Below are 55,794 nucleotides of genomic sequence, written 5' to 3'. Positions count from 1 at the left end.
TCGACCACGTGACGCAGCACGAGGGGCAGGGTGGCGGCCGCGACCGCCGCCACCGCGGCGGCTCCGAAGGCCAGCACGACGTCGGTGCGGTGGCGCAGGCTGTAGCCGAGGAGTCGCCGGGCCCAGCCTTCGGCCGCTGGTCCGCCGACGGGGCCGGCCGCCGCGTCGTGCGCGGTGGCCGGCTCCGTCGTGGCGGTGGGACAGCCCGTCATCGGGCCTCCACCAGGCCGATGCCGGGGTGGCCGGCGCCCGGGGTGGGGGCGTCGAAGAGGCGGTTGGCGGGGCGCGGGAGGCCGTAGTGCTCGCGCAGGGTGGTGCCGGTGTACTCGGTGCGGAACAGACCGCGTTCCTGGAGGATCGGGACGACCTGGTCCACGAAGCGCTCCAGCCCCGAGGGCAGTACGGCGGGCATGATGTTGAAGCCGTCGGCGGCTCCGCTGTCGTACCAGTGCTCGATCGTGTCGGCGACCTGCTCGGCGGTGCCGGCGAAGGTGCGGTGGCCGCGGCCCCCGCCGAGCCGGCCGATGAGCTGCCGTACGGTGAGCCGCTCGCGGCGGGCCAGTTCCACGACGAGGGTGTAGCGGCTCTTGGCGCCTTCGATCTCGTCCTCGGTGGGGATGTCCTCGGGCAGTTCGGCGTCGAGGTCCAGGGCTTCGGGGTCGATGCCGAGCCGCAGGGCGAGCTGCCGCTTGGCGTACGCGGGGACGATGAGCCGGTCCAGTTCGGCGTCGAGTTCACGGGCCTCGGCCTCGGTGTCGCCGATGACGGGGACGATGCCGGGCAGGATCTTGATGCCGTCCGGGTCCCGGCCGAGGGCGAGGGCGCGCCGTTTGACGTCCTTGTAGAAGGCGATGCCCTCGTCGAGGGTCTGCTGTGCGGTGAACACCGCCTCTGCGTAGCGTGCCGCGAAGTCCTTGCCGTCCTCGCTGGAGCCCGCCTGGACGAGCAGGGGGTGGCCCTGGGGGGAGCGTTCCACGTTGAGCGGGCCGTCGACGCGGAAGAACTCGCCGCGGTGGTCGATGGGGCGGACCCGGTCGGCGCGGGTGTGGACGCCGGCTTCCTTGTCCGCCACGACGGCGTCGTCGGCCCAGCTGTCCCAGAGCTTCGTCGCGACGTCGAGGAACTCGGCGGCGCGCCGGTAGCGGTCGTGGTGCAGCGGGGTGTCGTCGAGGCCGAAGTTGCGTGCGGCTTCGGCGCCGGCCGTGGTGACGATGTTCCATCCGGCCCGGCCGTTCGAGACGTGGTCGAGGGAGGCGAACCTGCGGGCCAGGTTGAAGGGTTCGTTGTAGCTGGTGGAGGCCGTGGCGATGAGTCCGATGCGGCTGGTGGCCGCGGCGAGCGCGGTCAGCAGGACGGTCGGCTCCAGTTTGCTGGAGGGCCGCCGGCCGGGGTCGTTGTAGAGGACGGGGCTGTCGGCGAGGAACACAGAGTCCAGCAGGCCCCGTTCGGCGATGCGGGCGAGGTTCTGGTAGTGCGCGAGGCCGGTGCCGCCGTCGGCGGGGCTCTCGGGGAGCCGCCAGGACGCCTCGTGGTGGCCGACCGACATGAGGAAGGCGTTGAGGTGGAGGTGCTTGCGCTCAGGCGTTCGCGACATCGGGGTCGTCCTTCTGGTGGTCAGGGTGGTGGTCGGTGGGTACGGGGTGCTCGGACACGCCGAGGGCGGCGAGCAGGGTGTCCCGGTACTCCTGGAAGCGCGGGTGGCGCCGGCTCCTGGGGGTGGGCAGGTCGACGGCGAGGTCGACGCGGATGCGGCCCTCGTCGAGCACGAGCACGCGGTCGGCCAGCTCCACGGCCTCGTCCACGTCGTGGGTGACGAGGAGGACCGCGGGGCGGTGCCGTTCGTAGAGTTCGCGCAGCAGTCCGTGCATGCGGATGCGGGTGAGGGCGTCCAGTGCGCCGAACGGCTCGTCCGCCAGGAGCAGTTCGGGGTCGCTCACCAGGGCGCGGGCCAGGGCGGCGCGCTGCTGTTCGCCGCCGGACAGCTCGTGGGACCAGGCCCGCTCCCGGCCCTCCAGGCCGACTTCGGCGAGGGCCCGTACGCCGCGTTCGCGGACGCCGGGTCCGCGCAGTCCGAGGGTGACGTTGTCCAGGACCCGCAGCCAGGGCAGCAGGCGGGAGTCCTGGAACGAGAGGGAGACCCGCTCGGGGACGGTCAGTTCGCCCGATCCGTCGACGTCGTGGTCGAGGCCGGCCACGGCGCGCAGCAGGGTCGACTTGCCGGAGCCGCTGCGGCCCAGCAGTGCGGTGAACTCACCCGCGCCGATGGTCAGGTCGAGTTCCTTGAGGACGGTCCGGTCGCCGAAGCGGCGGACCAGTCCGCTGGTGCGCACCGCGGCCGGGGCGTGGTCCCGTACCCGGGTGTCGGGGTCGGCGGTCAGCCCGCCAGCGTACGTCGCCATGACAGGGCCCTCCTTTCGATCGCGCGCACCAGCGCGTCGGAGGAGAAGCCGAAGATCCCGTAGGCCACCAGGCCGACGATGATCACGTCGGACTGGGCGTACTGCTGGGCCTGGAACATCATGTAGCCGATGCCGCTGGTGGCGTTGATCTGCTCGACGACGATCAGGCCCAGCCAGGCCGAGGTGACGCCCAGCCGCAGCCCGACGAAGAATCCGGGCAGGGAGCCGGGAAGGACCACCTTGCGCAGGAAGCGCCACCGGCTCAGGCCCAGTACTTCGGCGAGCTCGACGTGGCGGCTGTCGATGCCGGTGAGCGAGGCGTACGTGTTGATGTACATGTTCACCGCGACGCCCAGGGCGATGACCGTGACCTTCATCTGCTCGCCGATGCCCAGCCAGAGGATGAGCAGGGGCAGCATGGCCAGCGACGGAATGGCGCGCTTGATCTGGAGCGGCCCGTCGACGAGGTACTCGCCCGTGCGGCTGAGGCCGGCGAGCACGGCGGCCGCGACCCCGGCCAGGACGCCGAACAGCAGGCCGAGACCGGCGCGTTGGAGCGAGATGAGTACGTTGCCCTGCAGGCGGCCGTCCGCCACCAGATCGCCCGCGGTGGCGATCACGGTGCCGGGGCCGGAGAGGATGCGCGGGTCGAGGAAGCCCCCGGCGGAGGCCGCCCACCAGACGGCGATGAGCAGGGCGGGCCCCAGGAGCCGGCCGAAGGGGACGCCGCGCCCGGGTCCCAGCCGCCGGGCCCTGCGGGCCGCGGGACGCGCGCGCGGGGCCGCCGGGTCCGAGGGCTCCGCCGGGATGCCCGTCCGGTCCGTCACCGCTGGGGGCGGCGCGGCCCCGGGCCGGTCCGTGACGGCCTCGGCCGCCGGGGCCTGCACGCGCAGACCCGTCAGTGCCTCGCTCATGCGCCCTCCCGGAATCCGGCCGGCACGGCGGCGGCCGCGAGGCCCTCGAACCGGCGGTCGAACAGCGCCGCGGCGTCGACCTTCGGCACGAAGCCGCCGTCGGCCATCAGGTCCGCGGTCTCCTGCTCCCACGCGATGGCCTTGTCCCAGCTCGTCGGGAACCGGGGCTTCGCGAGGGAGTCGACGATGCGCCGGCCGTCGGCCGCGCTGACGCCCTGGTCCTTGACGTAGTACGCGTCGATCCACTGGTCGGAGTTGTCCCACGCCCAGGCCACGCCCTGCGCCCAGAGGGTGACGTAGCTGCGTACGGCTGCGGCTTTCGCCGGGTCGTTCAGGACCTCCAGGGGCGCCCACAGGACGGTGAGCAGGTCGACCACGTCGGTCGGTACGCCACGGGCCCCGTCCTTGCCGTACTGGGTCAGGTACTTGGTCAGCGTCGGCTCGCCCAGCGGCGCTACGTCGACCTGCTTCGACTGGAGCGCGGTGAGGAACTGCGTGCTCGGCAGGGCCACCAGCTGGACGTCGGAGTTGGCGAGTCCGGCCTTCTTCAGGGCCCGCAGGACGACCACGCCCTGGGCCTGTCCCTGGGAGAAGGCGATCTTCTTGCCCTTGAAGTCCTCGGCGGTCCTGATGGACGAGCCGGGCGCCGTCGCGAAGGTGTAGGTGGGGTGGTGGCGTTCCTGCACGGCGACGATCCGGGCCTTCACACCGATGGCTTCGGCCTGGATCGGCGGAATTCCGGCATTGCTCGCGACGTCGATCGAGCGTGCCCGGAATCCCTGGATGATGTCGGGGCCGGCGTTGAGGTTGATCCAGGAGGAGACCTTGAAGGGGAGGTTCTTGTCGAGTCCGGACGTGGCCAGTTGGATCTGCGAGGTCCGCACCGCCACGGCAAGTGATGTTCCGGCGGGCGGCGGCTCGGTGGGCAGCTCGCCCACGGGCCCGGAATGGGCCGCGTTCGTGGTCTGAGGGGCACATCCGGCGGCGGCCAGAAGGGCGCCGCCGGCGAGGGTGAGGAATCCCCTGCGCCCCCATCGGGGCGAGGAAGAGCGGGAGGGCATGGATGTTCCTGTTCTCATGACGGGGGTTCGCCTGTCGCCGGAGTTCACAGGGAGTGGTAGGTGCCGTTGTGGAAGAGCAGGGGCCGACCGTCCGCTGCCTGCCAGGCCTCCGCGACGCGCGCCACGACGATGTGCGCGTCTCCTGCGGGCACGAGCTGTTCGACGGTGAGCCGCAGCCAGCCGGTGACCCCGTCGAGGACCGGCTCGCCCTGCGGCAGCCGGTGCCATCGGGTCGGCGCGGCGAACCGGTCGACGCCACTGGTCGCGAAACGCCTGGCCAGGTCCTCCTGGGCGGAGCCGAGGAAGTTGACCACCACGGACCCGGCCCGTTCCAGGTGCGGCCACGAGGAGGAGCTCTTCGCGATGCCGAAGGAGACGAGGGGCGGCTCGAGCGACACCGAGGTCAGCGAGGTGGCGGTGAAGCCGACCGGGCCCGCCCCGGAGTCGGCCGTGACGACCACGACCCCGCCCGGGTAGGCGCGGAAGATCTGCTTGAAGCGGGCCGGCTCGACCAGGCTCGCTGTCGGATGCGAGGACAAGGAAATGCTCAATGTTCCCCCAGGGTGAATGGTGACCTTCGCTGCCTTTGCGCGGCGTCCGCCGGAATCGGCGGTAGGGAAAAGGGCAGCAGGAAGCGGATCACGGCGAAATGGGCGCGGCAGAGCACGGACCGGCGCAGACCGGTCGAGCTCAGAAATGCCGAGGAAAGGCGTACGCGAAAGGAAGGGCGCAGCGCGTCGTGACGGCAGTGGAAGCGCCGCCTGCTCTCATGTCAACAACAGGAGCGGTGCGCGTACCGTCGGTTCCTCTGCGGGCTTCTCATGAATCCATCCTCCCTTTCGGGAGACGACCCGGTCAACAATGCAACTTTCTGAATTAAATCGATTTCCCGAGGTCGCGGTGTCCGGGGTCAGGACACGGCCGGCAGTGCGGGCCACGGACCCAGCGGGTCGTCGTGCAGGGCGCCCAGCGCGACGGCCGCACCGGCGGTGGCGAGCACCGAGCCGGTGAAGCTGCTCGGCACGACGGACCTGGCCGCGTCGTCGCACACCACGGACCGCGCCTCCACCTCGGCCCGCAACTCGTCCATGGCCGCGGGCAGTCGGCCCGTTCCCGGTTCGACCACGACCAGCACCTCGGGATCGAACATGTCCAGCAGCACCGCCGCCGCCCTGCCCGTGAGCCTGGCCCGCTGCCGGAACAACTCCGCCGCCACGGGATCACCCGCGACGGCGAGGTCGAGCAGTTCGGTGAACCCGGCCACGGGCAGGCCCCGTTCGGCGGCGCGGCGCACCATGGCCGACTCCGAGACCCCGGACTGGAGGCAGCCGGCCGTACCGCAGGTGCAGCACGCGCCGGAGGAGGCGGTGCCCACGGGCAGGTGCGCCACGTTGCCCGCGCCGAAGCGCGGCCCCTGGTGCACGGCTCCCGCGGTGACGAACGCCGCGTCGACGACGTTGCCGACGAACAGGACGACGGCACTGCTGCGGGTGGCCGCCTCGCCGAAGAGCTGCTCGGCGCGCGCGAGGGCCCGCGAATGACTGTCGAGGTGCACGGGCACCCCGGTCGCCCTGGCGAGCTCGTCCCGTACGGGGACGCCCCTCCAGCCCAGTTGGGGGTGGTGCACCACGGTTCCGGCCTCGGGATCGACCCAGTGCCCGGTGGCGACGCCGAGGGCGAGTGCCGTCCGCCCCGACCCGTGCGCGGCCAGCAGCCGGGGCAGCCCGGCGGCCACCCGGGCGAGCACCCGGCCGGGTTCGGTGCCCTCGTGGGGGCGGCGCTCCTCCGCGAGGATCCGCCCGGTCAGGTCCATCAGGGCGAGCGTCGTATGGGGAACCGCGATGTGCGCCCCGGCGACGAGGAAGCGACTCGTGTCGATCTCCAGCGGGATGTACGGGCGGCCCAGCCCCCGGGGGCCCGCGGTCTCGGGGCCTTCCCGCACCAGCCCTCTGTCCAGCAGAGCCGCGCAGTGGCCGCTGACCGCCGCGGGCGAGAGTCCGGTGAGCCGGGCGACGGTGCTGCGGGCGACGGGGCCGTGGTCGAGGACGGCGCCCAGCACCGCCCCGGTACCGGATGCCCTCCGCAGCGGGTTCGCACCGGCCGGCGGGATGTCGGAACGGCGCAACGGGGTGAGGCGGTTGGCTGAGGTCTTCAATTGGTCCACTGGGGCCTTCCAGGTCCTGTGCGGTGGCACGCGACACCTGGGCGCCGGATCCCGCTCGCGGCGGGCGGGCGAGTCCGGGCACGGGCGTGCGCAGGAAGCTCCGCGGAGGGAGCGCTGTTCACCAGAACGCGGGGACACTGCGGGAGTTCAGGCTCCGGGCCCGCTGCCGGGCAGGACGAAGACGAGGGATCCGCGCGGTCGCCGTACGGTCAGGACCACTGACACGCGGCGGAGCAGACACGCTTCAGGTCGACATGACCTCGTGTCGTCAGAAGCGCGGATCGGTACATGGCGCGCAACATATCCGGGGCGGTGCGAGCCGGTCAAACGGTCGCCCGCACCGTGGACACCCGTCCGACCCGCCGTTCAGGCGGCCGCTTCGCCGGGACCGAGGACGGCCTCGACGTCGACCACGACATCGACGGTGGCGCTGACGACCACCCCGCCGTGGTCGACCACGTCGTTCCAACTCACGCCGAAGTCGTGCCGGTTGATCCGCGTCGTGGCGGAGAAGCCGGCGCGCCGCCTGGGCCCGAGGTCCCGGCCTTCTTCCCACCAAGGGGTGTCCCACTGTCCCAGGTAGGTGACGTCGAAGGTCACGGGGCGCGTCACGCCGCGGACCGTGAGATCGCCGGTGACCTCGAACTCGGTGCCGCTCAGCTGGTGTACCCGCGATCCGACGAACGTCCAGGTCGGGTGGTGTTCGACGTCGAAGAAGTCGGCGCTGCGCAGATGCGCGTCGCGCTGGGGCTGCCCCGTGTACACCTGCGTCGCGTCGGCCGTCGCCTCGATCCGCGCCTCCTCCGGCTTCTCGGGATCGAACTCCAGCAGGCCCTGCACGTTCTTGAGCTGCCCGCGCACGTGGGTGACCATCATGTGCCGGGCGCGGAACTCCGCCGCGGTATGGCCCGGCTCGAAGAACCACTTGGTCACGGCCATGCGCGCTCCAGGCCGATGTGCTCGTGGTCCGTCGTCGCTGTCACCCGATGTCACCGGTGACAGCGGTGAGAGCGGTGAGAGCGGTGACAGGGGTGACAGCGGTGTCCGTTGACGCCGTCGACGAGGAGGGACACGCCGATGCCCAGCAGCCATACGTCCTTGGCCAGCGCGATTCCCTGCTCGGTGGGCCGCAGACTGCCCTCCTCCCGCATGCCCGGCGTACGCAGGTACAGCCCGAGGGTGCCGGCGGAGAAGGCCGTCACCGCGGCCCCGGCGACAGCGGCGGGGACGACCGGCACGAGCAGCGCCGCCGCGATGGCGAGCTCCCCGGCGGAGAGCAGCCGGACGAACTTCCGGGCGTCCTGCTCGCCCAGGAAGGGGTAGGTGCCGGCCGCGAACTGATGCAGTCCCTCGGCGGTGGCCTCGTCCGCGCCGAGCTTCGAGAGGCCGGAGCTCAGGAAGAACGTACCGGCCGTCAGCCTGAGCGGAAGCTGCCGCGCCAGGGAATCCCATGCCCAACCGAATGCCATGCGGAACCTCCCGGGAATGACCCCACCTACCACCCTGCCACCCCTTCGGACCATGTCAAACGGGCGTCGATCCGCCCGGCCGGGCGGGAACCGCCGACCGGGTCAGCGCCCGGCGCGCACGAGCCACTCGGCGATGAGGGCGCGCAGGAGGTCCGGCTGCTCGTGGGGCAGGGCGTGTCCCGCGTCGTCGACCACGGCGAGCGAGGCGCGCGGGTGCTGGTCGAGCAGGTCGATGGCGGCGGCGTACCCGACCGTGGAGTCCAGCCGCCCCGCCACCACCACCGTCGGCCCCGCATAGGCCGACGCGTGACCGGGCGCGTCATCGGGGGTGAGGGCCCACCGTGCGCCGATGCGCTCCAGCGCCGCCTCGTCGACGAGCGCGGCGGCCGGGGCCACGTACCGCTCGTACCGTTCGAGCATCTCCGGAGTCCGGATCACGAAATAGCTCCGGAAGACGTCGTCACCGAGCTCCCCCGATCCGACGACGGCGCGGTGCTCCGGTACGTCGCGCACTCCTGGCACCAAGGGGCAGACGAGCGCCAGACCGGCGACCTGCGCCGGGCGCCTCGCCGCCATCGCCTGCGCGTAGTACGCACCCGCCGAGTGACCGACGAGGAGGTGTGCGGCCCCGTCCGTGACCTCGTCCGCGAAGTCGAGCAGCGTGTCGAGCACGTCGTCGGCGCTGCGCAGCGTTTCCGGGGCGGCCGTCCGGCCCATTCCGGGGAGGTCGGGATAGATCCGCCGGAGCCCCTCGGCGCCCTCGAAAACCGGCTCGAAGCAGGCCTCGGTCTCGCGGTGGTCGACTCCGGCGCCGTGGAGCACCAGCACGGGCCGACCGGCCCCGTGCTCCACGTAGTGGACCGGCACCCGGCCCACGCTGATCTCCATTCCCGCATGCTAGACGCGCGGGCCCTGGACAGCCGGAAAAAACTTCGGGCGAGGATGTCGAGAACCCGTGACCGGCTCCGTCCCAGGGGTGAAGGCGACCACAATGGGTCGCACCGCACCGAGGAGAATCACCATGGCCAAGTACCTGCTGCTCAAGCACTACCGCGGCGCCCCGGCTGCCGCCAACGACGTCCCCATGGACAAGTGGACGCCGGAGGAGATCACGGCGCACGTGCAGTACATGCGCGACTTCGCGACCCGGCTCGAGGGGACCGGCGAGTTCGTCGACGGTCAGGCGCTCGCCCCCGAGGGGACGTGGGTCCGCTACGACGGCGAGGGCCGGCCGCCGGTCACCGACGGGCCGTTCGCCGAGACCAAGGACCTCATCGCCGGCTGGATGGTGATCGACGTCGACAGCTACGAGCGCGCCGTCGAGCTGGCCGGGGAGCTCTCGGCCGCCCCCGGGGCGGGCGGGGAGCCGATCCACGAGTGGCTGGAGCTGCGCCCGTTCCTGGCCGCGCCCCCCACCATCGCGGAGTCCTGCCACTGATGGACGAGGTCCTGCTCAGGAGCCTCACCCCGAGCGTGCTCGCCGTCCTCGTCCGCCGCGGAGCCGACTTCGCGGCGGCCGAGGACGCCGTACAGGACGCGCTGGTCGAGGCCGTCCGCGTCTGGCCGGAAGACCAGCCGCGGGATCCGAAGGGCTGGCTGATCACCGTCGCGTGGCGCCGGTTCCTCGACGCGAGCCGGGCGGACACCGCCCGGCGCCGCCGCGAGGACCTCGTCGAGGAGGAACCGGCGCCCGGCCCCGCGCCCGCCGCGGACGACACGCTCCAGCTCTACTTCCTGTGCGCCCACCCGTCCCTGTCCCCGTCCTCCGCCGTCGCGCTCACGCTGCGGGCTGTCGGCGGGCTGACCACCCGCCAGATCGCCCGGGCCTACCTGGTGCCCGAGGCGACCATGGCCCAGCGCATCAGCCGGGCCAAGCGCACCGTCTCGGGCGTGCGCTTCGACCAGCCCGGAGACGTGGCCACCGTGCTGCGCGTCCTCTACCTCGTCTTCAACGAGGGCTACTCCGGCGACATCGACCTCGCCGCCGAGGCCATCCGGCTCACCCGGCAGCTCGCCGCCGCGATCGACCACCCCGAGGTGGCCGGACTGCTCGCCCTGATGCTGCTCCACCACGCCCGACGCGCCGCACGGACCGCGCCCGACGGCAGCCTGGTGCCGCTCGCCCGGCAGGACCGGGGCCGGTGGGACACCGCCTCGATCGCCGAGGGGGTCGCGATCCTGCAGGCGGCCCTGGCCCGCGACCGGCTGGGCGAGTTCCAGGCCCAGGCCGCCATCGCGGCACTCCACGCCGACGCGCCGACCGCGGAGGAGACCGACTGGGTGCAGATCGTCGAGTGGTACGACGAGCTCGCGCGCCTGACCGACAGCCCGGTGGTCCGGCTCAACCGCGCGGTGGCCGTGGGCGAGGCCGACGGTCCGCGCGCCGGCCTGGCGGCGCTCGCGGCGCTGGACGAGGCACTGCCGCGCCACGCGGCGGTGGCGGCGTACCTCCACGAGCGCGACGGCGACCTGGCGACGGCGGCACGCCTGTACGCCGAAGCGGCGCGCAAGGCCCCCAACACCGCCGAGCGCGACCACCTCACCCTCCAGGCCGCCCGCCTCAACACCCGCCTGCGCCCCTGACGTCCCGAGCACCGCAGACCTCAGGTGTCCTGAACACGTTAAGTTGAACGCGTTCAAGGATGGGGGTCGCGATGGAGGAGGACCGTAAGGTGGCCGGCCGGCAGTGGCGGTTGGCCGTGGCAGGGGTCGTGGCGGCCGGGATCGCGGCAGCCCTCGGGCTCGTGATGGGCCCCTACCTGGGCGGATACTTCGTCCTCAGCGCGGGCGCCGCCGCCTTCCCGCTCGTGATGCGCGACTGGCCGAAGGGCTTCTCCCGGGCTTGCCTCGCCGCCGCGGCGGGCCTGCTCGCCTGGTCCTTGATCGGTGCCGTCATCGGCATGTCCTTCTTCATTCCGGCGGCCCTGTTGCTGTTCGTCGCGGCCTTCGCGGGCTCGACTCCACCAGCCGGGGACGCGACCGGGACTTCAAGCAGGGCAAGGAACGGCTGTGGGACTTCGGCGCCACACGGGTCGAAGTCGCCGAGTACCCCGTCTCCGTTCGCGGACGGCTCCTACGGCGTGCCGGGGAGCCGGACCGTGACGAGGAGACCGCCGTCGGGGCGGGGGACCAGGTCGAGGGTCCCGTCGTGGGCGCGGACGATGCTGTGCACGATGGCCAAGCCGAGGCCGACACCGGCGTGCTCGTCGGTGCGTACGCGTTCCGTTCCGCGCTGGAAGGGTTCGATGAGGGTCGGTACCAGTTCCGGTGGGAGCGGACGGCCCGTGTTCTCGACCCGCAGCACGCTCGTGTCGCCGTGCGCCTCGGTGCGGACCGTCACGGTGCCGCCGGCGGGGAGGTTGTGGACGATGGCGTTCTGGACGAGGTTCGTCGCCATCCGCAGCAGGAGCTCCGCGGAGCCGCTGGTGCGGGCCGCCCCGCCGGTGACGTCGAGTGTGATCCGGCGCTGTTCGGCGAGGGGCAGCAGCGCTTCGGCTGCTTCTTCGGCGATGAGGGAGAGGTCGACGCCCTCGCGGCGGAAGTTCCCGCGGTCACCGCGGCTGAGCAGCAGGAGGGCCTCGGTGAGGTCGATGGCCCGGGTGTTGACGGCGTGCAGGCGTTCGATGAGTTCGCCCCGGTCCCGCGTGGGGTCCTTGCGGGCGACGTCGAGGAGGGTCCGCGAGATCGCCAGTGGGGTGCGCAGCTCGTGGGAGGCGTTCGCGGCGAACCGCCGCTGTTCGGCGACCCGGGACTCGAGCTGTTCGAGCATCTGGTCGAACGCGTCGGAGAGTTCACGGAACTCGTCCTGGCGGCCCGTGATGCGGATCCGGTGGGACAGCGACCCGCTCCCTGCCATCCGCGCCGCGTCCGTGATCCGGGTCAGTGGTGCGAGCATCCGGCCGGCGAGGAGCCACCCTCCCACGAGGCCGAGCACCAGCAGGAAGACCAGTACCGCGGCTGCCCTCGGGGCGAACACGCGCAGGAGGTTGGACCGGACGGGAAAGACACCGGGGGTGGGGGTGTCGGTGGAGCCGGGGACGATGAGTGCGCGGTCGGGGACGTAGCGCAGGAGGAACACCCACACCGCGGCGAGCAGCAGGACGCCGGCGAGCATGAGGAATCCGGCGTAGCTGAGGGTGAGCTTGCAGCGGACGCTCAGCCCGCGCGCCCTATCCACGGTCCGCGCCCTCGCGTCCGGCCTCCGGGCTCGTGTCGATGCGATAGCCGACGCCGGGCACGGTGGCGATGGCCCATGGTTCGCCGAGCCGTTTGCGCAAGGCGGAGACGGTGATGCGCACGGCGTTGGTGAGGGGGTCGACGTTCTCGTCCCAGGCCCGTTCCAGCAGCTCTTCGGCGCTCACGACCCCGCCTTCGGCGGCGACGAGGACTTCCAGCACGGCGAACTGTTTGCGGGTGAGCGCGACGTAGCGCCCGTCGCGGAAGACCTCCCGGCGGAAGGGGTCGACCCGTAGTCCCGCGATCTCGCGGACCGGGGGCCGGGCGTACCCGCGTCTGCGGTCGAGCGCCCTCAGCCGCAGGACGAGCTCCCGCAGCTCGAACGGTTTGGTGAGGTAGTCGTCGGCGCCGAGCTCGAAGCCGGAGGCCTTGTCGTCGATCCGGTCGGCGGCGGTGAGCATCAGGATCGGGATGCCGCTGCCGGAGGCGACGATGCGCCGGGCGACCTCGTCGCCGGAGGGGCCGGGGATGTCGCGGTCGAGGACCGCGAGGTCGTAGGAGTTGACGCTGAGCAGTTCCAGGGCCGAGTCGCCGTCGCCGGCGATGTCGGCGGCGATCGCCTCCAGGCGCAGACCGTCACGGACCGCTTCCGCCAGGTAGGGCTCGTCCTCCACGATCAGTACGCGCATGGCTGAAGCCTAAGCAACAGGACAGGTCGCAGGCGTCTGCTCAGGCGTGCGGGAGGTGTGCGCCACCAGCGGCGCGATGCCAGCGCGGCCAGTGCGGCGCCGGTGGCGTTGACGAGGACGTCGTCCACGGAGGACACCCGGTCCAGCCGCAGGACGTACTGTGCGGTCTCGATCAGGACCGAGCAGCCCGCTCCGAGCGCCAGGATCCGGGGCAGGGACGCCAGTGCGGCGAACCGCATCGGGGCGAAGAACCCCAGCGCCGCGAAGACCAGCAGGTTGCCGACGGTCCCGAGGGCCCCCATCGTGACCAGGTCCCGCAGCGGTACCAGGCTCACCCGGCCGGGGACGATGCCGGCCCCGGAGCCCGGCATCATGGTCATCCATACGAACGGCACCGTCCCGTGGACGATGCCCACCTCGGCCAGCGACGTCCGCCACGGCGACGCGATGCCGGCGGCACGCCGCCGGCGGGCCGACGCCCACGCCACCAGCACGGCCAACGGCAGTGCGACCAGTGTCATGAGCACCACACCGTTGAACGTGTCGAAGCAGCCGTGCCACCGCCCTGCCATGCACGTCGGAGCGGACATCATGAGCGGCCGCCGTACGACGAACAGGGCGCTCGCCAGGGCGAGGACCGCCAGGCCGAGGAGCACGGTCCTGCGCGCGCGGCGGGACGGTGCCGACAGGGATGCGGTGTGGTTCATGCCCTCATTGGAGACGGAGGGCCGTTGCAGGGGCGTATGCGATTTTCGATACGTCCACGATATGCACCGGTCCGCGAGGATCAGAATCGGCTGAATTTCGCCCACCCCAGCGGAAACTGACGCGGCGGCACGCACGTTCGACGGTCTGGAAGAAGAATCAAGGAGCTCCACCCAAGGAGTAACGCCGTGCGCGTACTGTTCACCGGCCCCGCTGCCGCAGGCCACCTGTTCCCGATGGTGCCGACCGCCCAGGCGCTCCAGGCCGCCGGGCACGAGGTGCTGTTCGCCGGTTCGGCCCCGCTCGACCAGCTGCGGCAGACCGGCATCCCCACCGTCGAGATCGGCGACGGCTCGACGCTGATGGAGGCCTTCCGGCGCGCCTCGGACGGCGACGAGCCGCAGTTCGTCACGGACGGCGAGAGCCCGGAGGACCTCCAGAGGCAGGCCGCCGCCGGCTTCGCGGAGCACAGCCGGGTCACCATCGACGGCCTGTTCGCGGTCGCCACCGCCTGGCAGCCGGACCTCATCGTCCACGCCGCCTTCCAGGCCGCCGCACCCCTGGTCTCGGCGGCCCTCGGGATACCCGCCGTGGTGCACAACTTCGGCGTGATGTCCGGCTTCGACATGGTCGGCCGGCTCGCCGACGTCCTGGCGGACGAGTACCGGGCCCGTGGGCTCGAAGGACCGGCGACCCGTACCGTCCTCGACGTCGTGCCCGCCTCCCTCGGCGGGGACGGCACCGGCCTGCGGGTCCGCTACGTGCCGTACAACGGCGGCGGCACGGTGCCCGGCGATCTGGTGGCCCGGGGCTCCCGGCCCCGGATCGCCGTCACCCTCGGTACGGTGGTGACCGCCTTCGCGGGCGTCGACCCGGTCAGCCGGGTGATAGCCGAAGCCGCCTCCGTCGACGCCGAGTTCCTGCTCGCCGTGGGCGACACCGACCTCGGCCCGCTCGGCACCCTCCCCGCCAATGTCCGCCCCCTGCCCTGGGTGCCGCTGGCCCAGCTGCTGGACACCGCCGACGCGGTCGTGCACCACGGCGGCTCCGGCACCATGCTCACCGCCGCCGCCCGGGGCGTCCCCCAGCTGATCCTCCCGCAGGGCGCCGATCACTTCATCAACGTCGACGCCGCGACGGGCCTGGGCTTCGCCCTGCGCGCGAGCGGCGACAGCGTGGACGCCGGCCTGCTCAGCCGGCTCCTCACCGACGAGGACCTCCGCAAGGCCGCCGCCACCACCCAGGCCGAGATATCCGCACTCCCCTCCCCCACCGACCTGGTCGCCTCCTTCGAGGCCCTCCGGTAACGCCGGTCCTCAGGGCCGGGTGCGTGGCTCCGTACGGGCCACGCACCCGGGAGGGATCAGGCGCCCCAGCGCAGGGCGATGGTGTCGCCCACGTTGATCACCTTGTTGCGGGCGGCGCCGGCGAAGGCGGAGCCGTCGACGCTGACCTTCCAGGTGTTGGAGCCGCTGTTGGCCTTGCCGTTGACGGCGGTGATCGTGCCGGTGCCCGACGAGGGGGTCACGCTGGTGACGCAGCCGGCCGGGGTGGCCCCGGTGGTGGCCGCGTTCAGGACGTCACCGAGGGTGGTGGTCGTGCCGGTCGGGGTGAAGGCGACGGAGCAGACCTTCAGGCCGCCGGCGCCGTCGTCGACGGTGAGGGCCAGCTTGGTGGCCGTACCGGCGGTGAAGGTGGACTGGGCGACCCACTGCGGGGCGCCGGGGGTGACCGGGACCGGCGGGGCGGCGGTGAAGCCGCCGGCGACGGCGCGCAGGGAGTCGATGGAGGAGTAGGGGGACGGGGTGGTGTCGGCCGGCTTGTACTTGAAGCCGCCCGCCGGGTTGTACTGGTTGGCGAGCAGGAAGTCGATCGGGGTCTTGTTGGAGGCGGTGAGGAAGTCTCCGGTCTGCGGGTTGATGCCGCAGGCGTTGAGCCCGGCGACGCCCCAGCCGTTGGAGCTGGTGTTGACCCCGTACATGGAGTTGAAGGCGCCGGTGGTGGCGAGCCTGCCCTTGAGGAAGTTCTTCCCCTGGACCACGTCGGCGTCGGTGTTGGGGACGCCCGAGACGCAGAGGGCCGCCATCGCCGCACCGGTCATGTCGACGTCGCCCGCGGTGGCCAGCGCCGTGGGGTTGCCCTCGGCCTTGCTGAAGGTCCACCCGCCGTCGTTGTGCTGATTGGCGCGGATGCGGGTGACGATCGAGTCGGTCAGCGCCTGCGGGATCCGGGTGCCGCCGGCCTGGGTCTTGGCGCCGCCCAGCGAGAGGGCCGCGAAGACGGTGCCGTTGAAGTTGCCGGACGGGCCGAAGTAGCCCGCCTCGGCGGTCTGCCAGTAGGAGTAGACGTTCGCTATGAGGTTCCTCGAGTCCGAGACGCGCGCCGGGTCGATGCCCGCCGCGTACGCGTTCAGCGTGCCGCGCTCGTAGTCGGTGACGACCGGGGTGGCGGACGGCCAGCCGGACGTGGAGATCAGGTTGCGGTAGACGGTCCGGGCGTTCTTCGTCGTGTCACCGCCCGGGGCGACGTCGACGACCGCCGTACCGGCCGCGGCGAAGGCGCTGAACGCCCACTCGTTGGACAGCCCCGAGCCGGCGTACGAACCGTCCGCCGCCTGCAGGGACTTGAGGTAGGCGACGCCGTTGGTCTTGGACGTGGCGATCTGCGCGGGCGTCGAGGTCGCGAAGGCGGGCAGCGCGGTGAGGGCGAAGGCGCCGAGCGCGGCGGGCACCGCGAGCGCGAGGCGGCGGGAGGTACGGGGACGGGACATGGCCTGCTCCTGGAATCGGCGGACGCCGGCGGGTCCCTGCTCCGTCCCGGCCCGTTCGGACGCGGGCGGGCATGGCGGAGGCCGCCGTCCGGAACGCGTGGTACGGCTTCTCGGTGCTGCGTTGCCGCGTGGGCATTCGGGCTCGGGAACGGCCCCCGCCGTCCCACACCGCTGCGCGTCAGCCCCGGATTCTCACCAGGTTCCCCCATGTGGCAGCCCTGGACGCTACCCGAGTGATCAGGGGTCCGCCAGCCGTCCCGGCAGCGATCCGAACGACGGTTGCGGTGAGACACACGCCACCTTGACGCCCTGCCTCGGCCCGTGTTGCACTCCGCCTGACAAGAACTCAGCACCAGGGGAAGCCGGTCGAAGTCCGGCGCTGACCCGCAACCGTAGGCCCGGCACCCGCCGGGCGAGTCGGAACACCTGGTGTGCAGTCATCTGTACGAAGAACGCCGTCGCGGACTACGGCGTGGTCGTCTCCGCTCCCCCACGAGCCCAGCCGTGCCGGGGGCGCATCGCCACGCACGCAGCCGCCCGGCAGAGACGAGGGCCGCGGTGGGGACCGAACAGCGGGACGAACGGCGTACGCACACCAGACGGCGGCTGCTGTCCCTGGCAACGGCGGCGTTCCTGACCGTCGGTGCGGGAGTGGCGTTCCTGACGGCGCCCACCTCCGCGAACGCCGACCCCGTCGAGCAGTGCACGGCCACCGCCGGCGCGGTCGTGGCCGTCGACTTCGGCCCCTTCGGCGGCAAGGTCGAGCGGGGCTGCGACACCACCCCCACGACGGGCTACGAGCTGCTGCACACGGCCGGGTTCACCACGGTCGGCACCCGGCACGACGGTGACGCCTTCGTCTGCCGCCTCGGCTTCGGCGCCTTCAACTCCGGTACGGAGTACCCCACCGCGGACAAGGAGGACTGCGTCCTCACCCCGCAGGCCACCGCCTACTGGTCGTACTGGCACGCCTCGCCCGGCGACCAGAAGTGGACCTACAGCTCCCTCGGCGCGAAGTCCCGCGAGCCGAAGCCCGGTGACGTGGACGCCTGGGTGTTCGGCGGGACCGACGTCGGCGGCACCTCCGGCAAGCCCACCTTCTCCCCCGACGACGTGCGGGCCGGCGGTGGGGGCCCCAAGCCGGACCCCACCGGCCCGAAGCCGCCGGACGTACCGCCGGGCGCGGTCGACCTCCCCGCCGCCACCCGCTGGCTGACCGGGAAGCTGATCGACGGTGAGCGCGTCGTCAAGGCGGACTCCACCGATCCGGACTACCCGGCCACCACCGAGGTGGTCTACGCCCTGGCCGCGGTCGACCCCAAGAGTCCGGCCGCACAGAAGGCCGCCGCCTTCCTCGCCACGCCCGCGCACACGCAGGCGTACGCGTACCCGGCCGGCAAGGACCAGGCCCCGGACGCCACCGCCGCGGCCCGGCTCGCGCTCGTCGCCGAGGCCACCGGCAAGGACCCCCGCGCCTTCGGCGGGCGCGACCTGCTCGGCGACCTCGTGAAGTACGTCTGCACGAGCGGCGTCGAAGCCCCCGAGCCGGTCCCCGGCTGCATGACCAAGGGCGACTTCCGCACCCCCTACCAGGCCGAGGGCCAGGCCCTGGCCGTGATCGCCCTGCTGAACGGCGGGGTGACACCGCCCGCCGACGCCGTGGCCCGGATGACCGCGTTCCAGTGCGAGGACGGCGGTTTCAGCAGCATGCTGCTCCGCGCCGGCGACTGGTGCGACAGCGAAGCGGGTGCCACCGGGCTGATGACCCTGGCCCTCAAGCGGGCCGGCGGTCACGACCCCGTCGTGGAGAAGGGCCGCGCGTACCTGAAGAAGGCCCAGTTCCCGACCGGGTCGCTGCCCGCAGCCTCGTACACCACGGTCGGCAGCTCCTTCTCCACCGGCCTGGCCGCCCAGGCCCTGCGTGCGCTCGGTGACCCGCTCTTCGCGGACGCCGCGGTCTCCTGGCTGTCGCGGGAGCAACTCCCGGTGGGCGCCTTCACGTTCGAGGATCCGGACACCGACCCCGTCCTGACGGCCACCACCGCGGCCACCATCGCCGGCGCGAAGACCGACCTGGTGGCGCTCACCACGAAGAAGGCCGACCCGCCGAAGCCGTCCCCGGACCCCACGAAGCCCGTACCGGGTGACGGGCCCGACCTGAAGAAGGGCACGGCCTACCTCACCGACCACAGTCGGCTGGTCCAGGGCCGGTACTACGAGAACAGCCCCGGCAGCGGCTTCGCCGACTACGGCCTGACCATCGACGGCGCCTACGCGCTCGCCGCCACCGGCGAGGACAACACCACCCTGCGCAACGTCGTCGACTTCCTCGACAAGGGCGGCAAGGACGGCAAGGGCCGCGGCGTGCACGACTGGACCCTGATCGGCACCAAGTACGCCGGCGGCGGCTCCATCGGCAAGACGGCCCTCCTCGCCCAGGCCGTGGGCCGCGACCCCCGCGACTTCGGCGGCCAGGACCTGATCGCCGCACTCGCCAAGGCCGTGTGCCCGGCCAAGTCGGCCAAGCCCGACCGCTCCTGCGCCGACAAGGGTGCCTACACCAACGCCACGTCCGTCTTCTCCCAGTCCCTCGGCGTGATCGCCCAGGTCCGCGCGGGCGAGAGCGCCGCCGTGGGAGAGCCCATCGCCTACCTGAAGAGCCTCCAGGAGCCCTCGGGTGCCTGGCCCAGCCTGATCGGCGAGCCCAGCCAGGCCGAGGTCGACTCCACCGCCATGGCGGCGATGACCCTCGACCTGTTCCCGGACGCCGCCTCGCAGGCGGCCGTCGACAAGGCGCTGACCTGGCTGGCGTCGCAGCAGAAGGAGGACGGCGGCTTCCCCGGCGCTTCGGGCAACTCCGTCAACTCGGCGGCGCTGGCCGTGCAGGGCATGTCTTTGGACAGCGCCAGGTACGCGGACCGCATCGCCAGGGCCCGCACCTTCCTGGCCTCCCAGCAGAACGGCGACGGCGGATTCAACGTGGCGAAGGGCGGCCAGCCCGGATCCGACGTGCGCGCCTCCACCCAGGCCGTCGGCGGAGCCACCGGCATCTCCTTCGCCACCCTCACCCGCAGCCTGGACGGCACCACCCCGCAGCCCGTGCCCAGCACCTCGGTCCGGCCCTCCGGCTCCCCCTCCGCGCCCGTCATCGTGACCCCGGGAGAGGGCGCGGGCGGTACGGGCTCCGGTTCGGGCGGTGGCGGCCTCGCCTCCACCGGCGCCCAGGTCGGCGGACTCGCCGCCGCGGCCGTGGCCCTCGTCCTCGGCGGCTGGGGCGTCACCCGCGCGGCGCGCAAGCGCCGTACCGTCACCGGAGGCGGGGCATGACCGGCCGCGTCCTGCGCGCCCTGACCCGTACGGCCGCCGCGCTCGGGCTGACGGTGGCGGCGTTCGCCGCCACCGCGGCCCCGGCCGGGGCGGCCCCGCAGCCGATGGGCCAGTGCACCACCTCCTCCGGAGTCGTCCTCGCCGTGGACTTCAGCCGCTGGGGCGGGCCCGTCTACCGCTCCTGCGGTACGACGCCCACCACCGGCTACGAGCTGCTCAACCAGGGCGGTTGGGCCACCACCGGCACGGGCCACGACGGCCCCGCCTTCATCTGCCGCATCGGCTACAGCGGGTACCAGGGCGGGAAGCAGTTCCCGACCCCGCAGCAGGACGACTGCGTCCTGACCCCGCCCGCCTCCGCCTACTGGTCGTACTGGCACGCGGGCCCGGGCCAGAACACGTGGGAGTACAGCCAGCTCGGCGCGATGCTCTACAAGCCGAAGCCCGGCAGCGTCGACCTGTGGATCTTCGGGGGCACCAACATCGAGGGCACCGAGGGCAAGCCCACGGTCACCCCCGACCAGCTGCGCGCCAAGAACGCCCAGCCGACCGGCGGCGACAAGCCGGCCCCCAAGGACACCCGCACCGCGGCGCCCCTGCCTCCGAACGTCAACACGGGCCCGAAGCCGGAGAACCCCCCGCCGGCCGGCCCCGCGCCTTCCACGACGCCGCCGCCCGGCCCCTCGGCCTCGGAGAGCCCTTCCGCGAGCGCCTCGCCGACGCCCTCCGCGTCTCCCTCGTCCAGCGCTCCCGCGGTGGCGGCGCCCGCCCCCGGCCCCGAGGTGGTCGAGGCGGCGCCCGCCGCCGACGCCGCCCACGACGTCGGCTCGTACCTGCCCGCCGTCGCCACCGGAGCGCTGGTGCTGCTGATCGGCGCCGCCGCCGTGTACGCGGCCAAGCGCCGCCGTCGTACGGAGTAGCCGCGTGTCACGCACCACCGCCACGGCGGCAGCGGCCGAGCCGGCGGCGTCCGGCCCCGCGCCGGACGCGGGCGGCCGCCGTCTGCCCCGCACCCTGCACCCGGTCGCCTGGTGGATCTGGGCGCTCGCCCTGGCCACCGCGGTGAGCCGCACCAACAACCCGCTGCTGCTGTTCCTCGTCCTCGCGGTCCTCGGCTACGTGATCACCATGCGTCGCACCGAGGCCCCCTGGGCGCGCGGATTCAAGTACTACCTCTACCTCGCGCTGACCGTCGTCGCGATCCGCGTGCTCTTCCGCGCGGTCTTCGCCACCGGCATCACCCCGCGCGACCACTTCCTCTTCTCCCTCCCGCACATCCCCACCCCGGACTGGTACGCGGGCATCCAACTCGGCGGCCCCGTCTCCTTGGAGGCGCTGCTCTCCGCGGCGACCGACGGCCTCCGGCTCGCCTGCATGCTGTGCTGCATCGGCGCGGCCAACACCCTCGCCAACCCCAAGCGGGCCCTGCGCGTCCTGCCCGGCGCCCTGTACGAACTGGGCGTGGCCGTCACCGTGTCCATCAGCGTGGCGCCCCAACTGGTGCAGAGCGTCCAGCGGGTGCACCGGGCCCGCCGGCTCCGCGCGGGCCGCACCAAGGGGTTGCGCGCCCTGCGCGGCATCATCGTCCCCGTCCTGGAGGACGCCTTGGAGCGCTCGTTGCGCCTGGCCGCCGCCATGGACTCCCGCGGCTACGGCCGCGCCGGCACCGCCACCCGCCGCTCGCGCCGGCTGACCGGAGCTCTCATGCTGCTCGGCATGTGCGGCCTGTGCGCCGGGGCGTACGGTCTCCTCGACGCCACCGCGCCCAAGCTGCTCGGGCTGCCCGCCATGGGCGCGGGCGCGCTGCTGTGCTTCGCGGGACTGCGCCTCGGCGGGCGCCGCATCACCCGCACCACCTACCGGCCCGACCCCTGGCGGGCCGCGGAGTGGGCCGTCGCCGGCTGCGGCGTCCTGTCGGCGGTACTCCTCTTCAGCAACGCCGGGTTCAACGCCGCCGAGCTCAACCCCTCCATCTACCCGCTCAGCTGGCCCACCCTGCCGCTGGTACCCGCCGCCGCGATCCTCCTCGCCGGGACCGCGGGCTTCCTGGCGCCGCCCCCGTCCGCCCCCGCCCGACCGACGGCGGCCGCCCGCCCGGCCGTCCCCGCACAGCGCACCGAGGAAGCCAAGTGATCCACTTCGACCAGGTCACCGTCCAGTACGAGGACACGGCCGAACCGGTGCTGCGGGACGTGAACCTGACCGTCGAGGAGGGTGAACTGTGCCTCGTCGTCGGTCACACGGGCGTCGGCAAGTCCACCCTGCTCGGCGCCGTCAACGGCCTCGTCCCGCACTTCACCGGCGGCACCCTCTTCGGCCGGGTCCTCGTGGACGGTCGCGACACCGCCGACCATCCGCCCCGCGAACTCGCCGACGTGGTCGGCGTCGTGGGGCAGGATCCGCTCGACGGCTTCGTCACCGACACCGTCGAGGAGGAACTCGCCTACGCCATGGAGCAGTTGGCAGTCCCTCCGGCCACCATGCGCAAGCGCGTCGAGGAGACCCTCGACCTCCTCGGCCTCGCCGACCTCCGCCACCGCGCCCTGCACGAGCTCTCCGGGGGCCAGCAGCAGCGCGTGGCGATCGGCTCCGTGCTGACCGCCCACCCCCGGGTCCTCGTCCTCGACGAGCCGACCTCCGCCCTGGACCCGACCGCGGCCGAGGAGGTGCTGGCCGCCGTCACCCGCCTGGTGCACGACCTCGGGGTCACCGTGCTGCTCGCCGAACACCGCCTGGAGCGCGTGGTCCAGTACGCCGACCGCGTCATCCACCTCCCCGGCGACGGGCGCGTGGTGTCCGGTCCGCCCGCCGAGATCTTCCGTACGTCGTCCATCGCGCCGCCCATCGTGGAACTGGGCCGCGCCGCCGGCTGGACCCCCCTGCCCCTCTCCATCCGTGACGCCCGCCGGGCCGCGGCTCCGCTGCGCTCCCGACTGGCCGGCTCCGTTCCCCCGCCGGTGCGGCCCGCCGCCGCCGCGGACCGCCCGCAGCTCCTCACGGCGCGCGGCGTCACCGTCACCTACCACGGCGTCCCGGCCGTCCGCGAGGTCGACCTCGACCTGCACGGCGGGGAGATCACCGCCCTCATGGGCCGCAACGGCTCCGGGAAGTCGTCCCTCCTGTGGGCCTTGCAGGGCTCCGGGCCGCGCAAGGCCGGCACCGTGGCCGTCGCGACCCCCGACGGCCCGACACGGCAGGATCCGCGGAAGCTGTCCGCCGCGGACGCCCGGCAGCTGGTGGGGCTGGTCCCGCAGACCCCCACCGACCTGCTCTACCTGGAGTCGGTGAAGCAGGAACTCGACCAGGCGGACGCCGAGTCCGGGGTCGGCGCGGACGGGGTCCGGGCCCGCGCCGTCCTGGACCGACTGGCGCCCGGCATCCCCGACTCCACCCACCCCCGGGACCTGTCCGAGGGGCAGAAGCTCGCCCTCGTCCTCGCGATCCAGCTGGCGGCGGCCCCCCGGGTGCTGCTGCTGGACGAGCCCACCCGCGGACTGGACTACCGCGCCAAGGGCGAACTGATCCGCATCGTCGACGACTTGGCGGCCGAGGGCCGGGCCGTGGTGATCTCCACCCACGACGTGGAGTTCGTCGCCCGCGCCGCCGACCGCGTCGTGGTCATGGCCGAGGGGGACATCGTCGCCGACGGCCCCACCACCGAGGTCATCGTCGCCTCCCCCGTCTTCGCCCCGCAGACGGCGAAGATCCTGGCCCCGCTGCCCTTCCTCACCGTGGACCAGCTGGCCGCCGTACTCCCCGCCGACGAAACGGACCCGCACTCGTGAGCACGTACTCCGCGGCCATCCGCATCCGGCCCCGGGCCGCGATCGTCATCGCCATGGCCGCGTTCCTCGGCATCGTCGCCTTCTTCTGGCCGTTCCTCGTCGCCCCGGGCAAGTTCGGCTCGAACTACGCGCCGCCCCTGATCTTCGGCGTCCTGCTCGTCATCGTGCTCTGCGTGGTGATCTCCGAGATCGCCGAGGGCGGCATCAACTCCAAGGCCCTGGCCATGCTGGGCGTCCTGTCCGCGGTCAACGCCGCGATCCGCCCCCTCGGCGCGGGGACCGCCGGCATCGAGACGGTCTTCTTCATCCTCGTCCTGGCCGGCCGCGTCTACGGCCCCGGCTTCGGCTTCACCCTCGGCTGCACCTCCCTCTTCGCCTCCGCCCTCATCACGGGCGGCGTCGGCCCCTGGATGCCGTACCAGATGTTCGGCTGCGCCTTCGTCGGCATGCTCGCCGGATTCCTCCCGAAGGCCACGGGGCGCCGGGAGGTCGCCCTGCTCGCCGGCTACGGCTCGGTGTCCGGCTACCTCTTCGGCTTCCTCCTCAACCTCTCCTTCTGGCCCTTCTCCCTCGACCCGAACAGCTCCATCGCCTACCTCCCCGGGCTCCCCTTCACCGAGCAGTTCCAGCGCTACCTCGCCTTCGACCTGGCCACGTCCCTCGGCTGGGACACCGGCCGCGCCGTCACCAACTTCGTCTGCATCTGCCTGGCCGGCCCGGCCGTCCTGACCGTCTTCCGGCGCGCCGCCCGCAAGGCCCGCTTCCAGGCCGCGGTCCGCTTCGAGCCCGGTGCGCTCCCGGCCGGGCACGCACCGCCGGGACAGCGGGCTCACTGAGACGGGTCCGCGCGACGCCAGGGGATCTCGGCCCAGACCTGCTTGCCGCCGCTGAGCGGCACCGAGCCCCAGGCCATCGCCGTCGCCTCGACGATGAACAGCCCGCGACCGCCGGTCGCCTCCCAGCTCACCGACACCGGTTTGACGGGGCTGCGCGGCGACGCGTCGTTCACGGCGATCCGCAGCCGGTCCGTCGACAGGGTCAGGTCCATCCCCACCTCGCCCTGGGTGTGCACGATGGCGTTGGTGACCAGCTCGGACACGATCAGCAGGGCCGTGTCGAGTTCCTCCACCACTCCCCAGGACCGCAGGGTGCGCGCGGTGAAGCGGCGCGCGTGCAGGACCGCCTTGGGCAGCCGCCACACCGTCCAGTGGCTCCGCTTCGGCCGGCCCCGCGTCCCGTCGTAGCGGAGCAGGAGCAACGCCACGTCGTCGTCGCGGCGGCCCACGCGCATGACCAACTCGTCGGCCAGTCCTCCGACATCGACCGGGTCGGCCTCGGCGGCCACGTCGCACACCCGCCGCATACCCTCCTCCAGATGCAGCCGCGCGGATTCGACCATGCCGTCCGTCAGCAGGATGAGCAGGGTCCCCGGGAGCAACCCGGTCTCGGTCATGGGGAATTCGGCTTCCTCCAGCACCCCCAGGGGAGGCCCGCCCTCGACCACCATTTCCTCCGTGACGCCGTCGGGATGGCGCAGGATCGGCGGCAGATGGCCGGCCCGTACGACGCGGGCGATGCCCTCCTCCATGTCCAGGTCCACGTACCCGCAGGTGGCGAACAGGTCGGTTTCCATGCCGCCGAGCAGCCGGTTGGCCCGCGCGACCACCACGTCGGGCGGGTGGCCCTCCACCGCGTAGGCCCTGACCGCCGTCCGCATCTGGCCCATGATGGTGGCGGCCCCCGCACTGTGCCCCTGGACGTCCCCGATGACGAACGCCACATGACCGTCACCGAGCGGAATGACGTCGTACCAGTCGCCGCCGACCTCGAGCCCGGCCGTCGCCGGCAGGTAGCGGGCGACCGCGACCCCGCCCGGCAGCTCCGGGAGCTTACGGGGCAGCAGACTGCGCTGGAGCATGGTGGCGAGTTCGTGCCCCGCGTCCAGTGCGTGGGCGCGCACCAGCGCCTGCCCCACCAGCCCCGCGGCCGCGGTCAGCAGGGACCGCTCCTCGGGGCCGAACCGGTGCTCCGTGTCCCACCCCACCAGGCACACCCCGACCATCCGGCCTTCGGCGGGCAGCGGCAGGACCGCAAGACCACCGGGCCCGACGCCCAGCAGGCCGGGTTCGAGGTCGGCGCCCGGCGGCCACAGGCTCATGTGTCCCCCGCGCAGCGCGCTCTGCAGGGTGGGCAGGTCGCTGAGGGCCACGTCGGGCCACTCGGACCGCCATTCCGCGCGCCAGACCTCGGGCCAGGCGTCGGGTTCGGGAGGGTCGAGGGCGGTGACCCTGAGCCGTTCGAGCTCCAGTTCGCCGACCGCGACCCGGCAGGCTCCGAGCGGCTCGCGCAGGGCGGCGACCACCAGCCGGCTCACCTCGCGGATGGTCGCCGCTCCCGCGAGCGTGGCCGACAGCCGCTGCACGACGGAGACCTCGTCGGCGCTGGGGCGCAGATAGGTGGCATCGGCCACCACGCCCAGGACGCGCCGGGGCGTGCCGGCGGAGTCCACCTCCACCCGGCAGCGCAGCCCGAGCCAGCGCAGCTCGCCGTTCGGGCGGCGGATCCGGAACGCCAGCTGCTGGCCGGCCGTGGCGGCCAGCCGGTCGGGCTCCACGATCGCCATCAGGGCGGGCATGTCGTCGGGAACGGCGCAGGCGAGCAGGGTCTCCACCTGTCCGTCGAACTGCTCGGGCGGCAGACCGAGCAGTTCGAGCACGTGCGCGTGGGCCTCCATGCGGCCGGTGCCCAGCTCCAGGATGAAGGCGCCGCCCTGGTCGGGCACCAGGGACTGGCCCAGATGCGCCTGCGGGGCCTTGTGCCCGGCGAAGCGCGCGGCGACCGATTGGAGTCCGGCGGCCACCTGATCGGCGTAGAGCTCCAGGAGGCTGCGGTCGTCGGCGCTGAAGCCGTCCCCGACCTCGCCGGCGACGATCAGGCACCCGAGCTCCTGGTCGCCGTGTCCGAGCGGCAGCGCGCCCAGCGAGATCCTGGCGGGCGACTGGGGGGCGCCGTCCCCGACCCGGGTGGGGAAGTGGTGGGGGTCGTCCTCGATGAACGTGGCGAGTTCCTTGGGCGTCAGCCACAGCGGGCTGCCGGAGCGGAAGGCGTTGGCGGCGGGCGAATGGCCGGCCACGGCGAGGATCGCGGGCAGTCCGTAGAGGACCCCGCGGTTTCCGGTCAGCTCGGCCAGGTGGAGCTCCCTGTGCTGGTCCGCGACCACGTAGACAGCGGCGAGCTCGGCCCCGCAGAACGCAAAGCGATGTCTGGTCACCGTCCGTGTCGCCTCCTGCCGAGGACATCCCGCGGTACGCCCTCTCCCTCCATGCTGTCGCGCCCGGGACGGTTCGGGCGAGTCGGAACGCTGCCAGGGGGCTCGGGCGCCGCTACGCTGCGCGAGGTGAGCGTGACGGAAAGGATGCAGCGGGTTCGATGGGGACACAATTGGTTGCGCGTACGAAGACCCGCCGCACGAGGTGGCCGGCCTTCGTGGAATCGACCCACAGCGGCTTGACCGATCAACCTGCGGCAACGTAACTTCAACCGCACCCGCCCATGAGCTGCTGGAAGGAGGCGAAGCCGGATGTCGACCCTCTCCGAACTGCCTCGCCCCGCACACCAGATCGCCTGGGCTCCGGGTCGTGTAGCTCACGGCTGCTGAACAGCCCCCTCACCGGCGTGCCCGTCGCGGCCCCGGCACCTTCTCATCTCTGTCATCACTCACGGCACTTCGTTGTGTGCCGATGTGTCGCGCTGCGGTATGCCGAGCTGCGGTATGCCGAGCCGCGACCACGAAGAGAGAAAGCTCCTGCACATGGCGATTATCACGGTCAACGGGAAAGAAGCACCGATCTCACCGGCCGCACCCCACACCACGGTGCTGGATTTCCTGCGCGAGCGCGGCCTCACCGGCACCAAGGAGGGCTGCGCCGAGGGTGAGTGCGGCGCCTGCTCGGTCCTGGTGGCCCGTCCCGGGGTGAACAAGCCCACGGACTGGGTGGCGGTCAACGCCTGCCTGGTCCCGGTCGCGGCGCTCGACGGCCAGGAGGTCATCACCTCCGAAGGCCTCGCCACCGCCGGCGCACCCGGCGAGCCGGCCGAACTGCACCCCGTACAGGAGGAGATGGCCGTCCGCGGCGGATCCCAATGCGGGTACTGCACACCGGGGTTCATCTGCAGCATGGCCTCCGAGTACTACCGGCCCGACCGCTGCGCGCAGCCGAGAGCGGAGGCCGAGGCCGCCGACGCCACCGACGCCGACTCCCACTCCGAGCACGGTCCGAACGGTTTCGATCTGCACGCGCTGAGCGGAAACCTGTGCCGCTGCACCGGCTACCGCCCGATCCGCGATGCCGCGTTCGCCGTCGGCGCGCCTGCCGAGAACGACCCCCTCGCGCAGCGCCGCGAGCAGTCCCCGCCCGCACCCGTCGCCACCGCATACACGCGGGACGACAGCGCGTTCCTGCGGCCGGCCACACTGGCCGATGCACTGCGGCTGCTGCGCGAGCGGCCCGACGCGGTGGTCGTCGCCGGAAGCACCGACTGGGGTGTGGAAGTGAACATCCGCTCCCGCCGGGCCGGTTGTGTGGTCGCGGTCGACCGGCTGCCCGAACTGCGGGAACTGCGCGTCGAGTCCGACCACATCGAGATCGGGGCGGCGCAGACGCTCACCGAGATCGAACGCCGCCTCGACGGCAGCGTCCCCCTGCTGGCAGAGCTGTTCCCCCAGTTCGCGTCCCGGCTCATCCGCAACAGCGCCACCCTCGGCGGCAACCTCGGTACCGGTTCCCCCATCGGTGACAGCCCGCCGGTCCTGCTCGCGCTGGAGGCGTCGGTGGTGCTCGCCGGCGCCGACGGTGAGCGCGAGGTCCCCTTGGCCGACTACTTCACCGGTTACCGACAGAGCGTGCGCCGGCCCGGCGAGCTGATCCGCGCGGTGCGCGTCCCGCTGCCGCTGGCGCCCGTCACGGCCTTCCACAAGATCGCCAAACGACGCTTCGACGACATCTCCAGCGTGGCGGTCGCCTTCGCCCTCGACATCGAGGACGGGACCGTACGCAAGGCACGCATCGGCCTGGGCGGCGTGGCCGCCACCCCGATCCGCGCCCTCGCCGCCGAGGCGGCCCTCGAGGGCGGGCCGTGGACGGCGGAGACCGTCGAGGCCGCGGCCCGGGTGCTGCGGGACGAGGGCACCCCGATGGACGATCACCGAGCCAGCGCCGGCTACCGCTCCGCGATGCTCGGCCAGAGCCTGTTGAAGCTGTACGCGCGAACCACCGAGGCGGTGTCGTCATGAGCCAGTTGTCCGAGCGTCCCGAAAAGCCTGTCGTCGGGCTGTCGATGCCACACGAGAGCGCCACCCTGCACGTCACGGGCGCCGCGCTCTACACCGACGACCTGGTCCACCGCACCAAGGACGTCCTGCACGCCTACCCGGTCCAGGTCATGAAGGCCCACGGCAGGATCACCGCGCTGCACACCGGGCCCGCGCTCGCCGTGCCCGGTGTGGTCCGCGTGCTGACGGGTGCCGACGTACCCGGCGTCAACGACGCCGGAATGAAGCACGACGAACCGCTCTTCCCCGACGAGGTCATGTTCCACGGCCACGCCGTCGCCTGGGTGCTCGGCGAGACCCTGGAGGCGGCCCGGCTCGGTGCGGCGGCCGTCGAGGTGGAACTCGACGAGAAGCCCTCCGTGATCACGCTGGCGGAGGCGATCGCGGCGGACAGCTTCCACGGCGCCCGGCCCGTGATGGTGACCGGCGACGTCGACGCCGGCTTCGCCGACTCCGCGCACGTGTTCACCGGCGAGTTCCAGTTCTCCGATCAGGAACACTTCTATCTCGAGACGCACGCGGCGCTGGCCCTCGTCGACGAGAACGGGCAGATGTTCGTCCAGAGCAGCACCCAGCATCCCTCGGAGACGCAGGAGATCGTCGCGCACGTCCTCGGCCTGCACAGCCACGAGGTGACCGTGCAGTGCCTGCGAATGGGTGGCGGCTTCGGCGGCAAGGAGATGCAGCCGCACGGGTTCGCGGCCATCGCCGCGCTCGGCGCCAGGCTGACCGGCCGGCCGGTCCGGGTACGGCTCAACCGGACCCAGGACCTGACCATGTCCGGCAAGCGCCACGGGTTCCACGCCACCTGGAAGATCGGCTTCGACACCGAGGGCCGCATCCAGGCCCTGGACGCCACCCTGACCGCGGACGGCGGCTGGAGCCTGGACCTGTCCGAGCCCGTGGTGGCCCGCGCGCTGTGCCACATCGACAACACCTACTGGATTCCGCACGCGCGCATCACCGGCCGCATCGCCAGGACCAACAAGGTCTCCAACACCGCCTTCCGCGGCTTCGGCGGACCGCAGGGCATGCTGGTGATCGAGGACATCATGGGCCGGTGCGCTCCGCTGCTCGGCCTGGATCCGATGGAGCTGCGCGAACGCAACTTCTACCGGCAGGGCCAGGCGACGCCGTACGGACAGCCGGTCCTGCACCCCGAACGGATCTCCGCCGTCTGGCGGCAGGTCCGGGAGGACGCGGCCCTCGCCGATCGCAGGCAGGAGATCGCGGCCTTCAACGCCGCGCACCCGCACACCAAGCGGGCGCTCGCGATCACCGGGATCAAGTTCGGCATCTCGTTCAACCTCACCGCCTTCAACCAGGCCGGCGCGCTGGTGCTGGTCTACAAGGACGGCTCGGTCCTGATCAACCACGGCGGCACCGAGATGGGTCAGGGCCTGCACACCAAGATGCTCCAGGTGGCCGCGACCACGCTGGGCATCCCGCTGCACAAGGTGCGGCTGGCCCCGACGCGCACGGACAAGGTGCCCAACACCTCCGCCACCGCCGCCAGTGCCGGGGCGGACCTCAACGGCGCGGCCGTGAAGAACGCCTGCGAGCAGATCCGCGAGCGCCTCCTCCAGGTGGCCGGCACGCAGTTGGGTGCGAACGGCTCGGACGTGCGCATCGTCGAGGGCGTCGCGCGCGTCCTCGGCAGCGACAAGGAGCTGGCCTGGGACGAGCTGGTGCGCACCGCATACTTCCAGCGGGTCCAGTTGTCGGCGGCCGGTTTCTACCGGACCGAGGGCCTGCACTGGGACGCGAAGCTCTTCCACGGCTCGCCGTTCAAGTACTTCTCCTACGGCGCCGCCGCGACCGAGGTGGAGGTGGACGGCTTCACCGGCGCGTACCGGATCCGTCGGGTGGACATCGTGCACGATGTCGGCGACAGCCTCTCCCCGATGATCGACATCGGTCAGGTCGAGGGCGGCTTCGTGCAGGGCGCCGGCTGGCTGACGCTCGAGGACCTGCGGTGGGACGCCGGCGACGGGCCGCACCGCGGCCGTCTGCTGACCCAGGCCGCGAGCACGTACAAGCTGCCGAGCTTCTCGGAGATGCCCGAGGAGTTCCACGTCAGGCTGCTGGAGAACGCCACCGAGGAGGGCGCGGTCTACGGGTCCAAGGCGGTGGGTGAGCCTCCGCTGATGCTGGCGTTCTCGGTACGGGAAGCCCTGCGGCAGGCGGCCGGGGAATTCGGGCCGGCCGGAGTCAGCGTGGAACTCGCCTCCCCCGCGACACCGGAGGCGGTCTACTGGGCGATCGAAGCGGTCCGTGGGGGCGGTGCGCGACACGACGGCCACGCCCCCGGCGCCGACGAGGCCCCGGCCGAAGCAAGCGCCTTGAGTCATGCCTGACATGACGTGGGTGGCCGCGGTCGCGCGGTTGCGGGAACGCCGGGAACCCGGCGTGCTCGTGACCGTGGCGAACGTGCGCGGCCACGCGCCCCGCCGGGCCGGGGCCAAGCTCCTCGTGGGACGGACCGAGACCTGGGGGTCGATCGGCGGCGGCAACATCGAGGCCGTCGCCATCGACCGGGCGCGCGAGCTGACCGGCGCGGCCCGTCCGGAGCCGGAACTCATGGAGTTCGCCCTCAACGACAAGGTCACCGGCCCCCACGGCGTGCAGTGCTGCGGCGGAGCCGTCACCGTCCTGCTGGAGCCGCTGCCGGTGGTCGAGGCCGTGGCGGTCTTCGGCGTCGGGCACGTCGGACTGGAGCTGGCACGCGTCCTGGCCCGCCACCACCTCGATCTGCACCTGATCGACAGCCGCCCCGACATGCTCACCGGCGAACGGCTCGGTGTGCTCGCGGACGCGGTGGCGCAGATCCACGTGCACCACACCCCGCTGCTTCCGGAGGAGGTGCTCGGGGAGCTGCCGCCCGGCACCCACGTACTGATCATGACCCACGATCACGCCGAGGACGCCGCACTCTGCGACGCCGCCTTGCGCACAGCGGGTCTCGGCTCGATCGGACTGATCGGCTCGGCCGCCAAATGGGCGAGGTTCCGGCGGCGCCTGGCCACCGAGGGCGGCCACGACACCGCCGCCATCGACCGGATCAAGACCCCGATCGGGATCCCCGGGATCACCGGCAAGGAACCGGCCACGATCGCGTTGAGCGTGGCGGCGGACCTGCTCCGGACCTTCGAACGCACCCGGTCCTGAGGGGTGCCCCCGGGCCGCACGTGCCGGGGGCACCCCTGTGTCCACCGCTACTGCCCGCTCACCGCCATGGCATGGCCGAGCAGGCCCTCCTTCACGTACGGCCCCTCGCAGTCGGCCCTGTTGGAGACGAAGTGGTCGAACACGGACGGTATGTAGCACCGGTAGAGGGGTACCGAGCCCGGCACCGGCTTCGTGTACACGTATCCGACCGCGCCGAGGGGCTGTTGGCCCTCGCACCCCGGATCGGGGGTCAGCAGCGAGTGGTCCGCCGCCTTGCACTCGTAGAGCCGGACCGTGCCGGGCGCGGGGTCGCGCAGCACGTTCCAGACCGCCTCGTGGGTGAACCCGGCGGGCAGGGGGCGCGAGGAGGCCACGTGCCCGGCGTGGGGGCGGTAGCCGCGGACCAGGGGTGCGTAGGGGCTGGTGTGGCCGCGGGTCCGCTCCCACGTGCGCAGGTAGCCCTCGGCGCCCTGCATGAGCTCGTCCACCACGTCCTGGCCGCCGGTGACCCGGATGTCCTCGATCCAGTCCGGTACGAGGCCGTAGTGGGTGCCACCGCCGTCCGTGTTGACGTCCCAGACGCGTTGGCCGGTGACCTGCCGGTCCAGGACCGAGCCGCCGTCAGGGCTGCGGAAGGGGTAGCGGACCGGGTTTCCGGCCGCGGCCCGGGGGCCGGGCAGCCAGGCGAAGCCGTTCATGTCGGTGCCGATGCCGTACCCGGCGCCGTACTTGGCGCGCAGGGCGGCGTGTTCGCGCGCCTCGGCCGCGAACGCGGGGGCCTCGTACATGTGGCCGGTGATGAAGCCGCCCAGGCGGTAGACCCGTTCGGTCCAGTTCTCGTCCATCCAGCCGTGGGTGGACAGGACACCGGAGTACTGCTGGGTTTCGAGCACGCGCAGCGCCTGGTTCGCCGCCTTGACGCTCATGTGGTCGATCTCCAGCATCATGTTGCGCTTGGTCATGCCCAGCACGGCGTACTCGCCCAGTGCGGTCAGGCCCCGTCGGTTGCACTGCGCCGCCTGCAAGGAGGCGCCGTACTGCGGGAGTTCGACCCCTTCCGGCAGGGCGGCGCGGATCCGGGCGGCCGCGGCCGCGTCCTCCTCCACCGCGGCCTCCTCCACCGTGGCCCCTGCCCGGCCCTCGGCGGCGGGTCCTGCGGCGAGTCCGAAGCCGATCGGGTTGTCGTGTTCGGGGCCGGAGCAGGGCTCCGTGCTCCAGAAGGTGCCCGTCGACAGGAACTGGCCGGTGTTGATGGCCATGCCCTGGGTGCCCGAGTCGAACCGGACGCCGCACAGGGCGTTGTCGAACTTGTGGCACAGGAACATGCTGCGCACGCCCAGCCGGTGCAGCTCGTCCAGGCCGCGGTCGATGTCGGCCATGGTGCAGCGGGCGCTGTCCAGCACCTGCTTGCAGCCGAACGGTTCGGAGGTCTCCACCCCGAGGACGACGGCGAGCTTGCCCTCCTGGATGACCTTGCGGGCCTGGTCGGGCTCGGTGACGACGCGGAACCAGCCCTTGCCCGCGCCGCCGTGCATGGCGTCGACGTAGGCCTGGAGTTCGCAGGTCTTCTGGATCTGGAGCCTGATCGCGGTCATCTCGTCGCAGCCGCGGTCCTTGAAGAAGTAGAGCGAGCAGATGACCCCGTTGGTGACCATGTCGTTCACCAGGACCCGCTGGCCGCCGCGCCAGGCCCGCTCCACCCAAGCGTAGTAGGTCTGCTGGTGGGTGGCGGAGTCGTGGGCCGGCCAGTCGCGGAACGTCGGCCAGCCGTTCGGGTCGTGCCGGCCGTCACCGCCGTTGGTGATCATGTCGAAGAGGGCGAGGACGCCGTCCGGGTAGTGCTCGGGGCAGTCCTTGAGGGCGTCCGCCACCCCGGCCGTGGAGAAGACCTTCCCGCAGACGAGCCGTCCTCCGAAGCCCTCGTTGGACATCAGGTGGACGTGCGCGTCGACGTACCCGCGGACCCGGCCCTGGGCGTCGGTCCCGGTGAACGGCTCCCCGCTGACGTTGACCTGCGAGTCCGGGGCCGGGCGCGCCACGGGCTCCCACCACTGCGGGCCCGCCGACGCGCCCGCGGCCGCGGGGCCGAGGACCAGGGTGACCATCGCGAGGACCAGGCCGATCAAGGCGTACCGGCTTCGTCCGAAGGCTCTTCGTCGATCCATACCCGTCCCTTTCACGAAGCGTTCAGGACATTGCGGAGATGGTCTTCGGCCGACGGCCCGCGCGGTGCGGGCCCGCTCAACCCGCCTGGCGCACCGCCCCCGCCGCATGGGCGCGGACCAGGGCCAGGTAGTCCGCCGCCAGGCGGTGGCAGTCGCCGGGCCACCGGGCGGAGACGTAGTTGCCGTCCTTGACGGTGAAGCCGCGTCCGGGCCGGGCCGCGGTGTCGCGCAGCGGCAGCGGCGGACCGGCGAGGAAATGACGCGGGTCGGCGAGCGCCGCGGTGACCTCCTGCTGCACGGTGGTGCGGTAGGTGCGGTAGTAGCGCCCCAGCCATAGCCGGGTGAGGTTCCAGCCGGTCAGCTCCAGCAGGGACGTCAGAGCCGTCGTCCGCCGGCCGTGGAGGACCGAGCGCCCGGTGGCGGGATCCTTGGCCCGCGCCGCGAGCAGCACGCCGTGGCAGACCGCTCCCACCGGCAGCCCCTGGGTGAAGAGCCGGGCGAACAGCTGCTGGGCGGTGGCGTCCTCGAGCAGCGTGCGCATGCCGGCGGCGTGGCCGCCGGGTACGAACAGGCCCGTGATGGCGGCCGGGTCCGCCTGCGCGGACTCCGCGTAGTCCTCGTACGAGGAGGGGGCAAGGAAATGGGGGTCCTCGGTGAGGCGCCGGTAGGCGGCCAGTTCGGCGCGGCGGGTCATCAGCCAGGGCGACAGCCAGGAGAACCCGAGGTCCGTGAGCCGGGGGTCGGCGAGCGCGACCTTCCCGCCTGGGGTGGCGAACCGCACCTCGAAGCCGGCGTCCCGCAGTGCGGCCCAGGGCACCGCCGCCTCGGTGGGGTCGTAGTCGCCTGCGGGAAGCAGGAAGAGAATCACGGCGTACTCCTCTGAGCGGTGGTGATCAGGGCAGCACGCTTCCCCGGCACTCCGCGGGCCCCTGATCCCCACGGTGTCCGAAGGCCGACCTTAGGAGCGGCCCGCGGCGCCGTCATTGACTCCGGCGGCCAATCCGTTGACTCCCCGAACCCGCTCCCCCGGCTCCCCGGGCCCGCTCCCCGAACCCGCTCCCCCGGCCCGCTCCCCGAACGCGCTCTCCGAACCGTTCTGCGGACCCGTCCGCCCGGGGTCGTCCCGCAGACGGTGTTGACGGGGGTGGTGCGCCCGCATTGACTGGCGGCCGTGTCCGCCACCGAGCCGCCCTCCGTCACCGCGTGTTACGCCCTCGCCGTCCTGAACTCGACCGCCGAGGGCGAGAGCGGGTCGTCCGGCTCCTGGGCCCTGCCCACGGACCGGCTGGAGTACGGCGAGATGCGCGCGCTGTGGGACACGGTGCTCGACGCCGGCGACGCCGGCCCGCACACCGGGCTCCTCGTGGGCGACCGCATGCGGCCCGAAGGCCTGCACATCCTGGGCCACCTCGTCCTCACCTGCGCCAGCCTCGCGGACGCCGCGCGGGCGGCCGAGCGCTACCACCCGCTGGTGAGCCAGGCGGGCACGGTGACCCTGCACCGTGACAGCGGCGTCGGCCGGATCCGCTACCGGCCGACCGTCGCCCCGGCCACCATGCACCCCCAGCAGGTGGAGGCGGTCGTCAGCATCATGGTGCGGGCGGCCCGCTGGATCGCCGGCGACGACTGGGCGCCCCTGGCCGTCTCGTTCGCCCACCCCCGTGCGGGCTCGGCCGAGCCCTACACCCGTGTCCTCGGCTGCCCCGTCACCTTCGACTCCCCGGAGAACGCGATCACGGTCGCCGACGAGGACCTCGACCGGCGGCGCCCCCTCTACGATCCGGCGCTCAACTCCCTGCACCGGGCCTACGCGGACCGGCTTCTGCACCAGCTGTCCGCGGCCCCGACCGTGGCCGAGCGCGTGCGGCAGTGGCTGGAACGCGCCGCGCTCGGGGACGCGGGCCCCGAGGGCCCCGCCAAGGAGCTCAACCTCAGCGTCCGGACCCTGCGCCGGGCCCTGCACGCGGAGGGCACGTCGTGGCGCGCGCTCCTCGACACCGCCCGACACGGCCGGGCCAGACGGCTGCTGGAGACCACGCCCCTGCCGCTGGACCGGATCGCCCCCCTCGTCGGCCTGAGCGGCGCGACGGCCCTGGTCCGTGCCTTCACCCGGTGGGAGGGCATGCCTCCCGGCGCGTACCGCGTCCGGCACCGGCCCGCGGCCCCCGGATCGTGACGGGCCGGCGGCGGGTGAGGTACTTCACCGCGGGCGGCGCGCCGACCGACCGCCTCCGTTGCTAGATTGTCCGGCGGCCGGATCCAAGGCCCCGGACGAGATGCGCCGTACCCGGTCACGCACGACGACGCGCGAGATGCTGCACGAGCAGCGCCTCACGCTGTCCGCACCCGGGCAGCGTCCTCGTCGAGCAGGATGGGCCGAACGCCATGACCGTGCCACTCACCAGCAGCCTGTACCGGACGACCGCGCATGCCGCGGGGGGCCGTACCGGGTCCGTCCGCACGGACGACGGGCGCCTGGACGTCCGCCTCGCCCCGCCGCGCAAGAAGGTCGCCGGGACCACCAACCCGGAACAGCTTTTCGCGGCCGGTTTCGCCGCCTGCTTCACCTCCGCGCTCGCGGAGGTCGCCGCCGAGTTCGGGGCGGACGCCACCGCCGCGCGCGTGGCCTGCGAAGTACAGCTCGGCACCACGGACACGCCCGCGGGCTACGGCCTCGCGGTGGCCCTCACCGTCAGCCTGCCGGGGTGGCGGGCGGCGGACCTCCAGACCCTGCTGCACCGGGCGGACGCGGTCTGCCCCTACGCGCAGGCCGTACGCGGCAACGTACCGCTGACGCTGCTGGCCGTGGACGACCCCGCCGCCGACGACCGTGCCTGAGCCCGAGCCGGCGGGGCCCGTCCCGGGCGGACCCGGCGTCCCCGTGCCCGAGTACGGCGCCTGGCTGCGGCGCGGCATCAGCCGCGACGGCGGACCCCTGATCGAGGACAGCGAAGTGGTGTGGCTGCAGGCCGGGCCGTACTACGCCGACAGCCGGGGCTTCGCCGGTACGACCTCCTTCGACGGCTCCCAGGTGCACTTCCACCACCTCACGGGCGAGCCGGGCGAGGACACCGGCACCTTCCGGCGGGAGGGCGCGGACCTCGTCGAGTGGGGCACCAACCCGGACGGCAGCACCTTCCTGGAGGTCTGGACCCCGCTGCCCGGCGCCGACGGTGTCACCGGCTCCTGGTCCGGTCCGGACCACCACGTGGTGCGCGTGGGCCGGCACGTGGTGCACGTCGACTCCCGTACGGGGGCGTACTGGCGGCTGTGACGGCGCGATGGACCCCGCGCCCGGCCGCCGGCGCGTCGGCGCCACGGCGCGTCGGCGTCACGGCGCGTCGGCGTCACGGCGCGTCGGACGGACCCCGGCGCGTGCGGGTGTCGAGGATCCCGGCGGTGAACTGCGCCAGTTGCTCGCGCAGTTCCTCGCGCGGCACCCCCTTGTCCCCGGCCAGGTAGGCGACGAGGTCGGCCCGGGTCGCGGCGAGCAGGGCGTGGGCGGTGTAGTCGGTGTCGGCCGGGCCCGGGATCTGCTCCAGCAGGTCCCGGAGCAGGGCGTGCCACCGCTCGTAGTGCGCCGTCCGGTAGGGACTGTCGGCGCCGGTTCCCTCCAGGGCCAGCGCGAGGTGGCGGTTGTCGAGCTTGAAGCACAGGACGGCGTCCAGCAGGGCGGGCACGCGCCGGAGCGGCGGGGTGGTGGGTCCCAGCGGTGGCGGACCGTCCTCGACGGCGCTCCTGACCGGTTCGAGCCGCGCCTCGTACAGCGCGCCGATCAGACCGGTGCGGTCACCGAAGGCGCGGAAGAGCGTTCCCTTGCCGACGCCGGCCGCTGCCGCGATATCGGCCATCGTCACGTCCTCGGGGCTCCGGCAATGGGCGAAGAGCTCGTCGGCGGCGGCGAAGACGGCGGCCCGGTTACGGGCGGCGTCCTTGCGCGGACTGCGCTGTTCGGTCATCGGGATCCTCCGATTGCAAAGCGGACCATCGGTCCGTATCGTTCACCGAAGAAGCGGACCACTGGTCCGTATCGTACGGGACGGAGTACCCCCATGCCCACCACCACCGCACCGGCGGATCTGTACCGCCACAGCCTGCGCCTGCTCCTGGCCAAGGACGTTCCCGGCTGGGTCGGCCTGTGGGCCGACGAGGGCGTGATGGAGTTCCCCTTCGCTCCCCCGGGTTGGCCCGAACGGCTGGACGGCCGGGAAGCCATCGCCGCCTACATGCGCGACTACCCCGACCACATCGACCTGCACGACTTCCCCGACGTACGGATCCACGAGAGCACCGGGGCCGGGACCATCGTGGTCGAGATGCGCGGTGTGGGCCGCCTCGTCGCGGCGGACAGCCCCTTCGACATGACGTACATCGCCGTCGTGACCGTCCGGGACGGACGGTTCACCTCCTACCGCGACTACTGGAACCCCCTCGCCGTCCAGGCGCCCGGGATGGACTTCACGGGGAGCGACGCCCGATGAATTCCACCGGAACCACCCTGGTCACCGGTGCCACCGGCACCACCGGCGGCCGGACCGCCGCGCAGCTGATCGCCGCAGGCCACCGCGTCCGGGCCGCCGGCCGGCGGGCCACCCCGCTGCCGGGAGCGGACCCGGTCCGCTTCGACTGGTACGACGCCACCACCTTCGGCGACGCCCTCGACGGGGTCGACCGCGCCTACCTCGTCCCGCCCATCGGCGACCCGGACCCGGCCGCGGTCATGCTGCCCTTCCTCCGCGAGGCCCGCGCCGCCGGCGTGCGCCGCGCCGTCCTCCTCAGCTCCTCGGCCATCCCCGAGGGCGGTCCTGCGGTGGGGGCGGTGCACCAGGCCCTGCCCGGCCTGTTCGAGCAGTGGGCGGTCCTGCGGCCTTCCTGGTTCATGCAGAACTTCACCGGCACGCACGCGCACGCCGACAGCATCCGCGCCGAAGGGCTCATCCGAACGGCGGCCGGGACCGGCCGGGTCGGCTTCGTCGACGCCGACGACATCGCCGCCGTTGCCGTGCGCGCCCTGACGGACGACCGGGCACCCAACGCCGACCTGGTCCTGACCGGCCCGCAGGCACTCAGCCACGACGACATCGCCGCGATCGTCACCCGGGTCACCGGCCGCCCGGTGGCCCACCACCGCCTGGCCTACGAGGACATGCGCGACCGTCTGGCCGCGGTGATACCGCCGGAGTTCGCCGCGATGCTGGCCGCGATGGACCGCGCCATCGCCGAGGGGGCCGAGGACCGCACCACCGACACCGTCGAGCGCCTCACCGGCCGCCCGCCGAACCCGTTCCGGGTGGTCGCCGAACGGGAACTGCGGGCTGGGGACGAGTCGTTGACGGTGCCCTGGACGAGGGCGGGGATGTAGCGCCGGATCGGCCAGGGTCTCGGCGGCTGCTGAAGGCACCGTCCGGCGGGCGTCGGGAGTGACGAGCGGACCGGCGCCCGCACCGGCGGTCCGTCCCGCCCGATGACCGCGGTCCTCACCCGAGGCCGGGGATGGTGGACACCACCAGGTCGATGAGTTTGATGCCGGCGAAGGGCAGGATCAGGCCGCCGAGGCCGTACACGGCGAGGTTGCGGCGCAGCAGGTCGTGCGCGGAGGCCGGTTGGTAGCGGACTCCGCGCAGCGCGAGCGGGATCAACGCGATGATGATCAGGGCGTTGAAGATGATCGCCGAGGTGATCGCGGAGGTCGGGCTGCTCAGCCCCATGATGTTGAGCGCGCCGAGCCCCGGGTAGGCCGCGGTGAACATGGCGGGGATGATCGCGAAGTACTTCGCGACGTCGTTCGTGATCGAGAAGGTGGTCAGGGCGCCTCGCGTGATGAGGAGCTGCTTGCCGACCTCCACGATCTCGATGAGCTTGGTGGGGTTGGAGTCCAGGTCCACCATGTTCCCGGCCTCCTTGGCGGCCGAGGTGCCCGTGTTCATCGCGACGCCGACATCGGCCTGCGCGAGGGCCGGGGCGTCGTTCGTGCCGTCGCCCGTCATCGCGACCAGCCTGCCGCCGGCCTGCTCCCGCTTGATGAGCGCGAGCTTGTCCTCGGGGGTGGCCTCGGCCAGGTACTCGTCGACGCCCGCCTCGGCTGCGATGGCCCGGGCGGTCAGCTCGTTGTCACCGGTCACCATGACCGTACGGATGCCCATCCGGCGCAGCTCGGCGAACCGCTCCCGGATGCCCTCCTTCACGACGTCCTTGAGGTGGATGATGCCGAGGACCCGCGGCCCGTCCCAGTCGTGGACCGCCACCAGCAGCGGGGTGCCGCCGGCCTCGGACACGGAGGCCGACCAGGCGACGGCCTCGGCCGGTACGGTCCCGCCCCGGGCCTCCACCCAGTCGCAGACCTGCTTCACCGCGCCCTTGCGGATGGCGCAGCCGGCGCCGTTGTCCCAGCTCAGGTTGATGCCGCTCATGCGCGTACGGGCGCTGAACCCGGTGAACAGGGGGTTGCTCAAGTCCTCCCGGGCGACGGGCTGAAGCCCGTACCGCAGCGCCAGGTCCACGACGGACCGACCCTCGGGGGTCTCGTCGGCGAGCGAGGACAGCTGGGCGGCGTCCGCGAGCTTGACGTGGTCGATTCCGGGGAGCGGGACGAAGGCCGCGGCTTCCCGGTTGCCGTTGGTGATGGTGCCGGTCTTGTCGAGGAGCAGGGTGTTCACGTCCCCGGCCGCCTCGACGGCGCGGCCGCTCATCGCGATGACGTTGCGCTGGACGAGGCGGTCCATGCCGGCGATGCCGATCGCGGAGAGCAAGGCCCCGATGGTCGTGGGGATGAGGGTGACGAGGAGGGCGACCAGCACGGTCGTCGACTGCGCGGCCCCCGCGTACGCGGCCATCGGCTGGAGGCCGACCACGATCAGGATGAAGATCACCGTGAGCGCGGCCAGCAGGATGTTCAGTGCGATCTCGTTCGGGGTCTTCTGCCGGGCCGCGCCTTCGACCAGGGCGATCATCCTGTCGATGAAGCTGTTGCCGGGGCGCGAGGTGACCCGTACGACGATCGAGTCGGACAGCACGGTCGTACCGCCCGTGACCCCGGACCGGTCTCCTCCCGACTCCCGCAGCACGGGCGCCGATTCACCGGTGACGGCGGACTCGTCCACCATGGCCGCTCCGTCGACCACGTCCCCGTCGGCGGGGATCAGCTCCCCCGCCTCGACGAGGACGAAGTCGAAGGGCCGCAGCTCGGCGGGGGTCACCACTTCGGTCTCGGCGTGGCGCAGGTTCGCCCCGTACGTCCAGTGTTCGAGGCGAACCGCCACCGTGTCGGTCCGTGCCTTGCGCAGGGATGCCGCCTGGGCGCGGCCGCGGCCCTCGGCGACCGCCTCGGCGAGGTTGGCGAACAGGACCGTCAGCCAGAGCCAGACGCTGATCACCCAGGTGAAGACGGACGGGTGGATGAGCGCCGACAGCGTGGTGAGCACGGATCCGACCGCGACGACGAACAGCACCGGCTTCTTCACCAGCTCACGCGGGTGGAGCTTGCCCACGGCCTCCCGGGCCGATGCCGCGAGGAGTTCAGGCTCCAGCACGTTCACCTGACCGGACCGTGAACGCTTCCGGGACGGTCGGTCGGCCGGAGCCCGCGGAGGGGTCCCGAGACCCGGAGGGACGTGGTGCGCGGTGGCGGGAGACATGGAGCGACCTTCTGGCTGGTGGGTTCGGCTGGGCACCCCCCTCGGTCAAGGGGCAGGTGCGGGTGAAGCGGTGCGGGTGAGTTGTGTCGCCGCCGGGGACCGTCTCCATCGACCCCCTCGGCCGTCATATGGACATTCGACCTTCCCCGGCGGCGCAACAGGCAGGAAACTACTGCCCGTTCCGGACGCAACCGCCATCCGGTCCGGGGAATTGCCACCTTCTTGACGGCGGCGTACGAGCCGCGTCAAGCCGCCGCCAAGGGCCCGTCAACGCGAACCGCCCCGCACGCTCCCGGGCCGGCCCGGGAACCTTTCCCCCGGATCCTGCGTGAACTCTTGATGGCGTAGTCGGCTGGTGGAAGGGATCTGATGAGGACGCGGACGATGGTGAGCGCGGCGGTATCGGCCTGCGTGGTGCTGGTGGCGTGCGCGTGCGGTCCGGAGAAGGCGAAGGAGGACGCGGACGCGAAGCCTTCGCAGCCGTCCGCGTCGACATCGACACCGACGTCGACGCAAGGGCCGTCGGCCGCCCCTACCGGCAAGCAGCCCGCGCCCATGACGAAGGAGCGCGCGATCCAACGGTACGAGCAGTACCTCCACGCCCTGGGCCGTGAGGACATCAACACGGTCTGCGAAGTGGCCGGGCCGGGCGCGAAGAAGGCGCAGGACCAGGGATTCGGTCCGTGCACGTCGACGTACGCCCTCGTGTTCCAGATGATCTCCCCCGAGCAGAAGAAGGCCCTGCAGACCGCGACGGTCGATCCGCAGCGCGTCTCCGTGCGCACCCTGGAAAAGATCGAGATGCCCCTCGAAGCGGTCAGGTCCTCCGCCACTTTCACCGAGAGCGACCTCGGCAGCTACACCCTGGAGTACCTCGAGGACGACTACTTCATCACCGACGGACAGTGACCCGCCGAACTCGAAGCGCCTGACGGCAGAATCAGTGGGCAGGGCCGCCCCGTCCCCGTGGCGGCCCTGCCCACCGTTCAGGCGAGACGATCGACGGCGTAGGCCTCGATGGCGGCGCGCTGGAAGGCGGCCAGCCCCGGGGCGATCGTCTCGTACGCGGTGCGCCAGGCGTCGTTGTCCACGCAGGCACGTCCGATGGCCCGGTACTGCTCAGCGGTCACCGTACGCAGCTCGGTCAGCGCCTGGTACTGGGCGTCGATCTCGGCCTGTACCGGCTCGGCGTCGGCCGGGTGGCCCGCGGCCATGAGTTCGGCCAGGCGGATCATCTGCGCGGTGCGCGCACGGTGCGCGGTGTCGGCGTCGGCCTGGCTCATCCCCGCGGCCCGCTGTGCGAGCGCTTCGGCGAGCTCGGGGAAGTCGGCCATATTGTCCTCGTAGTGGGCGGGCGTGACGCCTTCGAAGAGGTTCTCGGGGCGGTTGATGGTCATGGGGGTGCCGTCCTTCCTGGACTGCTCCAGTTCGGTGATCGTGCGCGAGACGGTGACGGCCAGGGCATCGAGCCGGTCCCGTTCCGCGAGCAGGCGCCGGTGGTGCCCTTGCAGGGCTTCGACCTCGTCGACCTGCTCGGACAGGATCCGAGCGATCTCCGGCAGGCCGACGCCCAAGGCCCGCAGCACGAGGATCTGCTGCAACCGCAGGAGCTGGGACTGCTCGTAGTAGCGGTGGCCGTTGGCGCCGGTCCGGGCCGGCGGCAGCAGGCCCGTCTCGTCGTAGTGGCGCAGGGTCCGAGCGGTCACGCCCGACATCCGGGCCACCTCCGCGATCGGCCAGTCCATCACCGTCTCCCTCACGATCACCTCACCGGGCCGGTCTCTCCGGCTCTGGTCACGACCGTAGAAGCTGCCGCAACGGCAACCACAAGCCCTCGCGAAGCCCAGTACGGAACGAACTGGCCGGACCCGGTTTCCCACCAACTCAGCGCGGCGCGGCGAAGGCGCCGGCGCGGGCCGCCGCGGTCGCTGCGGCGGCGGCGCGGCGCGGCAGCGCCGGGTCGGGGACGGCCCGGAGCAGCAGCAGCTCGTGGTAGAGCGGGGCGGTCGCCGCAACGAGCAGCGCCCGGCTGTCGGCGGGGCCGGGCAGTTCGCCCCGGTCGGCCGCCCGGGTGACGACCACCGCGCACCGTGCGTAGCGGTCCTCCCAGAAGCGCGACAGCGCCGTCGCCGCCTCCGCCGACCGGAACCCGGCGGCGATCAAGGCCGTGGTCAGGTTCGGCCCTCCGCCGGCGAGCGCCTCGTACACCTCCTGGTTGAGGGCGGTCAGGTCGTCCTCCAGCGACCCGGCGTCCGGCGGGCTCCACGTGTCGTCGGATGCGGCGTCGAGTACGTCGGCCAGCAGGCTCCCGACGTCGCGCCAGCGCCGGTAGACGGTCGTGCGGTGGACGCCGGCGCGTTCCGCGACCGCGTCGACCGTCAGCCCGTCGTACCCGGCCTCCAGGAGCAGCGTGCCGACCGACTCCAGTACCTGGGCGCGGACGCGGGCGCTCCGGCCGCCCGTCCGGCGCCGCTTCGTGGCCGGTTCCTGCTGGCCGGAATCTTCGCTTGCCTGCGTAGGGGAATCCATGCCAGCATTTTAACGCAACATCTGTCGCCTTAAAGGAGAGTTCCCGTGGTCATCCGCCGCATCACCACCCGCATCACCACCCGCGTCACCGCCCACGACACCGCCGTCGTGACGACGGCCACCGCCCCCGAACCCCTGGAGCCGCCCTGTGACCGCACAGCTGACTGCCTCTGACCTCACCAAGTCCTACGAAGGCCGCCCGGTCCTCGACTCCGTCGACTGCTCCGTCCGCGTCGGCGAACGCCTCGGCATCGTCGGCGAGAACGGCTCCGGCAAGTCCACCCTGCTCCGGCTGCTGGCCGGGGTCGAGCGCCCCGACCGCGGCGAGGTGGTCCTGCGCGCCGAAGGCGGCGTCGGCTACTTCTCACAAGAGGAAGACCTCCCCCCGCACCTGACCGTCCAGCAGGTGGTCGACCGCGCCCTCGCCGAGCTGCACGGCCTGGAGCGGCTCCTGCGCCGGCTGGAGGCCCGTATGGCCGACGGCGACGCCACCGCCGAGACCCTCACCGCGTACGCCGACACCCTCACCGCCTTCGAACTGCGCGGGGGGTACGACGCGGACGCCCGCGTGGAGCGTTCCCTGCACGGCCTCGGCCTGCCGGGGCTGCCCCGCGAGCGCACCGTCGGCGGCCTGTCCGGCGGCGAGGTCGTACGCCTGCGCCTCGCCGTACTGCTCGCCGCCGCCCCCGAGGTGCTGCTGCTCGACGAGCCCACGAACCACCTCGACGGCACCGCCCTGACCTGGCTGGAGGACCACCTGCGCGCCCGCCGCGGCATCACGGTCGCGGTCTCCCACGACCGGGTCTTCCTGGAACGCGTCACCACCTCCCTCCTGGAGGTCGACGGCGACCTGCACAGGACCGTGCGCTACGGCAACGGCTACGCCGGCTACCTCGCGGAGCGCGCCGCCGAGCGGCGGCGCCGCACCGAGGCCCACGCCGCCTGGCGGGCCGAGGCGGCACGGCTGCGCGAGGCCGCCGCCGTCACGGCACGCCGGGTGGCGCCCGGCCGGGCCGCGAAGGACGGCAACAAGATGGCGTACGACCGCGCCGCCGGCCGGGTCCAGCAGTCGCTCGCAAGCCGAGTCCGCAACGCCGAGGAACGCCTCGCCCGGCTGCTGGCCCGGCCGGTGCCCGCACCCGCGGACCCGCTGCGGTTCACCGCCGTACCGCGCACCGCAACCGCCGAGCCCGGGACTCGCGCCGAACCTGGGGCTGCCGCCGGGCCGGCCGGGTCCGGAGACGCGCGACAGGTGCTGCTGGCCGCAACGGGAGTCGCGGTCGAGGGGCGGCTGGCGCCGCTGGACGTGACCGTGCCGGCCGGCGGCCGACTGCTGGTCACGGGCCCGAACGGGGCGGGCAAGAGCACCCTGCTCCACGTCCTGGCCGGCGCCCTGACCGCCGACCTGGGGCAGGTGGTCCGGTACGGCCGGATCGGGCTGCTGGCCCAGCAGACCGACTACGGCGCGGGCCGCGGGACCCTGCTCGCCGCCTATGCCGAGGGCCACCCCGGGACTCCTGAGGAGCACGCCGAACGGCTCCTGGCGCTGGGCCTGTTCACCCCCGACCGGCTGTCCGCCCCGGTCGCCTCCCTGTCCGTAGGGCAGCGGCAGCGGCTGGCCCTGGCCCGCCTGGTCACCGTACCGGCCGACGTCCTGCTGCTGGACGAGCCCACGAACCACCTCTCCCCCGCGCTGGCGGAGGAGTTGGAGGATGCGCTGGCCCGGTTCGCCGGCGCGGTGGTCGTCGTCAGCCACGACCGGCGGCTGTGCGCCCGCTGGCCGGGCGACCGGCTCGCCCTGCGCGCGCCGGCGCCCGCCCCGGTCGGCGCCTGCCCGTGACCACCGGCCGACTGCACACCCCTCTTCCCCCCCTCCCGCTCCCTGTCAAAGGACGCTCGCTTGACCACCTCTGTCACCCCGCTCGGCACCGTCGACCTCCCCACCGTCGGCTCCGGCCCGTACGCGCTCGCCGTCGGGCCGGACGGCCACCTGTGGTGCACCCTCGTCACCTCCGGGCGCATCGCCCGCCTCACCCCGACGACCGGCCGCGTCGAGGAGTTCGCGCTGGACTCCTCCGACTGCGGCCCCACCCTCGTCACCGCCGGGCCGGACGGCGCCCTGTGGTTCACCCGCTACCGTGACCACCGGATCGGCCGGATCACGGTGGACGGCGAGACCCGGTCGTACGCGCTGCCCGGCGGCGCGGGCGGGCCCTACGGGATCGCGGCCGGGCCCGACGACGCCCTGTGGTTCACCCTGACGAACACCGACCGCATCGGCCGGATCGACACGGACGGCAAGGTCCGCGAATACCCCCTGCCGTGCGAGGGGGGATTCCCGTCCTTCCTCACGGTGGGACCCGACGGCGCCCTGTGGTTCACCCTCAACCAGGCGAACGCGATCGGCCGGATCACCGTCTCCGGCGGGGTCCGGCTCCATCCCCTGCCCACGCCCGGCGCCGCCCCGGTCGGGCTCGCGGTCGGCCCCGACGGGAGCCTGTGGTTCGCCGAGATCGGCGCCGGGCGGATCGGGCGGCTCACCACCGGCAGGGCAGGCGTGGAGATCGCCGAGTTCGCGCTGCCCGAGGCCGACTGCCGCCCCCACGCCGTCGCGGTCGCCCCGGACGGGACCTGCTGGTTCACCGAGTGGGGCACCGGCCGGATCGGCTCCGTCACCCCGGACGGGAAGGTCACCGAGCACCCGCTCGCGAGCCCCGACCGCGAACCCCACGGGCTGGCCTTCGGCCCGGACGGCACGCTGTACGTCGCCGAGGAAAGCGGCGGCATCTCCCGGTGGGAGGTGCACCGCGCCGCCTGACTCCGGAGGCTGTTGACTGCCAGAGCGAGCTCCTCGCGCCGGCCCCCCGGCACCGAGCAGCTTGGTGATGGGGCTCACCCGATCCGGTGACTCGGCCCCCGGCTCCGTCGCCCAGGGGGCCGCCTTGCCCGCCGTCGGGGTCGAGGTCTCGACGGACATGGCGGCGGTCGATGTTCCGTTGCAAGTCGACAGCGGGGTGTTCACGTTCGATCTACGAGGCCGAATGAGGCAGCGGGTGGAGGCTGACCCGGAGGAGCCGAACCCGACCCGCGGCGTCCGACTCCGTACGATCGGATTCCATCTCGAAGGCACATCCGCGGACGGCACGCTACGGGTCACGTTCGATCTGGACGGCGCCGATGCCCAGCCGGCAAGCAGGCTGCGCGTGCAACAGGCCTTCCCGCCGGTCATCCGGGAAACGGATGTGCTCCCGCTGGCAATGACCCTCGACAAGGCAGATCAGCCCCCGCTCACACTGCACTCCGCCAGTCCGGCAGTCCTGACCGCCACGCTGCGGGCCTTCCCGCCCCAGGGCGACGACTACCAACTGCAGAACCCGGTCGATTTCGTGACGCCGGGAAGCGACACCCGTGTCGCCCGGCTGCAGGGGCTCTCCCTCAAGCGCGGTGCCACTCGCCCCCTGCCTCAGTAGCGGCGGCGGCTCAGGATCGCAGCAGCCGACTCGAAACCGACCAGCTGCGCCAACGGCCTCACCAGAGCCGGCGGTCCCCCGAACGGACTGTTCGGCGGGCACCCGGCTCCGGCCGGCCGGAGGATGGGTGCGGGAACCCACGACGGGAGCAGACCAGGATGCCGAACATCGCGGGTCGCTCGAACAGGGTGCGCAGGGCCCTGTCAGGCATGCTGGTCTTCGCCGGCGTCGTCGTGACCGGGTGCGGCGGAGGGGCTCGCGACGCAGGGCAGGGGCCGGGAGCAGGACCTCACCCCCAAGCAACGCGCTCCGGCAGGGTGACCGTCGTGTACGAGGACCAGACGGCCGGACCGCAGGAGCGGCAGGTCGTGGCGCTGATCCGGAAGTCCCGCGTGCTGGAACGGCTGGCCGGCTGGGTGAACAGATCGCTCACCCTCCCGCACGACCTGGTCGTGAAGGTCACCCCCGCGGTGCCGCCCGGTGTGACCGACGCCGTCACCCAGCCCGACGGCAGGACGATCTTCATCCCGCCGTCGTTCCTGACCGAAGTCGAGGACGCCCTCGCCGACGTGGTGAAGACGGTCGAACGGCCCGCCCCCTTCCCCGCGTCCGAGTACAACACCGACGACCTGACCGTGCTGTCGACCGAGTTCGTCTTCGGCCACGAGATGGGCCACGCCCTGCAACGCCAGCTCCTCCTGGCCAACCTCGGCCTCGAAGAGGACGCGGCCGACGGCTTCGCATCCTTCTACACCGTCAACGAGGTCGGTCCGGGCCCCTCGCTGGCCGCCGCGATCCTCTTCGACGAGATCGCCCGCAAGGAGGGTCGGCTGACCCTGGAAAACCTGGCGAGCGACCACCCCGTCACCCAGCAGCGGGTCTTCAACTTCCTGTGCTACTTGGAAGGCAGCGACCCGAAGAAGTACCGGCAGTCCCTGGTCGACGGCGGCTACCTCCCGAAGACCCGCGCCCCCCTGTGCCCACAGGCGTGGGCGATGCTGGACTATGGCTGGTGGACACAGCTCCAACCGCACTTCAGCGGCCCGTTCAAGTCCACGGGTGACGAGGCGCAGAGGAAGGCGCACGCCCGGCTGATCGCGGAGACGCAGGCTTTGGCGGAGAAGATCGACGAGCTCCGCACCGGGCAATGAGCCCGGACGGTACGCGCACCCGCGCGGGAGGGGCGACCGGGCACGGCATCGACCGTAAGCGGACCGGGCCCGGTCAGCGGCCGCCCGTCCGGGTTCTCGACAGGCGGAAGCTCCTGGTGGCGGCCCCCGGCCGGGTAGCCTCCGCCTGATCATCCGCACTGTTCCGGAGGCCCGACCGTGCCCGTACGTGTTGCACGACGGACTGCCGGCCCTCGTAGCCGTCGCGATGCTGACGGTCGCCGGCTGCACGGTGGCCCCTTTGAAGCAGGCGACCGAGCCCCTCCAGCCCGCCTCCCCCTCCCCTTTGCCCTCCTCCGCTCCCCCGAGCGAAATGGGCCCGCACGTCACCCAGTACACGGTGGTCCGCACGGGGAGCGTCATCGCCACGTTCACCAAACTGTCCGTCGGCGGACACGACGTGCGCGCCTTCCCGCCCGCCCTGATCGCCCAGCAGATCGCCCTCCTCCAGCAAGCACAACGCTGAGGCCCGTCAGCCGGTGAACGTCTCGCGGTAGACGCTGGGCGGCACGCCCACTTGCGCCTTGAACAGCGTCCGGAAGTTGGCCGGGGTGCCCAGGCCGCAGTGGCGTGCGACGGCTTCGACCGTGCGGTCGCCGGCCTCGAGGAGTTCGCGTGCGCGGGCGAGCCGGGCGTCGAGCAGCCACCGCATGGGCGGCAGGCCCGTGTCGGTGCGGAAGCGGCGGATCAGGGTCCGGCGGGACATGCCGGCCCGGCGGGCCAACTGGTCGACGGTGAGCGGCTGGTGCAGGTTGCGCAGCGCCCAGTCGTACAGCGGGGGGCTGTCGGACGGTGCGGGTCGCACCGGCAGGTCGATGAACGGGGCTTGGCCGCTGGTGCGGTGCGGCGCCGCCACCAGCAGGCGGGCCTGCTGGTTCGCCAGGCGGGGGCCGTGGTCGCGGCGGATGAGGTGGAGGCACAGGTCCAGGCCGGAGGACACGCCGCCCGAAGTGAGCACTTGGCCCTCGTCGATGTACAGGTCCTCGGGCACGACCGTCACCCGCGGGTACCGCCTGGCCAGCGCCTGCGCGTACAGCCAGTGCGTGGTGGCCCGGCGGCCGTCGAGCAGACCGGCGGCGGCGAGGGCGAACGCGCCGGTGCAGATGGACGCCACGCGGATGCCGCGGGCTGCCGCTCCCGCCAGTGCGGCGGTCACCTCTAGCCCGGGGTCCGCCGGCTCCAGGTAGCCCGGGACGATCACGGTGTCGGCGGATGCCAGCGCATCCAGACCGTGCGCGACGGACAGCTCGGGGCCGCCGCCGCGAACAGGGCGCCGAGCGCATCGGTCTGATCGGGTTGTCCGCAGGCGGTCACCTGGCCGCGCACGACGTCCCGCACACGGTCCATGTCTGCGCGCACGGCCCCCACGGCCTCGGGCTCGCCCGAGGGGCCGGCGACGCGACGGCCTGGACCACGCACGCAGCCTCCTGGATCGCCGAACAGATCGACGCTCCCGCCGGATTCACCGGACCGGTGTGGACCCGATATGGCTGGTGAGGGTTCAAGCGGGGCAGCCTTCCATCGGGGTCGCGACTCATGAGGGGACGGGCTGATGACGGTCAATACCGGGCGCGGGCAAGGACGTACGGGAAGGGGCGCGGGCGTCGTGCTGCGACTGGCTTCGGTGACCGCCGGCGTGGCGGTGGCCGCGCTCTTGGTCGTCGACTTCCGGCTGACCGGTTCGGCGGGCCGGCAGGCGCTCGCGGTCGGGCTGATGGCCGCCTGCGTGAGCGCAGCCGTATGGGCGGCGTCGAGCCTGACGGCTCTCCTGATACGGCCGTCCCTGCGACGGGCCCAGGGGCTCCTCGCCGAGGAGCCCGACCTCTGGAGCTCGGACCGGGAGTTCTTCGCCCCGGTACGTCGTCTGATGTTCCTCGGCGTGCTGCAGACCCTGGTCAACCTGCTGGTCCTGCTCACCGTGTATCCGCTCGCCCTCTGGGCCGGCGTACGGATCTGCGGCGCCGCGGGTCTGTCGGCGCACCTGACCGGACCGTGGCCGGTCTTCGTCTCGGGGCTGCTGGTGGCGGCCGTTGCCACCACGGTCGCTACCTTCTTCGCCCTGTTCCGCCGCCGCACCAGCCGCGCGGCCGCCCGCTCGCTGGCCGCCGTACTGCTCAACGCCGCCGGACTCGCGCTCGCCTCGCTCGTGCTGGACGGCGTACGGCTCGACTCCGCGCCGGGGTGGCGGCAGGCACTCGCCCTGTGTGCCGTGGCGTCCCTCTTCATGCTGCCGCGCATCACGCTGTCCCTGCCCGTACCGGGAATCGCCTCGATCGTCCTCGTCGCCTACCACTGCCTGCTGTTGTGGCTGATCTGCGCGGCCTTCGCGTTCGTGGACCCCCGGCTTCACGCCGAGGGCTTCTGGCAGCTGGCGGGGGCCGCCGCGATCATGTGGGCGGCCGAGTGGCCCGCGCGCCTGGCCGTCGGGCGGGCGCAGGGGGCCGCCGCCCAGCCGGCTCCCGTCCTGCCCGATCCGTTCCCGCCGGATCACGGATTTCCCTCCGGCCCGCTGTACTGAGGTCCCCGGCCTGCCGTCACCCGCCGGTCGCCGACTGCGGCTCGACCTGGAGAATGCCGCGGTATGAACTCTCAGTCGCTGTGGGGTCCTCTGGGCAGACCGCTCCGCGCCGTGCGGGGATACCCGCGCCGTGCGCCGCTGACCCTCGCCTACGTCTGCCTGCTCCTGGCCGGCCACGTCTGGGTCAGCCGCGGGCCGTCCGCCGATCGGGCGGCCGGCGTGCTGGGCTACCTCAGCACCAACCTGGACAACCTGCGAGACCATCCGTTGTCCGCGCTGCTCGGCAGTGCGCTGTTCTTCGACGGCACGCTCACGGATGTCACCTCAACCGACTTCGTGGGTACCTTCATCACCCTGGGCCTCGGTGTCTGCTGCTTCCTGGCCTGGGCGGAGCACCGGTGGGGAAAGCGGCGTGCCGTGGCTGTGTTCCTCGGCGGGCACGTCGCGGCCACCTTGCTCACCGCTGTCGTCATCAGCGTCGCGCTGCGGCACGGCTGGTATCCGGCGGCCGTGCGGCAGGCCTTGGACTACGGGGTCAGTTACGGCGCCCAGACCGTACTGGCGATCGGCACACTCGCCCTCCCCCGCTGGCGCCGCCTCCCCTGGGCCGCCTTCGTACTGGCGTGGCCCCTCGGCGGTGCCGACTGGAGCGGGCCGCTGCCGGACTTCACCACCATCGGCCATCTCATGGCGGCGGCCCTTGGCTTCGGGCTGTTGGGCGTCCCGGCTTTCAGGCGGCCACGGGTCCGCCCCGGTGGGCCGCCCTCCCCCGCGGGCGACTCCCGGCCGCAGCAAGGCTCCGTTCCGCAATCGCCGTCAGCGGCAGCCGGAACAGCGGCCGGAGCCAAGACACCTTAGGTGGCGGGGTCGACGGGCCGTTTGTAGTACCGCCACGGGAACCAGCCCGCGCCCACCGGAATCCATCCTTCGGATTCCAGTCGTCGGTGGCGCGCGCCGGTGGGGAGCGTGACCCGGCAGTGCTCCCAGGGGTGGTCGGACGCCTCCACCTCGTGGAAGAAGGGGCCGTAGCCGACCACGTGCCAGCCGTCACGGCCGGCCTCTTCCAGAGCGGCCATCTCGTCGAACGCGGTCAACCCGCTCAGGGTGCGGCGCTTCGGGGCGTTCGCCCCCTCGGCGGGCGGCGCCGACGGACCCGCCCCCGCGTTCTTGCCCGCGAAGCGCTGCTGGGCGGCCTGGCGGCTCACTCCCAGGACGCGGCCCACCGTGTCCCAGCTGTGGCCGGCGGCCCTGGCGCCCTGGACAGCCTCGCGCAGCAGCCGGCTCGCCTCCTCGGCGCCGACGCGCGAGGCGTCGACCAGGCGCAGGTACCCGTGGGCGTCGTGTTCGAGCGAGTCGGCGAGCCCGTCGGGGGCGCCGAGGACGGCTGCGGCGATGCCCTCCCGGATCCGGTCCGTCTCCGCCGGGTGGAGCAGTGGTTCGTCGCTCATCGGCGCAGTCCGGCAAGGGGTTCGAGGGCGTCGAGGACTGCCTCGTCGCGGCGCGCCTGCTCGGCGCAGTCGCGGGCCGCCCGGGCGGTCAGGGCGGCCGTGCCGGCGATGCATACGAGGCTCGCGACGACCAGGGCGATGGTGGCGAAGGTGCCGAGCCGCCCGCCGAACATCACCGTCACGGCCGGGAGGCTCACCGCGAGCGGCAGCACGGCGGCCATGTTGGGGGTGGCGGGAGAACAGTCCCGACGCCGGGCCTTCACATTCAAGATCGACATGCGTCAAGGAAACCTTGACGCGATCGACTTGTCAAGAATTCCTTGACGCCGAGCCGGCGTTCGCCCTCGTAGAAGAAGCTGCTCGGGCGCCGGGCTCGGCCTGACGGCTCAACAGTCCGGCTGCCCAGATGCCCCCGCCGCGCCGTACTTCGCGGCCTCCGCAGCGCACCTACCGGCGGCCGGAGGCCGACCAGCCGCCCGGGCGGGGGCGAGGTGGCGTCCACCCCGGACTGGCGGGCCTCCGCGAAAAACCGTTGGGCGCAACACGGCGGCCTCTGCTACTTTTCCGGAGGCCGTGCGAGAGAACGAGGAGGTGGTACCCGTGAACACAGTAACGACATGGGTGCTCCCCTCCGGGGTCACGGTCGGACGATAGGCAGGTCGTCCGGGAGCGCCACTCTGCGCACTCCCGAAAGGCACGACCATGCATTTCACTTCTGAGCAGCGCCTCGACGACGGCGTCGTCGAACGCGAGTTCACCCTCGGCGAGATCCCCGGCACCCTGTGGACGCCCGAATCCGCCGCGCCGGCCCCGCTGATCCTGATGGCCCACAACAACGGCCTGCCCAAGGGTGCGGCCCGGCTGGTGGCCCGGGCCCGGCACACCACGGCGCACGGCTACGCGGTGGCCACCATCGACGCCGCCGGGTGCGGTGACCGGCCGCGTTCCGCCGCCGACGAGCAGGCCCGCGCCGACCTCCGACGGGCGATGCAGGCCGGCGAGCCGGTCGACGAGATCTTCGAGTCCTTCATCGGCCCGCTGGTCGAAAAGGCGGTCCCGGAATGGCGGACCACCCTGGACGCCCTCCTTGCACTGCCCGAGATCGGCGGCCCGGTCGGGTACTCGGGGTGGACCGCCGTCGGCATCCGGCTGGCGGTGGCCGAGCCGCGCATCGCGGCCGCCGGCTTCTTCGCCGGGGGTTACGTGCCCCGCGCCCAGCGCGAGGAGGCCCGGCAGGTCACCGTTCCGCTGCTGTTCCTGTTGCAGTGGGACGACGAAGGGAACCCCCGGCAGCGGGCCCTGGACCTGTTCGACGCCTTCGGCACGCAGGAGAAGACGCTGCACTCCAACCTGGGCGGGCACACCGGCACCCCGTGGTTCGAGGTGGAGGACGGGGCCAGGTTCTTCGACCGGCACCTGAAGTAGGGCGGGGCCGCCAGGCCGACCGCGGAGGGCAGGCGGAGCAGGCCGGGGTGCCGCTCGTCGACGGCAGGTCCCGGCTCTCTCCTCGGTCCTCTGCAGCGCGGGCCCCTGCCGACCAGGCAGGGGCCCCCGCTGCCCGAAGCCCCGAAGCCCCGAAGCCCCGAAGCCCCGAACGGCAATTACCCCTGAAGTAATCGCACCGCCCGACCGCCCTCGGCTACGTTCGCGGTCATCGCCCACCCCCGGAACGAAGGAGCCCCGTTGTGCCCGCTTACGGCTTCGCTCATCTCCGCAGCCGCCGGAATCACTCCGACGTCATCGAGTACCTGGAGCGCATCCAGGCGACCCTCGACCCCTTCGCAGGCCGCTTCGTCATCCACGGTCCGCCGGCCGAGGTCGTGGAGGGGACGTGGCCCGGCAGCATGGTGCTGATCGAGTTCCCCGGCCTGGCCGAAGCCCGTGCCTGGTACGGCTCTCCGGCCTACCGGGCCATCCTGCACCTGCGTACCGACCACATCGAAGGCGACCTACTGCTGATCGAAGGCGTCGGACCGAACTACCACCCGGCCGAACGAGCTCGCAAACTCACTCCGGGTCGCGGTTGAAGCGCGCCATCGACCAGCGGTAGCCGAGCGCGATCAGGGCCACGCACCAGGCGATCGCGATCCACCCGTTGTTGCCGATCTCGGTGCCGAGGAGCAGGCCGCGCAGGGTCTCGATGGCCGGTGTGAAGGGCTGGTACTCGGCGATCGGCTGGAACCAGCCCGGCATGGTGTCGGCCGGGATGAAGGCGCTGGAGATCAGCGGGAGGAGGATCAGCGGCATGGCCATGTTGCTGGCCGCCTCTGGGTTCGGGCTGGCCATGCCCATGCCGACCGCGACCCAGGTGAGCGCGAGGGGCGAACAGCGCGAGCAGCCCTAGCGCCGCCAGCCACTCCAGGGCCGTGGCGTCGGTGGAGCGGAAACCGATGGCCACGCCGACGGCGCCGACCAGGACCACGCTGACGATCGACTGCAGCACGCTCCCGACGACGTGCCCGACGATCACGGAGCCGCGGTAGAGCGCCATCGTCCGGAAGCGGTCGATGAGCCCCTCGGTCATGTCCATGGACACGTAGACCGCGGCCCCGATCACGGTACTGCCGATGGTCATCAGCAGGATGCCCGGGACGATGTACGCGACGTAGTCGGAGCGGTCGGCTCCGCCGCCGCCGATGCCCGCACTCATCACGTCGCCGAAGATGTAGACGAAGAGCAGCAACATCATGATCGGCGTCAGCAGCAGGTTCAAGGTCCCGGAGGGGTAGCGCCACGCGTGGAGCAGGTTGCGGCGCAGCATCGTCGTCGAGTCGCGGAGGGCGAGGGTGAGGGAGCTCATCGGAGGTTCTCCTTGGGCTGGTTGGGGATGGTGTGTGCGGTGCCGGTGAGGGCGAAGAAGACGTCGTCGAGGTCGGGGGTGTGGACGGTGAGTTCGTCGGCT

General features: G+C 72.6%; 53 protein-coding genes, 2 pseudogenes and 3 riboswitches (1 of these 58 only partly in view). Of the genes and pseudogenes, 28 read left to right on the top strand and 27 right to left on the bottom strand.

Annotated features, from left to right (window positions below):
- The 10 genes from AB0D29_RS21035 to AB0D29_RS20990 all read right to left on the bottom strand — a co-directional run.
- A protein-coding gene (locus AB0D29_RS21035; RefSeq protein ID WP_362856095.1) for an ABC transporter ATP-binding protein crosses the window boundary here: on the bottom strand, positions 1–212 show its beginning. The gene continues 3,691 nt to the left of window position 1, outside the view; 212 of the gene's 3,903 nt are visible here — the first part of the coding sequence; it begins with the start codon at positions 210–212; its stop codon lies beyond the left edge, outside the window.
- Positions 209–1,594 (bottom strand): LLM class flavin-dependent oxidoreductase, encoded by a 1,386-nt coding sequence (locus tag AB0D29_RS21030; RefSeq protein WP_362856093.1) that lies wholly within the window; start codon positions 1,592–1,594, stop codon positions 209–211. The genes AB0D29_RS21035 and AB0D29_RS21030 overlap by 4 nt, the downstream gene beginning before the upstream one ends.
- Positions 1,578–2,399: an ABC transporter ATP-binding protein gene (locus AB0D29_RS21025; protein WP_362856091.1), complete on the bottom strand. Its 822-nt coding sequence runs from the start codon at positions 2,397–2,399 to the stop codon at positions 1,578–1,580. Before AB0D29_RS21025 ends, AB0D29_RS21030 begins: the two co-directional genes overlap by 17 nt.
- The gene (locus AB0D29_RS21020; RefSeq protein WP_362856089.1) at positions 2,375–3,313 is read right to left on the bottom strand and encodes an ABC transporter permease; all 939 of its coding nucleotides are present in this window, start codon (positions 3,311–3,313) and stop codon (positions 2,375–2,377) included. The genes AB0D29_RS21025 and AB0D29_RS21020 overlap by 25 nt, the downstream gene beginning before the upstream one ends.
- Positions 3,310–4,374 carry an ABC transporter substrate-binding protein gene (locus tag AB0D29_RS21015; protein WP_362856087.1) on the bottom strand — a complete coding sequence of 355 codons (1,065 nt, stop codon included), beginning with the start codon at positions 4,372–4,374 and terminating at the stop codon, positions 3,310–3,312. Before AB0D29_RS21015 ends, AB0D29_RS21020 begins: the two co-directional genes overlap by 4 nt.
- A gap of 44 nt (positions 4,375–4,418) precedes the next feature.
- Positions 4,419–4,925, bottom strand: coding sequence for a flavin reductase family protein (locus AB0D29_RS21010; protein WP_362856085.1), 507 nt, complete (start codon positions 4,923–4,925; stop codon positions 4,419–4,421).
- 359 nt (positions 4,926–5,284) lie between these two features.
- A complete protein-coding gene (locus tag AB0D29_RS21005; protein ID WP_362856083.1) occupies positions 5,285–6,538 on the bottom strand; it encodes an ROK family transcriptional regulator in 1,254 nt (417 codons plus the stop codon).
- A 366-nt stretch (positions 6,539–6,904) separates the two neighbouring features.
- Positions 6,905–7,477, bottom strand: a complete 573-nt coding sequence (locus tag AB0D29_RS21000; RefSeq protein WP_362856081.1) for a YceI family protein — start codon at positions 7,475–7,477, stop codon at positions 6,905–6,907.
- A 50-nt stretch (positions 7,478–7,527) separates the two neighbouring features.
- Complete coding sequence (locus AB0D29_RS20995; protein WP_362856079.1) at positions 7,528–8,007, bottom strand: hypothetical protein; 480 nt, start codon at positions 8,005–8,007, stop codon at positions 7,528–7,530.
- Between the two features lie 102 nt (positions 8,008–8,109).
- Positions 8,110–8,895 (bottom strand): alpha/beta hydrolase, encoded by a 786-nt coding sequence (locus AB0D29_RS20990; protein ID WP_362856077.1) that lies wholly within the window; start codon positions 8,893–8,895, stop codon positions 8,110–8,112.
- A gap of 133 nt (positions 8,896–9,028) precedes the next feature.
- Here AB0D29_RS20990 and AB0D29_RS20985 point away from each other — a divergent pair, with 133 nt between their 5' ends.
- The gene (locus tag AB0D29_RS20985) at positions 9,029–9,445 is read left to right on the top strand and encodes a YciI family protein (RefSeq protein ID WP_030722205.1); all 417 of its coding nucleotides are present in this window, start codon (positions 9,029–9,031) and stop codon (positions 9,443–9,445) included.
- Positions 9,445–10,590 carry a DUF6596 domain-containing protein gene (locus AB0D29_RS20980; RefSeq protein ID WP_362856075.1) on the top strand — a complete coding sequence of 382 codons (1,146 nt, stop codon included), beginning with the start codon at positions 9,445–9,447 and terminating at the stop codon, positions 10,588–10,590. Before AB0D29_RS20985 ends, AB0D29_RS20980 begins: the two co-directional genes overlap by 1 nt.
- Positions 10,591–10,762: 172 nt before the next feature.
- Here AB0D29_RS20980 and AB0D29_RS20975 read toward each other — a convergent pair whose 3' ends face one another.
- The 4 genes from AB0D29_RS20975 to AB0D29_RS20960 form a co-directional block, all read right to left on the bottom strand.
- Positions 10,763–10,903 carry a hypothetical protein gene (locus AB0D29_RS20975; protein ID WP_362856073.1) on the bottom strand — a complete coding sequence of 47 codons (141 nt, stop codon included), beginning with the start codon at positions 10,901–10,903 and terminating at the stop codon, positions 10,763–10,765.
- Between the two features lie 177 nt (positions 10,904–11,080).
- Positions 11,081–12,184: a HAMP domain-containing sensor histidine kinase gene (locus AB0D29_RS20970; protein WP_362856071.1), complete on the bottom strand. Its 1,104-nt coding sequence runs from the start codon at positions 12,182–12,184 to the stop codon at positions 11,081–11,083.
- Positions 12,177–12,872 (bottom strand): response regulator transcription factor, encoded by a 696-nt coding sequence (locus AB0D29_RS20965; protein ID WP_362856069.1) that lies wholly within the window; start codon positions 12,870–12,872, stop codon positions 12,177–12,179. The genes AB0D29_RS20970 and AB0D29_RS20965 overlap by 8 nt, the downstream gene beginning before the upstream one ends.
- Positions 12,860–13,579, bottom strand: coding sequence for a VanZ family protein (locus AB0D29_RS20960; RefSeq protein WP_362856067.1), 720 nt, complete (start codon positions 13,577–13,579; stop codon positions 12,860–12,862). The genes AB0D29_RS20965 and AB0D29_RS20960 overlap by 13 nt, the downstream gene beginning before the upstream one ends.
- Positions 13,580–13,765: 186 nt before the next feature.
- On the opposite strand from AB0D29_RS20960, the gene AB0D29_RS20955 reads away from it, so the two are divergent.
- Entirely contained in the window at positions 13,766–14,884 is a 1,119-nt protein-coding gene (locus tag AB0D29_RS20955; RefSeq protein ID WP_362856065.1) for a nucleotide disphospho-sugar-binding domain-containing protein, read from the top strand.
- A gap of 56 nt (positions 14,885–14,940) precedes the next feature.
- On the opposite strand, the gene AB0D29_RS20950 is transcribed toward AB0D29_RS20955, so the two are convergent.
- Positions 14,941–16,347, bottom strand: coding sequence for a hypothetical protein (locus AB0D29_RS20950; protein WP_362856063.1), 1,407 nt, complete (start codon positions 16,345–16,347; stop codon positions 14,941–14,943).
- Between the two features lie 109 nt (positions 16,348–16,456).
- A riboswitch (cobalamin riboswitch) is annotated at positions 16,457–16,590 on the bottom strand.
- A 67-nt stretch (positions 16,591–16,657) separates the two neighbouring features.
- Positions 16,658–16,796, top strand: a riboswitch (cobalamin riboswitch).
- Between the two features lie 109 nt (positions 16,797–16,905).
- On the opposite strand from AB0D29_RS20950, the gene AB0D29_RS20945 reads away from it, so the two are divergent.
- From AB0D29_RS20945 to AB0D29_RS20925, 5 genes are read left to right on the top strand one after another with little or no spacing between them, the layout of a single operon-like run.
- Positions 16,906–19,674 (top strand): prenyltransferase/squalene oxidase repeat-containing protein, encoded by a 2,769-nt coding sequence (locus AB0D29_RS20945; protein ID WP_362856061.1) that lies wholly within the window; start codon positions 16,906–16,908, stop codon positions 19,672–19,674.
- The gene (locus AB0D29_RS20940; RefSeq protein ID WP_362856059.1) at positions 19,671–20,594 is read left to right on the top strand and encodes a hypothetical protein; all 924 of its coding nucleotides are present in this window, start codon (positions 19,671–19,673) and stop codon (positions 20,592–20,594) included. The genes AB0D29_RS20945 and AB0D29_RS20940 overlap by 4 nt, the downstream gene beginning before the upstream one ends.
- Before the next feature lie 4 nt (positions 20,595–20,598).
- Positions 20,599–21,807 (top strand): energy-coupling factor transporter transmembrane component T, encoded by a 1,209-nt coding sequence (locus tag AB0D29_RS20935; RefSeq protein WP_362856057.1) that lies wholly within the window; start codon positions 20,599–20,601, stop codon positions 21,805–21,807.
- Complete coding sequence (locus AB0D29_RS20930; RefSeq protein WP_362856055.1) at positions 21,804–23,459, top strand: ATP-binding cassette domain-containing protein; 1,656 nt, start codon at positions 21,804–21,806, stop codon at positions 23,457–23,459. Before AB0D29_RS20935 ends, AB0D29_RS20930 begins: the two co-directional genes overlap by 4 nt.
- The gene (locus AB0D29_RS20925; RefSeq protein ID WP_362856053.1) at positions 23,456–24,295 is read left to right on the top strand and encodes an ECF transporter S component; all 840 of its coding nucleotides are present in this window, start codon (positions 23,456–23,458) and stop codon (positions 24,293–24,295) included. Before AB0D29_RS20930 ends, AB0D29_RS20925 begins: the two co-directional genes overlap by 4 nt.
- On the opposite strand, the gene AB0D29_RS20920 is transcribed toward AB0D29_RS20925, so the two are convergent.
- On the bottom strand, positions 24,289–26,898 hold the full coding sequence (locus AB0D29_RS20920) for a SpoIIE family protein phosphatase (RefSeq protein WP_362856051.1): 2,610 nt from the start codon (positions 26,896–26,898) through the stop codon (positions 24,289–24,291). The two genes, AB0D29_RS20925 and AB0D29_RS20920, sit on opposite strands and share 7 nt — an antisense overlap.
- Before the next feature lie 366 nt (positions 26,899–27,264).
- Between AB0D29_RS20920 and AB0D29_RS20915 the strand changes: the two genes are divergently transcribed.
- The 3 genes from AB0D29_RS20915 to xdhC are packed head-to-tail and all read left to right on the top strand — an operon-like array spanning position 27,265 to position 31,959.
- On the top strand, positions 27,265–28,752 hold the full coding sequence (locus tag AB0D29_RS20915; protein WP_362856340.1) for an FAD binding domain-containing protein: 1,488 nt from the start codon (positions 27,265–27,267) through the stop codon (positions 28,750–28,752).
- The gene (xdhB, locus tag AB0D29_RS20910) at positions 28,749–31,148 is read left to right on the top strand and encodes a xanthine dehydrogenase molybdopterin binding subunit (RefSeq protein ID WP_362856049.1); all 2,400 of its coding nucleotides are present in this window, start codon (positions 28,749–28,751) and stop codon (positions 31,146–31,148) included. The genes AB0D29_RS20915 and xdhB overlap by 4 nt, the downstream gene beginning before the upstream one ends.
- 1 nt (position 31,149) lies before the next feature.
- Positions 31,150–31,959 carry a xanthine dehydrogenase accessory protein XdhC gene (xdhC, locus tag AB0D29_RS20905; RefSeq protein ID WP_362856338.1) on the top strand — a complete coding sequence of 270 codons (810 nt, stop codon included), beginning with the start codon at positions 31,150–31,152 and terminating at the stop codon, positions 31,957–31,959.
- 47 nt (positions 31,960–32,006) lie between these two features.
- On the opposite strand, the gene AB0D29_RS20900 is transcribed toward xdhC, so the two are convergent.
- The gene (locus tag AB0D29_RS20900; protein ID WP_362856047.1) at positions 32,007–34,124 is read right to left on the bottom strand and encodes a hypothetical protein; all 2,118 of its coding nucleotides are present in this window, start codon (positions 34,122–34,124) and stop codon (positions 32,007–32,009) included.
- Between the two features lie 76 nt (positions 34,125–34,200).
- Positions 34,201–34,992, bottom strand: coding sequence for a type 1 glutamine amidotransferase domain-containing protein (locus tag AB0D29_RS20895; protein WP_362856045.1), 792 nt, complete (start codon positions 34,990–34,992; stop codon positions 34,201–34,203).
- Positions 34,993–35,295: 303 nt separating this feature from the next.
- On the opposite strand from AB0D29_RS20895, the gene AB0D29_RS20890 reads away from it, so the two are divergent.
- The 3 genes from AB0D29_RS20890 (at position 35,296) to AB0D29_RS20880 (ending at position 37,398) form a co-directional block, all read left to right on the top strand.
- Complete coding sequence (locus AB0D29_RS20890; protein ID WP_362856043.1) at positions 35,296–36,300, top strand: AraC family transcriptional regulator ligand-binding domain-containing protein; 1,005 nt, start codon at positions 35,296–35,298, stop codon at positions 36,298–36,300.
- A 72-nt stretch (positions 36,301–36,372) separates the two neighbouring features.
- Positions 36,373–36,434, top strand: a riboswitch (guanidine-III (ykkC-III) riboswitch).
- Positions 36,435–36,509: 75 nt separating this feature from the next.
- Entirely contained in the window at positions 36,510–36,962 is a 453-nt protein-coding gene (locus tag AB0D29_RS20885; RefSeq protein ID WP_362856041.1) for an Ohr family peroxiredoxin, read from the top strand.
- The gene (locus AB0D29_RS20880; RefSeq protein WP_362856039.1) at positions 36,955–37,398 is read left to right on the top strand and encodes a hypothetical protein; all 444 of its coding nucleotides are present in this window, start codon (positions 36,955–36,957) and stop codon (positions 37,396–37,398) included. Before AB0D29_RS20885 ends, AB0D29_RS20880 begins: the two co-directional genes overlap by 8 nt.
- 73 nt (positions 37,399–37,471) lie before the next feature.
- On the opposite strand, the gene AB0D29_RS20875 is transcribed toward AB0D29_RS20880, so the two are convergent.
- Positions 37,472–38,083, bottom strand: a complete 612-nt coding sequence (locus tag AB0D29_RS20875; protein WP_362856037.1) for a TetR/AcrR family transcriptional regulator — start codon at positions 38,081–38,083, stop codon at positions 37,472–37,474.
- A 93-nt stretch (positions 38,084–38,176) separates the two neighbouring features.
- Between AB0D29_RS20875 and AB0D29_RS20870 the strand changes: the two genes are divergently transcribed.
- Both AB0D29_RS20870 and AB0D29_RS20865 read left to right on the top strand, forming a co-directional pair.
- Positions 38,177–38,605 carry a nuclear transport factor 2 family protein gene (locus tag AB0D29_RS20870; RefSeq protein ID WP_362856035.1) on the top strand — a complete coding sequence of 143 codons (429 nt, stop codon included), beginning with the start codon at positions 38,177–38,179 and terminating at the stop codon, positions 38,603–38,605.
- Positions 38,602–39,486, top strand: a complete 885-nt coding sequence (locus AB0D29_RS20865) for an NAD(P)H-binding protein (protein ID WP_362856033.1) — start codon at positions 38,602–38,604, stop codon at positions 39,484–39,486. Before AB0D29_RS20870 ends, AB0D29_RS20865 begins: the two co-directional genes overlap by 4 nt.
- A 115-nt stretch (positions 39,487–39,601) precedes the next feature.
- On the opposite strand, the gene kdpB is transcribed toward AB0D29_RS20865, so the two are convergent.
- On the bottom strand, positions 39,602–41,758 hold the full coding sequence (gene kdpB, locus AB0D29_RS20860; protein ID WP_362856031.1) for a potassium-transporting ATPase subunit KdpB: 2,157 nt from the start codon (positions 41,756–41,758) through the stop codon (positions 39,602–39,604).
- Positions 41,759–42,313: 555 nt separating this feature from the next.
- On the opposite strand from kdpB, the gene AB0D29_RS20855 reads away from it, so the two are divergent.
- Complete coding sequence (locus tag AB0D29_RS20855) at positions 42,314–42,667, top strand: hypothetical protein (protein WP_362856029.1); 354 nt, start codon at positions 42,314–42,316, stop codon at positions 42,665–42,667.
- Between the two features lie 77 nt (positions 42,668–42,744).
- Here the strand turns inward: AB0D29_RS20855 and AB0D29_RS20850 are convergent, their stop codons facing one another.
- Together AB0D29_RS20850 and AB0D29_RS20845 are read right to left on the bottom strand one after the other, a co-directional pair.
- A complete protein-coding gene (locus AB0D29_RS20850; RefSeq protein ID WP_362856027.1) occupies positions 42,745–43,503 on the bottom strand; it encodes a MerR family transcriptional regulator in 759 nt (252 codons plus the stop codon).
- 139 nt (positions 43,504–43,642) lie between these two features.
- Entirely contained in the window at positions 43,643–44,287 is a 645-nt protein-coding gene (locus AB0D29_RS20845; RefSeq protein ID WP_362856025.1) for a TetR/AcrR family transcriptional regulator, read from the bottom strand.
- Between the two features lie 45 nt (positions 44,288–44,332).
- On the opposite strand from AB0D29_RS20845, the gene AB0D29_RS20840 reads away from it, so the two are divergent.
- The 6 genes from AB0D29_RS20840 to AB0D29_RS20815 all read left to right on the top strand — a co-directional run bounded on the left by AB0D29_RS20840 (position 44,333) and on the right by AB0D29_RS20815 (position 49,392).
- Positions 44,333–44,461: a hypothetical protein gene (locus AB0D29_RS20840; RefSeq protein ID WP_362856023.1), complete on the top strand. Its 129-nt coding sequence runs from the start codon at positions 44,333–44,335 to the stop codon at positions 44,459–44,461.
- Complete coding sequence (locus AB0D29_RS20835; RefSeq protein ID WP_362856021.1) at positions 44,436–46,127, top strand: ABC-F family ATP-binding cassette domain-containing protein; 1,692 nt, start codon at positions 44,436–44,438, stop codon at positions 46,125–46,127. Before AB0D29_RS20840 ends, AB0D29_RS20835 begins: the two co-directional genes overlap by 26 nt.
- 60 nt (positions 46,128–46,187) lie before the next feature.
- Complete coding sequence (locus tag AB0D29_RS20830; protein ID WP_362856019.1) at positions 46,188–47,105, top strand: virginiamycin B lyase; 918 nt, start codon at positions 46,188–46,190, stop codon at positions 47,103–47,105.
- A gap of 67 nt (positions 47,106–47,172) precedes the next feature.
- Positions 47,173–47,757 carry a hypothetical protein gene (locus tag AB0D29_RS20825; protein ID WP_362856017.1) on the top strand — a complete coding sequence of 195 codons (585 nt, stop codon included), beginning with the start codon at positions 47,173–47,175 and terminating at the stop codon, positions 47,755–47,757.
- Positions 47,758–48,083: 326 nt separating this feature from the next.
- Positions 48,084–48,908: a DUF4344 domain-containing metallopeptidase gene (locus AB0D29_RS20820; RefSeq protein WP_362856015.1), complete on the top strand. Its 825-nt coding sequence runs from the start codon at positions 48,084–48,086 to the stop codon at positions 48,906–48,908.
- Between the two features lie 187 nt (positions 48,909–49,095).
- Positions 49,096–49,392: a hypothetical protein gene (locus AB0D29_RS20815; protein WP_362856013.1), complete on the top strand. Its 297-nt coding sequence runs from the start codon at positions 49,096–49,098 to the stop codon at positions 49,390–49,392.
- 6 nt (positions 49,393–49,398) lie between these two features.
- On the opposite strand, the gene AB0D29_RS20810 is transcribed toward AB0D29_RS20815, so the two are convergent.
- A complete protein-coding gene (locus AB0D29_RS20810; protein WP_362856011.1) occupies positions 49,399–50,127 on the bottom strand; it encodes a helix-turn-helix domain-containing protein in 729 nt (242 codons plus the stop codon).
- An 11-nt stretch (positions 50,128–50,138) separates the two neighbouring features.
- On the opposite strand from AB0D29_RS20810, the gene AB0D29_RS20805 reads away from it, so the two are divergent.
- From AB0D29_RS20805 to AB0D29_RS20795, 3 genes are all read left to right on the top strand, one after another.
- Entirely contained in the window at positions 50,139–50,423 is a 285-nt protein-coding gene (locus AB0D29_RS20805) for a hypothetical protein (protein ID WP_362856009.1), read from the top strand.
- 109 nt (positions 50,424–50,532) lie between these two features.
- On the top strand, positions 50,533–51,444 hold the full coding sequence (locus tag AB0D29_RS20800; RefSeq protein ID WP_362856007.1) for a hypothetical protein: 912 nt from the start codon (positions 50,533–50,535) through the stop codon (positions 51,442–51,444).
- Positions 51,445–51,507: 63 nt separating this feature from the next.
- Complete coding sequence (locus tag AB0D29_RS20795) at positions 51,508–52,302, top strand: rhomboid-like protein (RefSeq protein ID WP_362856006.1); 795 nt, start codon at positions 51,508–51,510, stop codon at positions 52,300–52,302.
- Here AB0D29_RS20795 and AB0D29_RS20790 read toward each other — a convergent pair.
- Entirely contained in the window at positions 52,299–52,892 is a 594-nt protein-coding gene (locus AB0D29_RS20790; RefSeq protein WP_362856004.1) for a hypothetical protein, read from the bottom strand. The two genes, AB0D29_RS20795 and AB0D29_RS20790, sit on opposite strands and share 4 nt — an antisense overlap.
- Positions 52,889–53,170, bottom strand: a complete 282-nt coding sequence (locus tag AB0D29_RS20785; protein ID WP_362856002.1) for a hypothetical protein — start codon at positions 53,168–53,170, stop codon at positions 52,889–52,891. Before AB0D29_RS20785 ends, AB0D29_RS20790 begins: the two co-directional genes overlap by 4 nt.
- A gap of 424 nt (positions 53,171–53,594) precedes the next feature.
- Between AB0D29_RS20785 and AB0D29_RS20780 the strand changes: the two genes are divergently transcribed.
- Positions 53,595–54,317: an alpha/beta hydrolase gene (locus AB0D29_RS20780; protein WP_362856000.1), complete on the top strand. Its 723-nt coding sequence runs from the start codon at positions 53,595–53,597 to the stop codon at positions 54,315–54,317.
- A gap of 260 nt (positions 54,318–54,577) precedes the next feature.
- A complete protein-coding gene (locus tag AB0D29_RS20775; protein ID WP_362855998.1) occupies positions 54,578–54,919 on the top strand; it encodes a DUF1330 domain-containing protein in 342 nt (113 codons plus the stop codon).
- Here the strand turns inward: AB0D29_RS20775 and AB0D29_RS20770 are convergent.
- Together AB0D29_RS20770 and AB0D29_RS20765 are read right to left on the bottom strand one after the other, a co-directional pair.
- Positions 54,900–55,692, bottom strand: a pseudogene (locus tag AB0D29_RS20770) (ABC transporter permease). The gene AB0D29_RS20775 and the pseudogene AB0D29_RS20770 overlap by 20 nt on opposite strands.
- A pseudogene (locus tag AB0D29_RS20765) lies at positions 55,689–55,794 on the bottom strand (ABC transporter); the annotation flags it as partial. The pseudogenes AB0D29_RS20765 and AB0D29_RS20770, both read right to left, overlap by 4 nt.

Source organism: Streptomyces sp. NPDC048424, from assembly GCF_040651555.1.
GTDB lineage: Bacteria > Actinomycetota > Actinomycetes > Streptomycetales > Streptomycetaceae > Streptomyces.
The sequence above is the reverse complement of the archived record's forward strand: the minus strand, read 5'-3'. Positions and strand labels throughout refer to the sequence as shown.

Excerpts from the sequence above, each read along its gene's own strand:
- AB0D29_RS21030 (WP_362856093.1), bottom strand. The coding sequence starts at position 1,594 with ATGTCGCGAACGCCTGAGCGCAAGCACCTCCACCTCAACGCCTTCCTC.
- AB0D29_RS21025 (WP_362856091.1), bottom strand. The coding sequence starts at position 2,399 with ATGGCGACGTACGCTGGCGGGCTGACCGCCGACCCCGACACCCGGGTA.
- AB0D29_RS21020 (WP_362856089.1), bottom strand. The coding sequence starts at position 3,313 with ATGAGCGAGGCACTGACGGGTCTGCGCGTGCAGGCCCCGGCGGCCGAG.
- AB0D29_RS21015 (WP_362856087.1), bottom strand. The coding sequence starts at position 4,374 with ATGCCCTCCCGCTCTTCCTCGCCCCGATGGGGGCGCAGGGGATTCCTC.
- AB0D29_RS21000 (WP_362856081.1), bottom strand. The coding sequence starts at position 7,477 with ATGGCCGTGACCAAGTGGTTCTTCGAGCCGGGCCATACCGCGGCGGAG.
- AB0D29_RS20995 (WP_362856079.1), bottom strand. The coding sequence starts at position 8,007 with ATGGCATTCGGTTGGGCATGGGATTCCCTGGCGCGGCAGCTTCCGCTC.
- AB0D29_RS20990 (WP_362856077.1), bottom strand. The coding sequence starts at position 8,895 with ATGGAGATCAGCGTGGGCCGGGTGCCGGTCCACTACGTGGAGCACGGG.
- AB0D29_RS20985 (WP_030722205.1), top strand. The coding sequence starts at position 9,029 with ATGGCCAAGTACCTGCTGCTCAAGCACTACCGCGGCGCCCCGGCTGCC.
- AB0D29_RS20980 (WP_362856075.1), top strand. The coding sequence starts at position 9,445 with ATGGACGAGGTCCTGCTCAGGAGCCTCACCCCGAGCGTGCTCGCCGTC.
- AB0D29_RS20975 (WP_362856073.1), bottom strand. The coding sequence starts at position 10,903 with ATGACGGCACCGATCAAGGACCAGGCGAGCAGGCCCGCCGCGGCGGCG.
- AB0D29_RS20965 (WP_362856069.1), bottom strand. The coding sequence starts at position 12,872 with ATGCGCGTACTGATCGTGGAGGACGAGCCCTACCTGGCGGAAGCGGTC.
- AB0D29_RS20960 (WP_362856067.1), bottom strand. The coding sequence starts at position 13,579 with ATGAACCACACCGCATCCCTGTCGGCACCGTCCCGCCGCGCGCGCAGG.
- AB0D29_RS20950 (WP_362856063.1), bottom strand. The coding sequence starts at position 16,347 with ATGTCCCGTCCCCGTACCTCCCGCCGCCTCGCGCTCGCGGTGCCCGCC.
- AB0D29_RS20940 (WP_362856059.1), top strand. The coding sequence starts at position 19,671 with ATGACCGGCCGCGTCCTGCGCGCCCTGACCCGTACGGCCGCCGCGCTC.
- xdhB (WP_362856049.1), top strand. The coding sequence starts at position 28,749 with ATGAGCCAGTTGTCCGAGCGTCCCGAAAAGCCTGTCGTCGGGCTGTCG.
- xdhC (WP_362856338.1), top strand. The coding sequence starts at position 31,150 with ATGACGTGGGTGGCCGCGGTCGCGCGGTTGCGGGAACGCCGGGAACCC.
- AB0D29_RS20900 (WP_362856047.1), bottom strand. The coding sequence starts at position 34,124 with ATGGATCGACGAAGAGCCTTCGGACGAAGCCGGTACGCCTTGATCGGC.
- AB0D29_RS20885 (WP_362856041.1), top strand. The coding sequence starts at position 36,510 with ATGACCGTGCCACTCACCAGCAGCCTGTACCGGACGACCGCGCATGCC.
- AB0D29_RS20875 (WP_362856037.1), bottom strand. The coding sequence starts at position 38,083 with ATGACCGAACAGCGCAGTCCGCGCAAGGACGCCGCCCGTAACCGGGCC.
- AB0D29_RS20870 (WP_362856035.1), top strand. The coding sequence starts at position 38,177 with ATGCCCACCACCACCGCACCGGCGGATCTGTACCGCCACAGCCTGCGC.
- AB0D29_RS20865 (WP_362856033.1), top strand. The coding sequence starts at position 38,602 with ATGAATTCCACCGGAACCACCCTGGTCACCGGTGCCACCGGCACCACC.
- kdpB (WP_362856031.1), bottom strand. The coding sequence starts at position 41,758 with ATGTCTCCCGCCACCGCGCACCACGTCCCTCCGGGTCTCGGGACCCCT.
- AB0D29_RS20855 (WP_362856029.1), top strand. The coding sequence starts at position 42,314 with ATGACGAAGGAGCGCGCGATCCAACGGTACGAGCAGTACCTCCACGCC.
- AB0D29_RS20850 (WP_362856027.1), bottom strand. The coding sequence starts at position 43,503 with ATGGACTGGCCGATCGCGGAGGTGGCCCGGATGTCGGGCGTGACCGCT.
- AB0D29_RS20845 (WP_362856025.1), bottom strand. The coding sequence starts at position 44,287 with ATGGATTCCCCTACGCAGGCAAGCGAAGATTCCGGCCAGCAGGAACCG.
- AB0D29_RS20825 (WP_362856017.1), top strand. The coding sequence starts at position 47,173 with ATGGGGCTCACCCGATCCGGTGACTCGGCCCCCGGCTCCGTCGCCCAG.
- AB0D29_RS20805 (WP_362856009.1), top strand. The coding sequence starts at position 50,139 with ATGCCAGCGCATCCAGACCGTGCGCGACGGACAGCTCGGGGCCGCCGC.
- AB0D29_RS20795 (WP_362856006.1), top strand. The coding sequence starts at position 51,508 with ATGAACTCTCAGTCGCTGTGGGGTCCTCTGGGCAGACCGCTCCGCGCC.
- AB0D29_RS20790 (WP_362856004.1), bottom strand. The coding sequence starts at position 52,892 with ATGAGCGACGAACCACTGCTCCACCCGGCGGAGACGGACCGGATCCGG.
- AB0D29_RS20785 (WP_362856002.1), bottom strand. The coding sequence starts at position 53,170 with ATGTCGATCTTGAATGTGAAGGCCCGGCGTCGGGACTGTTCTCCCGCC.
- AB0D29_RS20780 (WP_362856000.1), top strand. The coding sequence starts at position 53,595 with ATGCATTTCACTTCTGAGCAGCGCCTCGACGACGGCGTCGTCGAACGC.